The sequence below is a fragment of the Pedobacter sp. KBW01 genome (genome assembly GCF_003852395.1).
GTDB lineage: Bacteria > Bacteroidota > Bacteroidia > Sphingobacteriales > Sphingobacteriaceae > Pedobacter.
Genome location: NZ_QAJQ01000019.1, coordinates 1 through 57671, shown reverse-complemented (window position 1 = coordinate 57671; position 57671 = coordinate 1). Strand labels below are relative to the sequence as shown.

The 57671-nt window shown below is 39.3% G+C and carries 50 protein-coding genes and 1 pseudogene (1 of these 51 running past the window's edge); 31 read left to right on the top strand and 20 right to left on the bottom strand.

The features are described from left to right. A protein-coding gene (locus tag DBR40_RS18205) for a DUF11 domain-containing protein (protein ID WP_158674080.1) crosses the window boundary here: on the bottom strand, nt 1–241 show its beginning. It extends 2591 nt beyond the left edge of the window; 241 of the gene's 2832 nt are visible here — the first part of the coding sequence; the start codon lies at nt 239–241; the stop codon falls past the left edge of the window. 645 nt (nt 242–886) lie between these two features. Then, a complete protein-coding gene (locus tag DBR40_RS18200) occupies nt 887–1771 on the bottom strand; it encodes an AraC family transcriptional regulator (RefSeq protein WP_124561167.1) in 885 nt (294 codons plus the stop codon). A 121-nt stretch (nt 1772–1892) separates the two neighbouring features. Here DBR40_RS18200 and ppsA point away from each other — a divergent pair, with 121 nt between their 5' ends. Next, nucleotides 1893–4346: a phosphoenolpyruvate synthase gene (ppsA, locus tag DBR40_RS18195; RefSeq protein WP_124561166.1), complete on the top strand. Its 2454-nt coding sequence runs from the start codon at nt 1893–1895 to the stop codon at nt 4344–4346. 637 nt (nt 4347–4983) lie between these two features. Here ppsA and DBR40_RS18190 read toward each other — a convergent pair. The 7 genes and pseudogenes from DBR40_RS18190 to DBR40_RS18160 all read right to left on the bottom strand — a co-directional run bounded on the left by DBR40_RS18190 (nt 4984) and on the right by DBR40_RS18160 (nt 12704). After that, nucleotides 4984–5922 carry a WD40 repeat domain-containing protein gene (locus DBR40_RS18190; protein WP_124561165.1) on the bottom strand — a complete coding sequence of 313 codons (939 nt, stop codon included), beginning with the start codon at nt 5920–5922 and terminating at the stop codon, nt 4984–4986. Between the two features lie 1314 nt (nt 5923–7236). After that, the gene (locus DBR40_RS18185; protein ID WP_124561164.1) at nt 7237–9369 is read right to left on the bottom strand and encodes an outer membrane beta-barrel protein; all 2133 of its coding nucleotides are present in this window, start codon (nt 9367–9369) and stop codon (nt 7237–7239) included. 10 nt (nt 9370–9379) lie between these two features. Further along, nucleotides 9380–9832: a hypothetical protein gene (locus tag DBR40_RS18180; protein WP_124561163.1), complete on the bottom strand. Its 453-nt coding sequence runs from the start codon at nt 9830–9832 to the stop codon at nt 9380–9382. Between the two features lie 45 nt (nt 9833–9877). Further along, nucleotides 9878–10153 carry a chitin binding peritrophin-A domain-containing protein gene (locus tag DBR40_RS27290; protein ID WP_370526635.1) on the bottom strand — a complete coding sequence of 92 codons (276 nt, stop codon included), beginning with the start codon at nt 10151–10153 and terminating at the stop codon, nt 9878–9880. Between the two features lie 49 nt (nt 10154–10202). Continuing rightward, entirely contained in the window at nt 10203–11297 is a 1095-nt protein-coding gene (locus DBR40_RS18170; RefSeq protein ID WP_124561161.1) for a DUF1573 domain-containing protein, read from the bottom strand. A gap of 750 nt (nt 11298–12047) precedes the next feature. Beyond that, a pseudogene (locus DBR40_RS27040) lies at nt 12048–12164 on the bottom strand (integrase); the annotation flags it as partial. Between the two features lie 111 nt (nt 12165–12275). After that, nucleotides 12276–12704, bottom strand: a complete 429-nt coding sequence (locus DBR40_RS18160) for a hypothetical protein (RefSeq protein WP_199748382.1) — start codon at nt 12702–12704, stop codon at nt 12276–12278. Between the two features lie 179 nt (nt 12705–12883). Between DBR40_RS18160 and DBR40_RS18155 the strand changes: the two genes are divergently transcribed. Both DBR40_RS18155 and DBR40_RS18150 read left to right on the top strand, forming a co-directional pair. Further along, the gene (locus tag DBR40_RS18155) at nt 12884–13240 is read left to right on the top strand and encodes a hypothetical protein (RefSeq protein ID WP_124561160.1); all 357 of its coding nucleotides are present in this window, start codon (nt 12884–12886) and stop codon (nt 13238–13240) included. Next, nucleotides 13224–13877: a zeta toxin family protein gene (locus tag DBR40_RS18150; RefSeq protein WP_124561159.1), complete on the top strand. Its 654-nt coding sequence runs from the start codon at nt 13224–13226 to the stop codon at nt 13875–13877. Before DBR40_RS18155 ends, DBR40_RS18150 begins: the two co-directional genes overlap by 17 nt. 117 nt (nt 13878–13994) lie before the next feature. On the opposite strand, the gene DBR40_RS18145 is transcribed toward DBR40_RS18150, so the two are convergent. Together DBR40_RS18145 and DBR40_RS18140 are read right to left on the bottom strand one after the other, a co-directional pair. Continuing rightward, nucleotides 13995–14234 (bottom strand): hypothetical protein, encoded by a 240-nt coding sequence (locus tag DBR40_RS18145; protein ID WP_124561158.1) that lies wholly within the window; start codon nt 14232–14234, stop codon nt 13995–13997. A gap of 174 nt (nt 14235–14408) precedes the next feature. Then, nucleotides 14409–15203, bottom strand: coding sequence for a hypothetical protein (locus tag DBR40_RS18140; protein ID WP_124561157.1), 795 nt, complete (start codon nt 15201–15203; stop codon nt 14409–14411). A gap of 504 nt (nt 15204–15707) precedes the next feature. Here DBR40_RS18140 and DBR40_RS18135 point away from each other — a divergent pair. The 4 genes from DBR40_RS18135 to DBR40_RS18120 all read left to right on the top strand — a co-directional run bounded on the left by DBR40_RS18135 (nt 15708) and on the right by DBR40_RS18120 (nt 19273). After that, complete coding sequence (locus DBR40_RS18135) at nt 15708–16184, top strand: DUF4822 domain-containing protein (protein ID WP_124561156.1); 477 nt, start codon at nt 15708–15710, stop codon at nt 16182–16184. 171 nt (nt 16185–16355) lie between these two features. Then, nucleotides 16356–17237: an AraC family transcriptional regulator gene (locus DBR40_RS18130; RefSeq protein WP_199748381.1), complete on the top strand. Its 882-nt coding sequence runs from the start codon at nt 16356–16358 to the stop codon at nt 17235–17237. A 285-nt stretch (nt 17238–17522) separates the two neighbouring features. Beyond that, nucleotides 17523–18395, top strand: coding sequence for a helix-turn-helix domain-containing protein (locus DBR40_RS18125; protein ID WP_124561155.1), 873 nt, complete (start codon nt 17523–17525; stop codon nt 18393–18395). A gap of 86 nt (nt 18396–18481) precedes the next feature. After that, nucleotides 18482–19273, top strand: a complete 792-nt coding sequence (locus tag DBR40_RS18120; protein ID WP_124561154.1) for an alpha/beta fold hydrolase — start codon at nt 18482–18484, stop codon at nt 19271–19273. A gap of 178 nt (nt 19274–19451) precedes the next feature. Here the strand turns inward: DBR40_RS18120 and DBR40_RS18115 are convergent, their stop codons facing one another. Beyond that, the gene (locus tag DBR40_RS18115) at nt 19452–19910 is read right to left on the bottom strand and encodes a GNAT family N-acetyltransferase (protein WP_124561153.1); all 459 of its coding nucleotides are present in this window, start codon (nt 19908–19910) and stop codon (nt 19452–19454) included. A 276-nt stretch (nt 19911–20186) separates the two neighbouring features. Between DBR40_RS18115 and DBR40_RS18110 the strand changes: the two genes are divergently transcribed. From DBR40_RS18110 to DBR40_RS18075, 8 genes are all read left to right on the top strand, one after another. Continuing rightward, nucleotides 20187–20888: an alpha/beta hydrolase gene (locus tag DBR40_RS18110; RefSeq protein ID WP_124561152.1), complete on the top strand. Its 702-nt coding sequence runs from the start codon at nt 20187–20189 to the stop codon at nt 20886–20888. Nucleotides 20889–21398: 510 nt separating this feature from the next. Continuing rightward, complete coding sequence (locus tag DBR40_RS18105) at nt 21399–21974, top strand: RNA polymerase sigma-70 factor (RefSeq protein WP_124561151.1); 576 nt, start codon at nt 21399–21401, stop codon at nt 21972–21974. Between the two features lie 97 nt (nt 21975–22071). Then, the gene (locus DBR40_RS18100; protein ID WP_233603927.1) at nt 22072–23220 is read left to right on the top strand and encodes a FecR family protein; all 1149 of its coding nucleotides are present in this window, start codon (nt 22072–22074) and stop codon (nt 23218–23220) included. 229 nt (nt 23221–23449) lie between these two features. After that, on the top strand, nt 23450–27055 hold the full coding sequence (locus DBR40_RS18095; RefSeq protein WP_233603926.1) for a SusC/RagA family TonB-linked outer membrane protein: 3606 nt from the start codon (nt 23450–23452) through the stop codon (nt 27053–27055). Nucleotides 27056–27066: 11 nt separating this feature from the next. Then, on the top strand, nt 27067–28530 hold the full coding sequence (locus tag DBR40_RS18090) for a RagB/SusD family nutrient uptake outer membrane protein (protein ID WP_124561149.1): 1464 nt from the start codon (nt 27067–27069) through the stop codon (nt 28528–28530). A 29-nt stretch (nt 28531–28559) separates the two neighbouring features. Continuing rightward, the gene (locus DBR40_RS18085; RefSeq protein ID WP_124561148.1) at nt 28560–29720 is read left to right on the top strand and encodes a TlpA disulfide reductase family protein; all 1161 of its coding nucleotides are present in this window, start codon (nt 28560–28562) and stop codon (nt 29718–29720) included. 516 nt (nt 29721–30236) lie between these two features. Then, nucleotides 30237–31769, top strand: coding sequence for a redoxin domain-containing protein (locus tag DBR40_RS18080; protein ID WP_158674078.1), 1533 nt, complete (start codon nt 30237–30239; stop codon nt 31767–31769). A 1323-nt stretch (nt 31770–33092) separates the two neighbouring features. Continuing rightward, nucleotides 33093–35030, top strand: a complete 1938-nt coding sequence (locus DBR40_RS18075) for a hypothetical protein (protein WP_124561146.1) — start codon at nt 33093–33095, stop codon at nt 35028–35030. Between the two features lie 61 nt (nt 35031–35091). Here DBR40_RS18075 and DBR40_RS18070 read toward each other — a convergent pair whose 3' ends face one another. Continuing rightward, the gene (locus tag DBR40_RS18070) at nt 35092–35706 is read right to left on the bottom strand and encodes a response regulator (protein ID WP_124561145.1); all 615 of its coding nucleotides are present in this window, start codon (nt 35704–35706) and stop codon (nt 35092–35094) included. Between the two features lie 6 nt (nt 35707–35712). Next, entirely contained in the window at nt 35713–37656 is a 1944-nt protein-coding gene (locus DBR40_RS18065; RefSeq protein ID WP_124561144.1) for a sensor histidine kinase, read from the bottom strand. 289 nt (nt 37657–37945) lie between these two features. Here DBR40_RS18065 and DBR40_RS18060 point away from each other — a divergent pair, with 289 nt between their 5' ends. The 9 genes from DBR40_RS18060 to DBR40_RS18020 all read left to right on the top strand — a co-directional run bounded on the left by DBR40_RS18060 (nt 37946) and on the right by DBR40_RS18020 (nt 46376). Next, nucleotides 37946–38569: a hypothetical protein gene (locus DBR40_RS18060; protein ID WP_124561143.1), complete on the top strand. Its 624-nt coding sequence runs from the start codon at nt 37946–37948 to the stop codon at nt 38567–38569. Nucleotides 38570–38654: 85 nt separating this feature from the next. Continuing rightward, nucleotides 38655–39272 carry a hypothetical protein gene (locus tag DBR40_RS18055; RefSeq protein WP_124561142.1) on the top strand — a complete coding sequence of 206 codons (618 nt, stop codon included), beginning with the start codon at nt 38655–38657 and terminating at the stop codon, nt 39270–39272. 60 nt (nt 39273–39332) lie between these two features. Next, nucleotides 39333–40442 carry a hypothetical protein gene (locus DBR40_RS18050; RefSeq protein ID WP_124561141.1) on the top strand — a complete coding sequence of 370 codons (1110 nt, stop codon included), beginning with the start codon at nt 39333–39335 and terminating at the stop codon, nt 40440–40442. 53 nt (nt 40443–40495) lie between these two features. Then, nucleotides 40496–41872, top strand: coding sequence for a hypothetical protein (locus tag DBR40_RS18045; protein ID WP_124561140.1), 1377 nt, complete (start codon nt 40496–40498; stop codon nt 41870–41872). A 78-nt stretch (nt 41873–41950) separates the two neighbouring features. Next, on the top strand, nt 41951–44092 hold the full coding sequence (locus tag DBR40_RS18040) for a tetratricopeptide repeat protein (RefSeq protein ID WP_124561139.1): 2142 nt from the start codon (nt 41951–41953) through the stop codon (nt 44090–44092). Between the two features lie 12 nt (nt 44093–44104). After that, nucleotides 44105–45436, top strand: a complete 1332-nt coding sequence (locus tag DBR40_RS18035) for a hypothetical protein (protein WP_124561138.1) — start codon at nt 44105–44107, stop codon at nt 45434–45436. Further along, nucleotides 45411–45638 (top strand): hypothetical protein, encoded by a 228-nt coding sequence (locus tag DBR40_RS18030; protein ID WP_124561137.1) that lies wholly within the window; start codon nt 45411–45413, stop codon nt 45636–45638. Before DBR40_RS18035 ends, DBR40_RS18030 begins: the two co-directional genes overlap by 26 nt. Beyond that, nucleotides 45635–45850 carry a hypothetical protein gene (locus DBR40_RS18025; RefSeq protein WP_124561136.1) on the top strand — a complete coding sequence of 72 codons (216 nt, stop codon included), beginning with the start codon at nt 45635–45637 and terminating at the stop codon, nt 45848–45850. Before DBR40_RS18030 ends, DBR40_RS18025 begins: the two co-directional genes overlap by 4 nt. Nucleotides 45851–46064: 214 nt before the next feature. Beyond that, nucleotides 46065–46376 (top strand): hypothetical protein, encoded by a 312-nt coding sequence (locus DBR40_RS18020; protein WP_124561135.1) that lies wholly within the window; start codon nt 46065–46067, stop codon nt 46374–46376. Between the two features lie 294 nt (nt 46377–46670). On the opposite strand, the gene DBR40_RS18015 is transcribed toward DBR40_RS18020, so the two are convergent. Then, nucleotides 46671–47042 (bottom strand): response regulator, encoded by a 372-nt coding sequence (locus DBR40_RS18015; RefSeq protein ID WP_124561134.1) that lies wholly within the window; start codon nt 47040–47042, stop codon nt 46671–46673. Nucleotides 47043–47594: 552 nt separating this feature from the next. Next, the gene (locus DBR40_RS18010) at nt 47595–47825 is read right to left on the bottom strand and encodes a hypothetical protein (protein WP_124561133.1); all 231 of its coding nucleotides are present in this window, start codon (nt 47823–47825) and stop codon (nt 47595–47597) included. A gap of 197 nt (nt 47826–48022) precedes the next feature. On the opposite strand from DBR40_RS18010, the gene DBR40_RS18005 reads away from it, so the two are divergent. The 5 genes from DBR40_RS18005 (at nt 48023) to DBR40_RS17985 (ending at nt 52518) form a co-directional block, all read left to right on the top strand. Next, on the top strand, nt 48023–48907 hold the full coding sequence (locus DBR40_RS18005; protein WP_124561132.1) for a hypothetical protein: 885 nt from the start codon (nt 48023–48025) through the stop codon (nt 48905–48907). Between the two features lie 56 nt (nt 48908–48963). Beyond that, nucleotides 48964–49482 carry a hypothetical protein gene (locus DBR40_RS18000; RefSeq protein WP_124561131.1) on the top strand — a complete coding sequence of 173 codons (519 nt, stop codon included), beginning with the start codon at nt 48964–48966 and terminating at the stop codon, nt 49480–49482. A 341-nt stretch (nt 49483–49823) separates the two neighbouring features. Continuing rightward, nucleotides 49824–50816 (top strand): SDR family NAD(P)-dependent oxidoreductase, encoded by a 993-nt coding sequence (locus DBR40_RS17995; RefSeq protein WP_124561130.1) that lies wholly within the window; start codon nt 49824–49826, stop codon nt 50814–50816. A gap of 10 nt (nt 50817–50826) precedes the next feature. Next, entirely contained in the window at nt 50827–51555 is a 729-nt protein-coding gene (locus DBR40_RS17990; protein WP_124561129.1) for an SDR family NAD(P)-dependent oxidoreductase, read from the top strand. Nucleotides 51556–51699: 144 nt separating this feature from the next. Beyond that, entirely contained in the window at nt 51700–52518 is an 819-nt protein-coding gene (locus DBR40_RS17985; RefSeq protein ID WP_124561128.1) for a helix-turn-helix domain-containing protein, read from the top strand. 61 nt (nt 52519–52579) lie between these two features. Here DBR40_RS17985 and DBR40_RS17980 read toward each other — a convergent pair whose 3' ends face one another. Further along, nucleotides 52580–53233, bottom strand: coding sequence for a hydrolase (locus tag DBR40_RS17980; protein WP_124561127.1), 654 nt, complete (start codon nt 53231–53233; stop codon nt 52580–52582). 281 nt (nt 53234–53514) lie between these two features. Here DBR40_RS17980 and DBR40_RS17975 point away from each other — a divergent pair, with 281 nt between their 5' ends. Next, nucleotides 53515–54099 (top strand): Crp/Fnr family transcriptional regulator, encoded by a 585-nt coding sequence (locus DBR40_RS17975; RefSeq protein ID WP_124561126.1) that lies wholly within the window; start codon nt 53515–53517, stop codon nt 54097–54099. Between the two features lie 54 nt (nt 54100–54153). Here DBR40_RS17975 and DBR40_RS17970 read toward each other — a convergent pair whose 3' ends face one another. From DBR40_RS17970 to DBR40_RS17960, 3 genes are read right to left on the bottom strand one after another with little or no spacing between them, the layout of a single operon-like run. Continuing rightward, nucleotides 54154–54699, bottom strand: a complete 546-nt coding sequence (locus DBR40_RS17970; RefSeq protein ID WP_124561125.1) for an ester cyclase — start codon at nt 54697–54699, stop codon at nt 54154–54156. 13 nt (nt 54700–54712) lie between these two features. After that, on the bottom strand, nt 54713–55471 hold the full coding sequence (locus DBR40_RS17965) for an SDR family NAD(P)-dependent oxidoreductase (protein WP_124561124.1): 759 nt from the start codon (nt 55469–55471) through the stop codon (nt 54713–54715). Further along, nucleotides 55472–56077, bottom strand: a complete 606-nt coding sequence (locus DBR40_RS17960; protein WP_124561123.1) for an NADPH-dependent F420 reductase — start codon at nt 56075–56077, stop codon at nt 55472–55474. It abuts the gene before it with no gap. Nucleotides 56078–56255: 178 nt separating this feature from the next. Here DBR40_RS17960 and DBR40_RS17955 point away from each other — a divergent pair, with 178 nt between their 5' ends. Then, nucleotides 56256–57125, top strand: coding sequence for a pirin family protein (locus DBR40_RS17955; RefSeq protein WP_124561122.1), 870 nt, complete (start codon nt 56256–56258; stop codon nt 57123–57125). Nucleotides 57126–57671 lie beyond the last annotated feature (546 nt).

Genomic DNA, 57671 nt, shown 5'->3' with positions numbered 1-57671 from the left:
TAAAGGTGGTAATTATGGTGCCATCGCTTTTTTTAATGGTGCCGGTAACCGTTGTGGTATTATCGGTTGTAATTACAATTTCGTTGGCCTTGCTCCAGTATTGCCATGGGGCCGGAGCAATGTAATGCTTGGCATAGCTAATTGCCCGAAAATAGTTGGCTTTAGCTGTTTTTTCTCTCAGGTAATTGGTAAATGGAGCAGCTTTAACAGAAACTGGAATAGCATAGACAAGCGTTCCCACTAAGGTGGATAAAAGGAAGATAATTATAAAAAAAACTAACCTAAGTAGCGCTCTAATCATGGATGGTTTAATCAGTCTCCTAACCAATACCATACACATCAATTTCATCCAAATCAAGCAAAAGCAAGTCGGATAAAGTTGAGACAATAGGTTATTACTGCTTTGTAGAATTAATAATCTATTTAAAAATGTAAAATTTCAGTTTAAGGATTTCTTCAACACTAAAATACCTGAAATATTATTCGCTCAAGTGTGGGCTGTGTTAATTTTACACCAACTTAAATAGCGGTTTTTCAGTCTTTTTTATATAGTTGTAATTAAGTATTATTTAATATACACAATTGTGATGAGTTTTGAATAGTTAAAAGATTGTAGCTGATGAATTTGTTGTAAATAAACTACTCATAAATAAGTAATTAGAGGTACACTAGGTTTGTTGTTTGAGGTTTTGGTTTTTCTAATTTGCGTTTGTTGTATAGCAGGATGTTTTAGTTAGTTTTTTTTGATGAAACCGTACAAACAGAGGATGAATTTGGCATCAATACAGGTGTCAATATTAAGCTTTTGTGAATTTTTGGAGGGTGGTTTTGGCCTGAATAAGTTGCCTGGTCGCTAAAGACCTGATTAAAATAATTGACTTTGTGCTTATTTTCTGAAACTTTGCCGGTATGCCAATGGCGATTTTCCTGTTTTTAGCTTAAAGTACCGGTTAAAATTAGATAGGTTGGTGAAACCCGAATCGTTACAAACAGCCGTTACGCTATCATTTTCCTCTCGTAATAACTTGCAGGCATGTTCTGTTCTTACCTCAATTAAAAAGTCGAAGTAACTTCTTCCGGTTCGCGATTTAAAATAGTGGCAAAATGCATTGGGAACCATATGCACAATATTGGCGATTTCTTTCAGCTTAATTTCTTTGTAAAAATTATCCATAGTATAGAGGTAGACCATGGTTAATCTGGTTTCATCGATCTTTTTAAAAGGCTTTTTCTTTTCCTCGTTCAGCAGGCTCAACGTTTCTTCGCTTTCTCCAATTTTATTAAAAAGTTGCAGTAGTAATGGGAGCTGTTCGTAGCTGTTTGCAGTTTCAATTTTTTTTAAATAATCTACTGTAACTGTTTTTGACTGGTGATTAATGAAAAGCCCTTTTTTTGCCTCTGCCAGCAAGTTCGTTATCATTTTATTTTCAGCAAGATTTAAAAAATCATCACCCAGCTTATTGTGGTCAAAATGTAGCGTGAGCAGCTCTAGCGGAACAGGTGGTTTGCAATACTTCATGGCATAATCATAATATCTGTTCGATTCAAATTTAAACATGTGCGGTACATTACTGCCGATTAAAATCATGGTATCGCTCGAAATTCTTTTAGAAGTATTGCCAATAGAAAAAGTTCCTACTCCTGATTTGATGTAAATCAGTTCGATTTGCTGATGGCTGTGAAAGTTATTGAGGGCATGGTAAGTATTGGCTTCAGCTAGCCTGAAAGTAGAGTTTTCGACCTTTAAAACCTGACAGAAAAAATCTTTCATACTATATGAATATAAAATACAGAAATGTATAATAAAGTTATTAATATAATATTAGTTTTTCTTAATATTTAACAAAAGAAGACTCCATCAAGCCAATACCTTAGTTTAAAATTTAACGGTCATGAAACAAAGCAGATTTACCATGGAACTTATAGAAGCTTCTATAGGTGACATCGATCAGGTTGGAGGAAAAAATGCATCTCTCGGAGAAATGCTACAACAACTTACACCTTTAGGCGTAAAAGTGCCAGATGGGTTCATTGTTACAAGTGCGGCGTACTTTCAATTCATAAAAGATAATCAGCTCGATCAGCAGATCAGAGATATTCTTCAGCAACTGGACATTACAGATCTGCAGACCTTATATTCCTGCGGCGAGCAAATCAGGGGCTTGATCCAAAAAGGCCATTTTTCTAATCTTATGGAAAAAGAAATACTCGATGCTTACCAGAAACTGATTGATGCCACTAATTTCGATAAACTCGGTGTAGCAGTTCGTTCGTCGGCAACTGCCGAAGATCTTCCCGATGCATCTTTTGCCGGTCAGCAAGATACTTACCTTAATATTAGAGGGGCACAAAACCTGTTAATGGCCATTAAAAACTGCTTTGCTTCTTTATTTACCGATAGGGCAATTAGTTATAGGGAATCATTTCAGTTTGGGCATTTTAATATTGGCCTTTCCGTATGTATTCAAAAAATGGTACGGTCTGATATGGGTGTTTCAGGGGTTGCTTTTTCAATCGATACTGAGAGCGGCTTTAAAGATGCGGTCATTATCAATGGTTCATACGGTTTAGGCGAGCTGATAGTACAGGGAGCGATCAATCCTGATGAATTTATCGTTTACAAACCTTTGCTTAAAAAAGGATATCCTGCGCTCATTGAAAAGAAATTAGGTCATAAACAGCAGAAAATGATTTATGGCACCCGCCAGGGAACTGCTGTAGAGGTGATTCAAACGCCAGATAAAGATACCACGAGATTTTGCCTTACCAACAATCAGGTATTGCAATTGAGCAAGTGGGTAATGATTATTGAAGATTATTATACTCGGTTAAAAGGCAAATGGTGCCCTATGGATATAGAATGGGCGGTAGATGGGATTACTGGCGAACTTTTTATTGTGCAGGCAAGACCCGAAACTATCCATTCGCTAAAAGAACTGAACTACATTACCGAATACCGGATTAATGATGCCAGCAGGGCCAGTAGGGTATTGCTACGTGGTATTGCGGTTGGCGATAAAATTGCTTTCGGAAAAGTGCATAACCTGAAGGGGATCGAAAAAAGCAGGATTCACGAAATTAATTTCCTTCCCGGTGATATTATGGTCACCGAAATGACTGATCCGGATTGGGAGCCCATTATGAAAAAAGCTGCTGCAATTATTACCAACAAAGGTGGGCGTACCTGCCATGCAGCAATTGTAGCAAGAGAATTGGGAGTGCCCGCAATAGTTGGTTGCGATAATGCCACTGAAATTTTAATAACCGGCAAAGAAATTACGGTTTCGTGTGCAGAAGGAGAAGCGGGAATTATTTATGATGGAAGGATTTGGTTTACCAAATATGAACACCAGCTCTCAGAATTGCCGGAAGTCAGGACACCGGTTATGATGAATATCGGATCGCCGGATATTGCATTTCAGTATGCCAGTTATCCGGCAAAAGGAGTTGGTTTGGCCCGCGAAGAATTTATCATCAACAACTACATTAAAATTCACCCCATGGCACTCCTTAAGCACCGGAGTTTAAATGATGCCGCGCTCAGCAGCCACGTGCAGGCCGCTATTGCGGGTTACGAGGATGAAGAAAACTACTTTATCGAAAAACTTTCGTTTGGTATCGCAAAAATTGCCGCGGCTTATTATCCAAATCAGGTAATTGTTCGTTTTTCAGATTTTAAAACCAATGAATACTACAACATGCCGGGAGGCAAATACTTTGAGCCTGGAGAAGAAAATCCGATGATTGGCTGGCGGGGTGCTTCGAGGTACTATGCCGACGCCTATAAAGAAGCATTTGGAATGGAATGCAAAGCGATTAAAAAGGTGCGCGAAGTGATGGGATTGGACAATGTAGTGGTGATGATTCCGTTTTGCCGTACTGTAGATGAACTTTTACTGGTTCAGAGTACCATGAGCGAATTTGGCCTTACCCGTGGCGAAAATGGTCTGGAGATTTATTTAATGGCTGAAGTGCCCTCAAACGTTATCCTTGCCGAGCAATTTGCAAAACACATCGATGGCTTTTCTATTGGATCGAATGATTTAACGCAATTGGTATTGGGATTGGACCGCGATTCATCACTTGTGGCTAACCTGTACAATGAACGTAACGATGCCGTAAAAATAATGATTTCGAATTTGATCAAATCGGCTAAAAAGATGCACGTAAAAGTAGGTATTTGCGGACAGGGACCTTCAGATTATCCGGATTTTGCACAATTCTTAGTCGAAAACGGAATTGATTCTATTTCTGTAACGCCTGATTCTTTTATGAAAACCGTAATGGCTGTTAAAGAAATAGAAGATAAGCTAACAACCGTTGTCGCTCCGCGAGGTGTGGCCTGATCTTTTAAAATTTAAAGCCAGCCATATAATTAACCTGTTTTACTGAAAAGAGCTGCAGGTTTTGAATGTGATTACAATAAGCGTATATTCCTCTTGGTCTGTGTTTTTTTCTTCAAAAAGAAGATAAGACTGAAATTTCTTTTCATAAAAGTAATCTTAAAGGTGAAATAAAGTTAAGATTGCAGTCAAAAAAGTCAATTTTTTTGATGTAAACTAGTTGATAGTCATTTTTTTAAGTTCTAAAGAGGTGTATCGGTGTTCCGGAAAATCTGAGACACCTTTTGAGGCACCTCGCATATGTGTTATTTGGTCAAAAAAGCCACTAAATACCAAAAACCAAAGTAACACCCTCTTTTTGCTAAAGTTAAATGAACAAAAATAAATGAGAATGTAAAAGCAGACAAAAGAAATAAAAGTACAGTAAGAGCCGAAATAATAAAGGCCTACATGAAAATAGTTTATTTGCTGCAATCCACTTTCATTGAATAGGTAAAAGAGGGACGTTTAGAGATACTCTGTTATCAAAAAAATCAAAATGCCGTGGTTTGTCATAATTTGTAACCCAAATTATTGCCTTCTTAAAAATGTTTTATTTTGTAGATTTATATTTAATTGGAACAATCATAGCAAATGAAAATCATTTTAGCTCAGGTAATCTATAAAAGTTTATGCTATTATTTTTAGAGGATACTATCGCGAATTTCTGATCCTCTGAAAAAATTGCACTGGTATATTCAACAGTATTGATGTCACCAAAAGTTCTTACAAGCTGTCCATTTGATCGCCACAATTTTGCAATGCCATCTTCACCTCCCGTAAGAATATATTTGCCATTTTTAGAAAATTGAGCTTGATTAATTTCATCGTCATGGGCTTTAAAAGATTTAAGCAACTTACCTTTTATACTCCATAATGCAACTTGTTTATCAAAACTAGCCGTCAATATCTGTTGTCCATCAGGCGAAAAGCTTGCCGAAGTAACACCGCTTGAGTGGTAATTTAAGGTCTTTAATTTTTTTCCTGTTAAATCCCAAATAGAAACGGAATTATCGCAACTGGCAATCACGATTTTTTTGTCATCAGGCGAGAAGCTTGCCTGATATATCGTACAATCATGCCCTTTAAACGTCCTAATAAGTCTCCCGTCCGAAGTCCATAACTTAGCTGTATTATCTCCCCCTCCACTTAATATGTATCTTCCATTATTTGAATAGGTCACAGTTTTTACATAAATCTTGTCGGCTTTTACTACTTTAATTTTCTTACCATTAATATTCCATATGACAAAAGTTTCATCGCTTCCTGCAGTGATAAATCTTTTATTATCTGGTGAAAATGCGACATCATTTACACTTCTTAGATGACCAGTAATTTGTTTAACTATCTCACCATTTTCATTCCACAATATGGCTGTGTCATCAGCACTACCAGAAAGCAACCATTTTCCATTTGATGATTGTGCTGTACCGTATATGGCTTCTTTGTGACCTTTGAAGTTCTTTTCGGGTAAGGCAGTTTGTGAAAATGTAAAAAGACTTAAGAAAACTAATAACGTAAATAAAAGCGATTTTATCATAATAGTAAATTTCAGATTTATGAAGATAAAGAATTTGACTTAGCGAAAATACTATGATATCTTTAGGGGGGCATACTTTTGATTGTAAATAAAAATGTAAACTTTGTAAATAAAAACTTTACATCATGCTTTATTTGGGTATTTCGGCAAAATGGCCGCGCGTTCCACATTTAAACTTATCGTCTGTTTTTTCAACAGTAATTATTTTCTTTACAGCTGCTGATACATTGGTACCATGCCATCTCGACTTCTGAATAGTAATTTGTATTTTTTAATTGAAACAAACGACAAGTAAATCACTCACGGGCATGGATAATGTATTGCAAATACACTCAACGGGTCCTCCACCCATTTAAGGCGGTGGTTAATAATTTCTCATCCAATCTTTTTGTCTGTCGCTTACATGGTTCGAAATGGTCATCAAAACGTTCTGTGAAGATCTCATCTTTACAGAACGTTTTAATATATCGGTATTTTCTAGACTGCAGGTATATATTACATGACTTCCCAAACGTAGGCAGGTCACGGAACTTTCTTAAATAATAGCTATTTAGCTTCTTTGAAGGACTTAGGCCGTTCGGGCAACGGCAGATCTTTTGCCTGCTCTGTACAAAGATATTAACAAAGTTGCCATGGTTATCTACTGAAACTACTTTAAAGGGATTGATTGATGAGAAAATCAGTTTGGTAAGATTCATTATTTCTTAACGAATAACAACCAGACTTATCATGGAAAACCACCAAAATTTGGGAAGAACCACTATTACCGAAATCCCCACAGAGGTTACAGAAAAGAAAAATAGCGCAAAATAAAAAGAAAATTGTTTTGAGAAATAAGGCCACTGGTAAACATCAATGGCTTTTTGCTTTTATAGGTTTTTGAATTTATTTAGTGAAGGGCAACTGCCGGGCTATCCGCTCATACGTCCGATGGCTTTAATCGCCGGTTAGATGTCCAATGCTATCTCTGTTGCGAAGATTAGAACACGCACGCATAAGCTAGGATGATACGTTCGCGGTATTTATAGCCAAATTGGGGCCGCCAATTTTATTACATGGAATTAATTGAATACCAAATAAAATGGTAAGTCTTTCTTTTTTCGTTCTCATCAGTATTCCTTGAGTTAGTGGGTTACAGATGTAGCGATAGGCTTTTAAGAATGACGGGTATGATATACTTATGATTTGGAAGTTTACCCAGGACAAACCCAAGATGGGGAAAATGCTGAAGTAGATATTTTTATCACGGTTGGATAATGCTAGGACTAAATTTAAGGTTGCCTGTGATCTGGATAAAGCGATTTAACCAGGAATTTACATATCATCTTTTTTGATTTCCTTCCCATTGGCGCCCGTTGTTTTAGCTGGCTTACCAAAGCTATAATTGATGCTTAAATTACCCGCTATTCTCCTGCTCCTGCTTTGGCTGGAAGTTTGGTAACCATATCCGTATATCCAGTTATAGTTATTAAAATAAGGTTGGTGAAAGTTATTAATGGATAGGCTGAAATTTAGTTTGCTTTTAATGTAAGTAGCGGATAAACCGGTGTTAATTTGTGCTTTTGTTTTGGATTGAAAACTTGAACCCCCGCTGATACTCGAGTTTGCGCCTAATCTAATATTCGGCACGGGTGTAAAACCCAGAGTGAGCCCATTTGACCAGCGGTAAGCATTTGTTGATTCTTTTTCGCTAACCTTGAATGCTCCAAAAATGTGGTTTGTGAATAACTGAACAGTAAAGCGCGGCAAAAGGTAGAAATTTATAGATAGGTTGCCGTTATAATCGTTTCGGCTGGCTAGATTGCGATAAGTCCGGATACGTACGTTGCTTACATCTGTTGTATCAAAAGTTGAAATCGCATCCGTTGTATGCTTATAATTTCCCGTAAAGACAAGATTGATACTTTTTACATTGGTATTGTATATTCCTGAGAAATATAGCGATTTCGAAGGCTTTAAATAAGGGTTGCCAATGATAACCTGGTTATCAGTATCGTACTGTGCCCCATAGTTTATGATATTGGTCAGGTTGTTTAAATTTGGCCTGGATTGACTGTATTGTGCTTCAAGGCGTATGCTGCCGTTTTTTAAGCTCCGTTGTAATGATAAATAAGGGGAAAAAGTAGAAAATGTAAATTTATCCCTTCCTTTAAGGTTAGAGATGTGATCGCTGCTGTAATCCTGTTTTAGAACAGTTCGCAGGGATAGCCCCTTAAAACTCTTGCTCCAGCTAGCAAGTAGCGCCCCATAGTTATAGGCAATATTGTTATCTTGAAAAAGATTGACAAGGTTACCCGCTAAATCGGTTTGGTAAGTATAATCGTAGCGCTGATAATTTTTGCGGTTGAAATAACGGGCTACAAATTCAAAATCCCCAAGCCCCTCATGGTTAAATTCATAGCCTAGTAAACCGAAAATATTATTCATTTTCGTGGTATTATCGCTGTTGTAGTTACTGTTTGGTAAAAATACGTTTAACAGAGATTGGGTATTTACAGAAGTTTCACTTAAAGTATGGTTATTATCGTATTCCAAGGCGATATCAAATCTTTGGCTTACCGCTTCGCTTTTCTTGATTTTGTATATATAGCTTAGCTTAGCGCCAAGATTTGGGTTTTTACCCATCGGATTGCGCATATCGAGAGCGGTAATACTCTCATTATTTAATGCACCGTTCTGATACTGCTGCATTCGGTTGGCAATACCGTATTTGGTTAGGGAAGAACCGTAGCTTACAGATGCATTTAAAGTGCTTTTGGGATTGATAAAATAACTATTGGCAACGCTAAATTGATAGTTTTGGATATTAATTCCGCTGATTTTTAAATCCCGGTTTTCCTGGGCGAGGGTTTGATCGAAAAAGGTTTTAACATAGTTTTCTGACGATGGGGCATATTGCAAATTACCTGAGGTGCTAAAGTTAAGCAAGTACTTGTTTTTACTCAAGGACATATTGCCCATTGCCATAGACGAATTGCTGCCCGCATTTGCAATCACACTCCCAAAATAACCCTGCTCATACTTAGTGGCTACAAAACTTAGTGTTGGCCCTTCGGTTTTGAGGTCATAAAGGTTCAACTCGATTCTTTTATAACTGTTGCCGGTATTGCTGCTATTTAAGCTATTGGTTATCTGATTGGAAAAACCCGCAACGTTTACACCATCGCGTAATACTGTTAATTCTTTTCCCATGTAGCTGACTTTCCCCTTGTCGTCAACTTCTATACCCGGTATGGTTTTTAAGATTTCGGCAAGGGTGAGTAATTTAGCATCAGCAATTTTACTAATGTCCAAAATTACCCCCTTTGCCGTTTCTCTTAGGGGTTTATTGCTCCCCTTGATAGTTACATCTTTAAGCTCTATAGGCTTTTTTTCCTGGGCATAACTATTCAAATGAATAAATACAATGGAAATAAGAACAAGAACTCCTTTTTGTATGTAATCCAAAGCCTAAAGATTAGTTCATTTTTTTAACATATACTTTTACGGTATCTATCAATTCTTTTTTGGATAGAAAGGAGATATTACCTGCTTCTACCAATTTGTAGCTTTCCGTATTGCGCTTGGTTAAAGCACCTGGATCTTGAGCTGGAGGGTTGAGGTCTAATTCTACTTTGCCATAATAAGTATCGTTTCGCATAATGATCATTCCGTAACCCTTATCATTGGTTTGACTTGGGAAAACAAGTGTGCCACTCTTGTAAACGTTAAAATAGTGGTTTGCAACAGGTGCATTTGTGCTCACATCGAGGAGTTGCACTACTTTTTTATAAATTTTGTTGCTTTTAGCAGACCCGATCCCTCCGGAGCGCATTCGGGCCCTTTCAATATCTCTTGCTACTTCAGATTGTGCTTTAACTCGCACGAAACCTAAAGCTAAAAAAAACGTAATCCAAATTGCTTTTCTCATGTTTTACAAAAATTAAGAGTCTACTTATCTTGTTAATTATCGATACTAGGGTTGTTCATTACATCCACAAGTGTGGGTAATCTTGCTAGGAATATCGCAGGTACTGGTCTCGTCATTAAAATGCAATCCAGGAGGACAACTTCCGATGTACCAGTAATAGGGTGATGAGCTACCGGCACATAGGTAGTATACAGAGCAATCGGTAGTAGATGCAAAATATTTACCAAGCTCGTCATCAGCACATTTCACAGGGGTGACTACCTGACTTTTTGTAATGGTTACGCCTGCTAACAATAGCACGGCCGTCGTAATTGAGAACATTTTTTTCATGATGTTTTATTTAAGTTTTAAGAATAAAGAATTCTGTTTATTAATCGCCCAATACTACACCCTTTATGGTTAACTGTATAGGTGCATTGACTGCGTTTGATCCAATTTCCGCCATATGGCTGAATTCACCAGGCTTGTTTGATGAGAATGTCAAGGTGATATTTCCACTCTTTTTAGGCTCAATACCCTCTTTTGGATAATCGGCTACCGTACAATTACAGTCGCTTAGAATATTATTGAACGTCAGTTTTGCTTTACCCAAATTGGTAACCTTAAAAGTTGCAATCTTTTTTTCTCCAAATTTTACATTTCCGAAGTTCTGCTCAGTCTGCGAAATCCCAACATAAGGCTCTTTAAAAGCGTCAAATTTGCTGTCGATAATCATTTTGAGCTCTGTCCGAAGGCCATTATTAAAGTAAAGTGATGTTCCATCATTTACCGATAATGCCAGTTTTGCAGCTTCATTACTTTGTATACTATCCTTTTTTAAAGCATAATATTTCGCCAGTAAATAATTATTATAAAAAGTTGAATAAGCCTTTATACTCTTTTTTAGGGCAGGCTCCATCAGGTCTATTTTAGCTGGATTTTGTTTAGATTGGTATAAAGTCCAGTAGTATTCTGCGTTATAGCCATTTTCAACATAGGTTAACAATCTATCCGCAGACATGCCTGTCTCATCACCGGGCTGGTAGAAATGATCAACCCATTTTTTACCCTTTAAGACACGAGCGATATAGGTTCCCATTTCTTTTTTATTAATGGCTCCCATTTCAATTCCCGTTAATTGCATTTTATTATTAAAGAATAAAAAAATAGGAAAACTACCTCTGTTTAAAAGCCTCGCGAGCCATTTGTTTCCGACAGCGTTTTCATCTACACGTTGCAGGACAAAATTTTGATAAATACTTTCGGCATAGTCTTTATCTTTCATCAGGTCAACTTCAAATGACTCGCATATGGTACAGCCTGACTTATTTGAAATTAAAATCAAACCTTTTTTTTCTGACACAGCAGTTTGAAAACCTTCAGTGATGGATTGGTTATGGAGAAAAGTTTCTTTTTTAGGTTGCTGCTTGCAGGAAAAAAGAAAAAATACAAGAAATAGAGTAGCTACTGTTGAGAGCTTTTTCATTAAGAAATTAAATTTAGGTGGTTGATATAATTTTTATTATGGACAATTCAATTTAAGGATCAGGCTAATGATCTTAACAATCCCTTAAATATATTTGAGAGATGCCCAAAAGCATCACCTTTTACTTTGTCGTTAAAGCGGATGGAGAGATGAGTTTGATCTCTGTTTGGTTTTGTATTTGTTTTATTGGTTAGGTGCATGTTTAGAACGAAATATATTGTAATACCTCGATTTAAATACATGACGGTTAACTAATATAGTAGGGAGTAGATTTATTTTAAAATAATTTTAAGGGATAATGCTGTTGTAAGAATTGATCAGTTTTCTCGGCCTAAACTATTCCCATGTGGATTTAGTTTTAAACCCGATACCCGGGAGATTGGAATTGCACCAATACAGAACTATAATTAAACGAATCACCGCGATTTAGCTTATGGATTGAACTCCCCACCAAAATTGACGGATTGGAGCTTACCAGAAAGGCCTTAAAAGAGGGGATTGGTATCTTTCCTGGACAGGTATTTTCTACCTTGCATAGCTATGATAATTATATCGGAATAAACTATTGCCTTATTAGCATTATTACCACTAAACAGGGCATTATAATTTTTTTTCACCGTTCATTTCTTAAATTAGGTTAAGAACTGCCGCCGCACAGTTAACTAATTTTGAATGCTAAAATAAAATACATAAAAAATGTTATCAAACACCGACTAGACGTATGGCAGATTGAGCCTTTGTACTGGGACTACTTACGGTTTCGATAGGTACTCCGTTCTGGAGGGTGATTGTGGTAGCAAAGGTATGGCGGGCAATATGGTAGGAAAGAGGTATTTTGATACCGCATATATCTGCGATTTCTTTCAGTGGGCTAGGCCAACAGCGCTTTGCCACCTTGCGGTGGTAAGTCTCTGCTAACCAGCCCCGAACCGTACGTACATGTCTCCATGTATACGGCTCTCCATTGTCAACATAACCTTACTTATCATAGCTTTTGTGGATTAATGCATCGAAATATTGACAGACTGCGAGCGTTTTACGATGGCGTTTGATCATCACTGCATTCCATCTGGTGTCAGCTTTAAGCTGATTGATGTTACGTACGTGATGCATCACGAGGTCTCCCATTACACCGCACAGTTCATACTTTTTCTCTTTTAACCTTTCCACAAGTGCGGGGGCTGGAAGATACATGGTGTTAGGTGTTTTATCGTATTGATTATCCTCGTAAATATCTGTAAAGCGTTTACATTTGAAACCGCCATTATACCACACTCTTTGTTTCCCGTTGCCTTTGTTGTCCCTGTAGGGGATGACCACATCCGTTCCATCTCTATACTTCTCAAGTATTTGTCCGACGGTTCTTTTTTGCTTACGGCCAAGCGTTTTGAGTATGCTATATTTCATGAAGTAATTGAACTTCCATCCCCGATAGCTAATGTAGTCTCGTCCTGCTATAGCTTGTCATTAAAAGCATAAACAAAGCCAATTAATTTAATTGCCTTAAGAAGATAAAAATCATACTGGAAAAATTTATTAAGAAAAAAAACGTTATGTTGTTAATAATAAATCTATAATTTTGTGATATGGCCAAGAAAATTGCGAAAGACAGATTTCAGGTAGAAATGTTTCCGTTCACACATGAGCATTCAAACCAGATTGCTAGGGGGGGAAGCTACTTTCAAAACCTTTATGCTAGTAAAATTAGCGCAATGGAATCAGTCATTCAAAAACTTAGAGAAGAAGATTTGAGTAGGGGTTATTGTTTCATGGTAACTGATCGGGAACTTTTGGAGGATGAGGCTTATTACTTATATCCTGATGGAAGTATTAAAATTGAACAGGTTAACCTAAAAAATATCGAACTACCAAGGGTCGTGTTAAAGGTACTTAATAAGCGCGAAAGCGAGTTGGTTAAGCGAAAACATGCCATCCTTAAATAAACCACAACTATTTATTATCACCGGAAGCAATGGTGCTGGTAAATCAACCTTGAAGCAGGCATTGCTCCCAGTCGAGTTTGATCAATTACAAATATTTGATGGAGACATTTTTTTCGCAAAAAAGCAGACTGAATTCTATCAACAATTTAAAGTCAGTAAGGAAGCCCGAAAATTAGCAAACGAAGCACTAGAAGAGCACTTTTTGGAATTAGTGGACGACCACATTAAAAACCATAAACACTTTGCTTATGAAGGCCATTTTACTGGTCATGGTGCTTGGAAAACTCCCAAACGATTTAAAGAAGCTGGTTTTGAAATAAATCTTGTTTTCTGTGGGCTTGACCATGTCCCATCATCGGTAAAAAGGGTAGATATGCGCGTCAAGAAAAACGGGTTCCATGTTAGCCCATTGGATATCGAAAATAACTTCTATGGGAATATGCAGATGCTTGATGATTATTACCCCATTTTTCATACCATTGAAATTATTGATACAACAGGTAAAATGCTACCGATCTTTAGCATTCACGGTGAAGATTGCTATTCTCCATTAAGCGATTCAGAGTTGCCAGAATGGTTTAAACGGTATTTGCCCAAAATGTACAGCCAATTAATACGATCAAGAAGTATTGACTAAGATATTATGCACTGACAAAAATAGCTGTAGATCCATTTTTTTGTGAAATACCCAGCGTGTTTAATATGTTGCAATAATGAACCGATAAGCATATTAGTAAGGATAAGGCAAGTATGTTTAACTAAAATAACATCTCAATTTAGTTTCAGTCATTTCCACCACTGTTGAATATATTGATCCCAAAAAATTCATCATGTCGGTTGTGATGGCGTTGATCTCTACCCCCGGCTGGGCAATAGCGAACTCAAATTCCGCTTCTTTATATCTAATCGCTTTTTTAATATATTCTGTATCGCGGCTACTGCCGTGAAAATATCTTTTACCCTTTAGTGCACCAGTGCCGTTCCGTCTATCCATATGTTTTAAAAGTTCTTCAGGTTTCCATTTGTAGCGCAAAGAAACGACAGCCTGGCCACATACCTCATAGAGATCATCAAGCCTGGCTCCAGCTTTTGCTTTCGAATATTTGCAATGTATGAGTTCAAATCGGACCACATTATCCTCCTCAAAAATAGCTACAACATCAGCGGATTAACCAGAATTGTCATCGTTAAAAGCGATTACGGCGCCGCGGTCAACCATATTCTTCATGATGTATTCTTGGACTGAATAGGGCCTTGCTATTCCTTTTTTATACATTGATTCCGTTGTAAAAACTACCTCTTCCCATGAAAGCTTTTTGATCCTATCATTTGGTATCTGTATTATAGCACTATCCCCAAGATTAAATCTAGTTTGAATCGATCCTGAGATGGTTGAACCATCCATAATAAATAGCGTAGGTGGATTTTCTTCAAAGAATTTTTTTAGCGGCAAAGGATCGCTTTTTAATCCGACAACGTGTACTTTACTAATATCTAGTCCTTCCACGATATGTCCGTTATCGCCACCTAAGGTAATTGAAAAATCAAATTCTTTTTCCAACACATTTAGCACAAAATTAGCTTTCTTCCCAGCTACAGAAATACTACGAAAGATGCACTCCGATAACATAACACCCGAAATCTGAGGCCCCTCCATTGACAGCTTATGGATTTTGGTATAAAGTTCCTCATTCCAGTCGGTTGCCAGTACAATAATAGATTCTGGAAAAACTTCAAGTTGAACCTTTTCTGCGGAATCTTTCAAAAGCTGATTGGCATCTATTGAATCATCAGTAATCAGACTACCCATCTTCTGGCACCAGCCTTTCCACTGTAAAACATCTCCAATGCGCGCAGGGCTCCATACCTTGCCTTTAATAGAAGCGCCAACACTTTCTGGCATACCATCTCTAAAGCCAATCCCGACAAAGTCCGATTTTTTAATATTTCCACCTTTTTCCATTTGGAAAGTTCGGTAGTTACATCAGGGGGCGAACCTTCTCTGCAATCGCTTGTATATTAGTATTTTGAAATCGTTTTTAAGCTTTGGCAACCAAAAGCTCACCTCTATTTTTTATGCAAATTCTTAATGTTAAAGATAAGTAATTTTTCGTATTTAGGATATCTACGAGTTCGTTTAATTTACTGATTTATTTAAAGGAATGCGAGGTTATTTGACAGGATCGACTGAATAGAGGCAGTTTTCTCCTTTTATTTTAGCGTTAGTCCATCATCCGTTCAAAAACATCATTTATCTGCAGGCTGGTCGACAACCAAAAGGTGGGGAAGAACCACTTTTAGCGAAATCCCCACTAAAGGCAAAACATTTATTTAATATTTGTCATGGATAAACTAATGCATAAAATTATTTAAGGAGTAGATGTGTTATAAATTTTTCAAGTATTAGGATGAATACAGCAAGAGATTTGGGGATAGACGTTTTAATTTTGTTATAAAATTTATAGCAATGAAACATTTTAAAAAATTAAAATTCGCACTTATTCTAGCACTGCTCGCAACAACATTTTTTAGCTGCAGCAAAGATGAAATTGTGGATGAGAAGCCATTGACACCAAGTGAGGTGCTGGCGAGTACAGCATGGGAAACCACAAATGCCAAAAACAATAAAGGAGAAAATGTGGTATTGACAGATGCTAACGTTTCTAATTTCGTTGGCTTCGCGTATTTTAAATCTAACGGTACCTTTACCATGTACAACCTGGATAACTCACCGAAAATGCATGGTGACTGGTCAGTATCTGCTGATGGCAAAACCCGGACTATTGTGGCAAAGAATGATGCCGGCGTCACGCTATTTACAAGAATAGTGGATATCACAGTGTTGACCAAACAGGAATTTACCTACAGAATTTATCCAAACAATAGTGATAAAACCGTTTATTTCGATATTATCCATACCCCAACCACACATAAGGAACCTTAAGTGAAACGTTAGCGCCATCATTTAGCTATGCGCTAAATGTAGCTTTTGAAACGGATCCGGATTAATCAATATTTAGCTGATTGGTCCGGATTTTTTTATAAATTCCACAACCAGTTAAAGCCGATGGATGGAATTTCTTTCGTTTAATGTTTTAACTGTTTATATTGATGGATGAAAACTTCAATTAGAGCCTTAACTGGAATGAAAAAAGCGAATTCTATATCGATGATCAGTATTCAGGGATTTCGGGAAGAGCAGTTGGCAGGCCGGGAGGAGATTTTATTCAATGAACTGCACGGCAAAAGGATCATAGAAAAAGCCCATGCACACGATTTTTTTATCATCAACCTCTTTGATAACGCTAAGGGGGTTCACACAATCGATTCCATCGACCACACAATCAGCAATCACCAAGTGCACGTATTGTTTCCAGGACAAGTACATAAATGGAATATCAGTGAAGGCACTATTGGTTACCAACTCATGGTCGAACGTGCTTTTTTTGAGAAATTTGCCCCATACTTCCGCTTTTCATTTACCAACTATCAGAATCACCCGGTAATACAATTGACAGGCAATGCTTTCAGTCTATTGCTTTATGAATTTGATGCCATCAAAAATGAGTTGGAACGTGAGGATTCCCTGGTGCATTTGATCAGTGCACGTGCTGCGGTCATTGCGGCGATTGTTAGCAGGGAAGCGGAGCTTGCTTTTACTGAGTTTAAGGTCTATCAATCCAATAAACGATTGGCTACCTTCAATATGCTGATAGATGAATATTTTAAAGAAGTGAAACTAACCAGGTTCTATGCTGATAAACTGAATATTTCTGCCAATTACCTGAATATTCTTTGCCAGAAACATTTAAAAATATCCGCAACCCAACTGATACAGCAGCGGGTAGGAACGGAGGCTAAAAGACTCTTGCAAACTACCGGTCTATCTATTAAAGAAATTGCTTTCGAGCTTGGTTTTATAGATCATGCCTATTTCTCCAATTTTTTCAAAAGCCAGACCGGGATCTCACCGACCGAATTCCGGGAAAAAGGATAATTTTTTTAATAACCACCGGAAATCTGCAAGGTTATAGCTATGCCCGTTGTATGATGTTGCAACCACATCGTCAAGAAAATGAGGAGAATTCTATTGAAATGAAATACAAAGCTAAAAGATTAGGTGAATCGAAACGTTACCCTATTCTGGAATGAAAAGCAACACTTAATACATGCGGTTGGACCTTCGAAGAGGATCAGCAAACATATGGGGACACATTACACTTGTTCTTCTTTTGGATTTTGAAAGCCGATTCGATATATTGTACACTTAATATGAGCTATCATGAGGCTTAAACTAAAGGAAGAGAATACGGGCGGTGAATTGCTGCTTTTTAAAGAGGAACCAGGTTTTGACAGGTTACCGTTGACCAGGGATCGCTTTGATAAATATTTTACCATTGCCTGGAACCCTACCCAAAATAGCCAACGAATTACCATTGATGGGGCGGAATTCGACTTTCCAGCCAATTCTTTGGTCACGCTTTTATTTAATCAGTCTTTTGGTTTTGAAAATTCTGCTTGTATTGTTGCCTGGCAGTTTAATCGCGAATTTTATTGTATCATCGATCACGATAACGAAGTAAGTTGTGTAGGATTTTTGTTCAGCAGTACTGATCATTTATTCATTGAATTGGATGTGCTTTCAAGACAAAAGCTGCAATTGCTATTGGACGTTTTTATTCAGGAGTTTGAAACCTCGGATAATATCCAGAATGAAATGCTGCTTGTGTTATTAAAACGTCTGATTATTTATACGACCCGTTTGGCAAAATCGGGATATATTCCTGTCAAAAAACTTCAGGATGAAAGGTTCCATATCATTCGGAAATTCAATCTCCTGGTGGAGGCTAATTTCAAATCGGAGCATTCAGTTAGTTTTTATGCTGATGCACTTTGTAAGTCACCTAAGACCCTATCAAATCTTTTTGCAATTTTCGCACAGAAAACTCCCTCACAAATCATCCAGGAAAGAATTATGGCTGAAGCTAAACGACTTTTGTTTTATACTGACAAATCTGTAAAAAATATAACTTATGATCTGGGGTTTGAGGATGTAGCTTACTTTTCGAATTTCTTTAAAAAAAATGCGGGCCAGTCGCCTTCGGATTTCAGAAATGCACCGATTGGATTAAAGATGGGAAATAATCACAACTAATCGGGAAATCTGCTAATTATCCGGCGTAGCTTTTCAGTGCAACTTTGTAGTGTTGATTCAAACATAAAACATCAACTGCAAAGAAAATGAAAACTCTAAATCTAAAAAACAGAATTAAAAGTGTGGTTTTAGCCACAGCAGTAGTATTGGCTACCATCGCAGGTTCGGTTAATGAAGCAAACGCCCAGGAAGTAAAGAATGTAGTATTGGTACATGGTGCATTTGCAGATGGCTCTGGCTACAAAGGTGTTTATGAAGCCCTTACCAAACGGGGCTATCACGTAACCGTTGTTCAAAACCCATTGACCTCACTTGAAGACGATGTAGCGGCAACAAAACTTGCGCTTGATGCACAGGATGGCTCCGCTATTCTCGCAGGTCACTCATGGGGAGGGGCCGTAATTACACAGGCTGGTAACCACCCTAAAGTTGCAGGACTGGTATACATTGCCGCCTTTCAGCCGGACAATGGCGAATCAGCACTGAAATGGTTCCAGACCGCCCAGCCAGCTGCTGAAAACGGCGTTCTGCCACCTAATGATAAAGGGATTGTCTACTACGACAAAGCAAAGTTCCATGCTGGTTTCTGCGCAGACCTGAGTAAAGAAGAAGCAGCGTTCATGTACGCATCTCAAGGTGCATTTTATGCCAAATGTTTTGTAAACAACATTACAGATGCTGCATGGAGAGTTAAACCAACATTTGGTATTGTAGCTACAGAGGATAAAAGCATCAATCCTGAAATTCAGCGCAATATGTACAAACGTTCCAATACCAAAGTTACCGAGATCAAAGGCAGTCATGCCGTTTATATCTCGCAACCGGAGAAAGTAGCTGCTGTCATTATTCAAGCTGCCAAAGAAGTATCAAAAAAATAATTGCACCTTTTATTACTGACCGTCGATCATCCTTTATCTTTTTAAGATATCAAGGATGATTGACTTTTTTTATTCTGAAAATAAAAACAGGAAAAAAACATCTTCGTAGTCTGCGAAACAGATATTTTATAGTTATTATATTCCTGATTCCTTCCAGTCATTATCTAGTTTTTACAGTTTATAAGTTCAGTACATAATAGAGCACATCTTCGGTAGTGCCGTCAAGCCAGCTGCAGGGTTCCCGATGACTATAGTGAAAACCAAAACGCTGATTGGCGGCTTTGGAAATGAGGTTGCTCTCACGGTGGCTTACACATAAACGTTTTAACTGATGGTCCAATGCCCATGCCATCCTTGTTTTATAAAAAAGTGCAGATAGCCCGTTTCCTCTGTGTTCTTTTTGGATATAGGACTGGCCCATATACCCTTCCTCTTCATTTATTAGCAAAATACTGGTCATGCCTACAAACTCATCATTTGCAAAAAGGCCAAAAACGGCTCTCGGATCTTTTACCCGCTCCAGCCACTGAATATCAGTAAGGTCAGCTTCCGCAGGAGTGGTACACCTGAACATGGCTGGCTCAGTTTGGATTGCCTCCAACCGCATGGATTTATAAAGACTGGCTTCGTTTTCCATAAGTTGACGGATACCGTAACTTTATTTAGAATTTAATTTCCGAACTTTCATATACCATATCAATGTATGGTGTAAAGTTACAAAATGTACAGTTTATACTGAATTATGTAAGCTGTCCGCCATAGAAAAACCAAAATTTCTCTAACTGTATGGGTGATCTTGATCAGAAAGGGAAATAATTACAAATAGACGGGAAATCACTCTAATAAGGTGCCTTGATATTCGACGCATCTTTGTATTGTTCAATTATTTATAAACTTTTAAATCAATAAAACAATGGAAAATCTAAATGTAAAAAATGTGATATTAGTTCATGGCGCATTTGCCGATGGTTCTGGCTTTAAAGCACTTTATAACGAACTGACAAAAAAAGGCTATAATGTTTCGGTAGTACAAAACCCTTTAACTTCATTGGAAGATGATGTTCTGGCAACTCATGTTGCTTTGGAAAGGATTGGTGGCCCTGCAATTCTTGCGGGACACTCCTGGGGAGGGGCAGTAATTACAGAAGCGGGAAACCATCCAAATGTAGCTGCCCTGGTTTATATTGCAGCATTTCAGCCAGACACTGGTGAATCGGCCTTGCAATGGTTACAAACCGTGCCGCCTGCACCTGAGAATGGCGTGCTTCCTCCGGATGAGAAAGGCATTGTATACTACGCCAAAGATAAATATCACGCTGGTTTCTGCGCAGATATTGACGCCGAAGAAGCTGAATTTATGTATGCTTCACAAGGTGCCTTTTATGCCAAAGGATTTGTGAGCCCGATTACCGACGCGGCCTGGAGACATAAACCTGCTTACGGGCTGGTAGCAACTGAGGATAAAAGCATTGATCCGGAAATACAAAGAAACATGTACCGCCGCTCTGATACCAGGGTAACTGAAGTTAAAGGAAGCCATGTCATCTTCATGTCGCAGCCTGAAATAGTTGCAAATGTGATTATTGAAGCCGCTGAAAAAGTATCAGAAGTTTAATTTTCATTGCTTTTATTTGAACCGCATGTCCGTAGGGACATGCGGTTTTTGTGCTGTTATCGTGTCCCATAGATTTGGTATTTAGGCAATGGTGATCTTCATCATACCTGAATAGGATTAAGTCTTCAGGTAGTTTGTAGTTAATGGTATCATTTCATCTGATAAAGATTACCACGTTTTATTGTCTGGCTGATGCTGTCCATAGTTGAATTATTCAATAAATGAGTCTGTTGTACTATGAATTTCAAATAACCCTGATCAAAAAACTCATCGATAATTTTATTTGATAACGTATGGAATTTATATAACTTAGTTATTGAGAGCGTTAATTTAATCGGGCACTGTTTTAGGATAGTGTCCGTTTTTTTTACTATTCTTATTTTGTCATTGAGAACCAAACTAACTATTGAGCGAAATCAAAACTCAATATTGACTATCTTATTGTTGTATTCAGGAAATTAAGTAACATTGCGCTTAAAAAGCCATAAATTATATTTTGGAAAGGATTGTATGTCTGTTAAATCTCTAAAGTCGGAAAGCGAGGAGTACTTGATTCTTCTTGTAAAAGAAGGGGATTATACCGCCTTTGATGAATTATATAACAGGCATTGGAGTGCTTTATATGGCATGGCTTATAATATCCTCAGGGATCATAGCAGTAGTAAGGACATCGTACAGGATATCTTTATCTGGTTTTGGGAACATCGTGATCAATGGAATTTAACTTCTTGTAAAGGGTATCTACTTACGGCGGTAAGGTTCAAAACGGCAAATTATATCCGGGCAAATAAAGCAAGGAATGAATTTTATCTTGGGATTTCCCAGAAAGATAGGGCACCGATTGATGAGAGCATGCTGATGGAAGTCCGCCAGCTTGAATCGCTGATTCATAGAATTACGGAAGAACTGCCTGAACGCTGCCGGGAAGTTTTTTCAATGAGCCGCTTCGAGCAGCTATCCAATAAGGAAATAGCCGAGAAAATGAATATTTCGGAAAAGACTGTGGAAGGTCACATCACAGCGGCACTCAAAAAAATGAAAGAAAAGCTGGGAAAAGGTAATCCTATTTTATTTTTTTTCTTCTGATAGCCAGGTGTTTGTGTGTTTTTTTTAAGAAAATTTCTTTTGCAGGCAAGGGATAACCTACCTGAGGATTGCTTTACACTATATTAACCTTAGCGTAATGCAGAAAAAAGAAATTATAGAGATTGCCGCCAAAGTATCCGAGGGAACTGCAACCACTGAAGAAATGGCGATCTATATCGGTCACATTGATTCGTTTATCAGGGAATACCCTGAATGGGAAAGTTTGAATATTGGAGCAAAGCAGGCTATTCAGGCAGAGCTAAGATCAGATATTTATGCCCAGATCAATAATGGACAATTAAAATTACATTCTTTTAAATTATGGCCCCGTATTGCGATTGCCGCTGCAATTGTGCTAGTGTTTTTTGGTGCCGGACTGTTTTATTTCAATCTGAATAATAAACAAAAGCAGCCTGATCAGCTTGCTTACAAAAATGATATTGCTCCTGGAAAGGTAGGTGCGACTTTGACTTTGGCAAGTGGAGAAAAAATAAAGCTGGCTGATGCTGTTAATGGTGAGATTGCGACCGAAACCGGTATCCGTGTGAGTAAAACAACAGATGGCCAGCTTGTTTACCAGATTGAGGGAAACACAAACGGGGATCACCAGATCAATACCCTTTCCACCGCTAAGGGAGAAACTTATGTGTTAATCTTACCGGATCAATCTAAAGTCTGGTTAAACGCAGCTTCAAGCTTAACGTATTCTGCTAGTCTTAATGAGCGTGGAAAACGCAGGGTAAGACTTGAAGGTGAGGGGTACTTCGAAATCACAAAAGATAAAGCGCATCCCTTTGTAGTAGAGAGTAAAGGCCAGGAAGTTGAAGTATTGGGTACCCATTTCAATGTAAATGCTTATAACGATGGGTCAGCCATTGCGACGACCTTATTGGAAGGTTCGGTCAAAGTGACCTCAAAAACAAATGCCTCCAAAATTATAAAGCCTGGTGAACAGGCCTTAAATAATGGACAGTCTATTGTGGTCGATAAGGTAGATATTGAAAAAATTACGGCCTGGAAGGATGGCGGTTTTGATCTCAGTGGGAAAAATTTGAAAACTGCCATGCAAGAAATTTCCAGATGGTATGACGTAGAAGTCATTTATGACCTATCAGTTCCGGATGAACTGGAGGCAGGGGGATGGATTTTTCGAAACAGTAAGCTTTCAGCTGTATTAAAGCTTATTGAATCAAGCGGACAGGTGCATTTTAAAATTGAAGGTAGAAAAATCTACGTGTCAAAATAACCAGAATCATCTTTTATGAAATATATCTAACTAACCTAATTATTTAACATTCAAAATCAGCAGGATGAGAAAAAGACTACGACAGCAAAGCTAAGGCTAAAAAAACGAACCAGGAATGCTTGTAACACCCCTGGTTGCAGTTTGGAATAATTAATTAATAATCAAATATCACAGCAAGCGCCTCCACCGTGGAAAGTACAGGCAAATGCTTAACCAAACTAAACAACAAATGTATAAAATTAATACCAGGAAACGGGGTACAGCTCTGCTATACCATAAAATATTGCTAATTATGCGATTAACCACCGTAATATTAATAGCATCCCTCATACAGGTCAGTGCAGCTGGATTTGCACAGCGAATCAATATCAATAAACGAAATCTCAAACTGGAGACAGCATTGAATGAAATCCGAAAACAAAGTGGATATAACTTTTACTATGATGGTAAAATTATACCAAAAAATAAGTCGCTGGATATTTCGCTTGATGATGTAAGCATTGATGTTGCCATGCAGACTGTTCTAAAGGACTTTGCATTGAGTTATAAGATTGACGGACAGTCAGTAGTGATTAAAAAGAAAGAAGAGGCATCCTTATTCGATTATATCATTGCCCGATTTCAGCGCATTGATGTCAGTGGACGGGTTTTGGATCAACAGAAAAATCCCCTGGTAGGGGCAACCGTTAAAGTAAAAGGAACCAGCCAATCTGTTGTAACTGATGAAAAGGGCCTGTTCTTTTTAAGTAATGTAAATGAGAACGCCATTCTGGTCATCGCCTATGTGGGCTATGTGACTCAAGAAATAAATGCGGGCAGAAATTTAGGAGACATCGGGATGCAGCTTTCAGACAATAAACTGGAGGAAGTAAATGTAATGGTAAGCACCGGTTACCAGAGCCTTCCAAAAGAACGGGCAACGGGAGCTTTCGGTTCAGTAAGCAGGGCTACGCTAGACCATCGTCCGGTTTCCAATCTTTCCTCTGCGCTTCAGGGAATGGTTGCCGGTATGCAAGCCAGGGAAAAAGAAGATGGAAGTGTAGATTTTCTTATTCGGGGAAACAGTTCATTGTATGCCGAAGCAAGGCCTTTGGTGGTAGTGGATGGTTTTCCGATATCGGGAAGTGATTTTTCTGACATCAATCCGAACGATATAGAGTCCATTACTGTACTGAAGGATGCAGCAGCTGCCTCAATATGGGGCGCCCGCTCAGCAAACGGTGTGATCGTTGTGGTGACAAAGAAATTAAAAGGTGCCAGCAAGCTGAGCGTAGAAGGAAGTGCTTTTTCGAGGATTTCCGGTAAACCAGACCTCAATCAACTGCTCACTACGGCCAATTCGGCCGATCAGGTAGCTTATGAGCGAAAGGCCTTTGAAAACAAATGGGAATTTAACCCACCTACAAACTCGTTTTTTGATATTTTTAGCCCACTTACACTGGCACAGGAGTTGATGTATGGCAATAAATCTGGAAGAATAAGTACCGCGGACATGAATGCAGGCCTTGACCGACTGAGTACAATTGATAACAGCCAGCAGATCAAAGACCTGCTGCTGCAGAAAGCGGTACTGAACCAGTACAATGTCAACATACAAACCGGTACAGAACGTTCTAAAACCTATGCTTCGGTGATGTACGAACAGAATAAGAGCGGCTATATCAAGAGTGGCTATGACCGTTTTAACCTGAACTTTAACAATGATTTCAAAATTACGCGCTACTTAAACTTTAACCTTTCGGCCAACCTGCAATACAAGAAACAGGAAACCAGTGGGGCAACTGTAGCCGAATTGCAGGAATTATCGCCTTATGAAGTGCTGTTGAACGATGATGGCAGCTATGGCGCAAATCTAAAAGGCTACAATAGGTACCAGCTTTCGCAGGTGCCTTTGGATAAATTCAACTATCCCGATGTCTCTTATAACCTTTTGCGCGAAGTAAGGGGCAGAAGCCGTAAGAATGACGTATTGAGTAGCAGGATCCAGGCAGGCTTAAATCTGACTATTCTTAAAGGCCTGACTTTCGACACCAGGTTCCAATACGAGCGCTCCAAAACAAATTACGAAGAGATTTATGATGAAAGTACCTTTTATGTAAGAGACCTGTCCACTATGATGACCGATTACAACTATAATACTAAAGTGGTGGTAAAATCTTATATCCCTAAAGGAGGTATTTTAAAGGGAAAAGCATCTACCAGGTCAAACGGATTGCCTTACGATGTAAGTAACGCAGATCTTGAAAGTTTCCTGGTGCGTAACCAGTTTAACTATGATAAACTGATTGCTAAAAAGCACCAGATCTCCGCAATTGCAGGGATGGAAATTTCAAAATATACCACCTCTTCAAGGGCTAATCCTTATGTGTATGGATACGCTCCGGATAAGCTGCAGGCCACAACACCTCCTTATGGTTATGGCAGTGCTGCTGATCCGATTCTGGATTTCACGGGGGGCGTATTTTATAATGCGATTCCGGGTGGAAATACTGTATTTGACTGGGTAAGGAATAAATATGTTTCCTTTTATGGAAACGCTTCCTATACTTATGACAATAAATACACCCTTAGCGGAAGTGTAAGAAGTGATGCCTCAAACTTCATTACAGATGATCCAAAGTTACGATGGTCGCCATTATGGTCTGTTGGTGCAAAATGGAATGTGATGAATGAGAATTTTATGCCAAGAAATGGCATTTTTAACCGTCTTGAACTTCGTCTGACTTATGGAAAGAATGGAAATGTTGAGGGTTCTACTTCTACAAAAGCATTGCTGAGTGTAGGAACCAGCCCTAGTGCCACTACAGGAACAATTGTAGCCACAGTAGCCGACAATGGCAATCCATCCCTGCGTTGGGAAAAAACAACAAGTACAAACCTGGGGATTGATTTTGCGATGTTCGGTCATAAGCTTTTTGGCTCTATCGACCTGTACAACAAAAAAGGTAAAGACATCACCGGTAATATTGCCCTGGCAGCGGCAACAGGAACTACCTTGCAGAAATTTAACAATGCAGAAATTACCAATCGCGGTATCGAGCTTAGTCTGGGAACAAATTTAACTATCCCAAACACAAAAATTGGATACAGTACCTCGTTTAACTACGCTTACAATTACAATAATGTTGACAATTTATTTAACCCGACTTTCCTGCCTTACCAGCTTTTGGGGAATGTTTTTGTAGAAGGAAGACCAGTGAACCCTGTATATAGCTATACTTATATGGGGATGAAGGACGGGGTACCACAGGCTGCGGGGCCAAACGGCAGCTTGCAAAGTTTTAACGACCTTACATTTTACAACGGTGGCAACGGGTTGCAGTTTTTGAATTACGAAGGTACCGGAACCCCACCGCATACACTGGGATGGACAAACAACATCAGGGTACAAAATTTTAACCTGACGGCCATTTTTATTGGAAAAATGGGTGGTGTTTACCGCAATCCTACCTTTGACTATGCTGCAGGCGTTGTGGGCTCCTTGAAAACACAGGTGAACAGGTTTGTTAGTGATGTACTGGCTGGCGATCCGGACCTGCCTGGTTTTGCCAAACCTAGTGAAGCCCAGTTGTATCGATGGAACCGCTATTCGCCGATATTGAATACCCTAATCGAGAGCTCTTCTTATATTGAATGCAAGGAACTTACGCTGGAATATAACCTGCCAAGAAAACTAGCGGAGCAGATTAAAGTAAACAATGTTAAATTCTTTGCCCAAACGCGCGATGTAGGCCTGGTTTGGCGAGCCAATAGCAAAGGCTATAACCCTGACTGGCTTCCGGGAACCAACAGACCTGCACAAACCTACACTTTTGGTATTAACCTTCAATTTTAAGAATAACGACCATGAAACTATTAAAATATTCAATTATAAGCGTATTTCTTCTTGCAGGTTGCAAAAAGTACCTGTCGGAAGAACCTAAAAAACAAGCCAGTATCCAAACCGTTTCACAACTGGAGGCCTTGGTAGATAATGCTACTGCTTTTTCTTATGAAACGAATTATACGGCGATCAATTCTACTGATGATACAGAAATTAGCAAGCTCTTTTACCAAAATTACAGAACACAGACCGCTGTTACTGTTGACAGGCTTCAATACTATGTATGGGATGTAAACGGACTGGTAAGCCAGGTTTCTGATCTGCTGTGGAACGGAGAATTTAAAAAGATATTTACCGCAAATCTGATACTGGCAAACATTGACCAGGCAACTGGTGATGAGGCCACAAGGCAAAGGGTAAAGGCAGATGCCCATTTCATTAGGGCCTATTCGTATTGGGTACTGGCCAATCATTATTGTGCGCCTTATACGGCTGCCAACCTGAACAGCCTGGGACTGCCCATTAAAAAAACGGTTGAGTATACGGAGTCTTTGAAACGGGCCACTTTAAAAGAAACCTACGATTTTATCTTATCGGATATTGCTGAAGCCCAGAAAGTAGCGGTTGATGATGTGGAATCACTGAAGCCATGGCGTGTGAGTAAAAAAGCCATTGCCGCGTTCATGAGCCGTTTCTACCTGTTTACCGGTGAGCTGGACAATAGCCTTGCCCAGGCCAACAGTGCATTGGGTAGTTTGAATACTAAACTGGTTGATTTTAAGACCTTAAAGGCCGGGAATACTGCAAGCTATACCAATCCTGTTGCGGTACTGACATACGTAGAACTAAATGACTGGGCAGCAGTTAAATTTTTATACTGGCCTGAATCTTATTATACCCGTTACGTTTATACTTCAGCCCAATGGTTTGTTCCATCTGCTGCTTTGGTAGCTCTATACGATACGCAAAATGACTTGAGGTACAAAAGCTTTGTAATCCCGAATGGTGGGAGGAGGTTTTCGGTTGTCACTCCAGCTACAACCAGGTATACCGTATTTAACGACGGCCGTTATATCCCTGCCGGGTTTACCATCGCAGAGGTGCTTCTGAATAAGGCAGAAGTGCTGGCCAGAAAAGGCGATGTTACAGGCGCTATGGATGCGGTAAATATACTGCGTTTAAAAAGGATGAGTACTTATGTAGCGCTTACGGCCGCAAATAAAGACGAGGCTATCAAAAAAGTACTGGAAGAGCGGAGAAGGGAATTGCCATTTGCCATGCGCTGGTATGACATCCGCAGGTTCAGTGTAAATGATTATCCTGCAGATGATGTTACGTTAACGCGCGACTTCTTTGAAGTAAGTGCAACAGGAGTAAATATAAACAGCCCTAAAACTTATACCCTGGATGCCAAACGTTTGCTGGTACCTATCAACAATGTTGAAATGGATGCCAGTCAGGGACAGATTGTTCAAAATCAATATTAAATGAAAGGGAAGTTTAATTTAAGCGAAGTATGAAAAACCTATTGTTATACAGCCTGGCAGCATTTTTAAGCCTGCCAGGTTTTGCACAGGAAGGCACAGCTCCGAATTTCAGGATTAAAGGAAAGATTTCCGGAAAAAAGACGGGTTATGTATATCTTTCCTATCCCGAAGGTGAGGGCCAGAAAACAGACAGTGCAGTGATTCGGGATGGGGCCTTTGTGTTTAAGGGTAAACTTGCCGAACCGGTCATGGCCAATATTGCCGCATTTAAAGGGCTAAGGAATATGGATGATCCCAATGTGGCCGCAATTTTTATAGAACCCGGTGTAATGGATATGTCTATGAATGAAGGGGCGTTCAAAAAATTGGTTTTAAAAGGTTCACACAGTAATGATGAACTGGAAGATTTAAATAGCAGGAAAGCACCGATACGCAAAGAAATGGAGCCACTAGAGGCGGCTTACAGGAATGAAAAGGACTACGAAAAAGCACCCATTGCCTATCAAAAGTTAGAACCCTTTAAAGCCAGAATGAATAAAATTGACCTGGCATTTATCAGCGCACATCCTGACTCTTATGTTTCAGCCTATCTGATGCGTTCGAAAATGAGTTTATTGAAGCTGGAAGAAGCGACGACAATTTACAATTCCTGGACTGAAAGGATCAGGACCAGTGCATCGGGTAAGTATGTGAATAAAGAAATCGTTGAACTGAAAAGCGGATCGCCCGGAAGCACTGCCAAAGTATTTTCTTCTACAGACATCAATGGTGAGCAATTTAATTTATCCGATTTCAGGGGAAAGAAATATGTTTTGGTAGATTTTTGGGCAAGTTGGTGCTTACCTTGCAGGAAAGGAAATCCGTACCTATTATCGTTGTATAATAAGTACAAGGATAAGGGACTGGAGATTGTCGGGGTAGCTTTTGATGACGGAAATTCTGCAGGCTGGAAGAAGGCTGTTGAAAAAGATCAGATCGGGGTATGGAAGCATGTTCTAAGTGGGCTGAGCGTTTCGGAGGGAAGCTCTAATAACTCCAATGCTGTCAGCAAAGGCTATGGTATTCACTCATTGCCTACCAAAGTTCTGATAGATAAGGAAGGTGTTATTATAGGACGTTATGGTCTTGGCGGTGAAAATGACGAGGCAATGGATAAGAAATTGGCAGAAATTTTTGTAAATACCCTGTAACCCTTTTTAACTAAAACTAAAAATACACTCCATTGGGCAGAAGTACGGTTGGCTAAAGCAATAGTGCATGGTAGGAAAGGGTGATGTCACAGGAGTCATGAATGCGGTAATTATACTTGTTCAAAAAGGAGAGAATCTATATAGAACCATCGGCAACAAATAAAGATAATGCTATCAAAAAAGTACTGGAATAGTGGAGAATGAAATTGTCTTTTACCACGTGCTGGTGCGACATTCGCAGGTTTAGTGTAAATGATTGTCCTGTTGATGACATTACGATGACGTATGATTTTTTTGATGTGGGGGCAACAGGGGTAAATATAAAAGTACAAAAAACTATACTTTGGATGTAAAACGTTTGTTGGTACCGATCAACGGCGTTGAAATAGATGCCATCCGGGGTCAAATCATTCAAAATTCTTATTAAAAACAATTGGATAGCACCATCATGATCTTTTAATCAATTAGAATAATAGGGACATGATAGCTCTATCATTAAACCAAAATTATAGACAGATGAAAAAAACAATAGTAATGTACGGTCTTTTATTGAGCAGTTTTGCGCTTCCTGTTGTTGTTTTTGCCCAACATGGCAAAACAGAGGTAGCTTCAAACCAAGCACAGCTCGCTAAATTAAAAGCAGCGGTAGAAGCAAATCCAGGTAGTTTAAGTGTTCACGAGGCTTATACGAAGGCAGTAGGTATTGAGGACCCTAAGCTGGAGGCTCAGTATGACTTATGGATGAATAAATTTCCAAAATCAGCAATGGTTCCTTATGGAATTGCGAAGGCGTACTTGAACCAGGAAAGTCCTAAGGCTAAGCCTTACCTGTTAAAGGCGGTGGCGATTGACCCTAAATTCACTGATGCATGGGGAGGATTGTGGATAGATGGAGAACGTTGGGGCGATTTTAATGCATCACGCGGTTATCTGGCCAAAGCAACTGAGTCAGACCCTTCAAATCCGAATTATGCTTTTTACTATGCGTCCTCATTTCAGAATATTGATGAAGCGAAATGGAAACAAATGAGCCTCGATGTAGCTAAAAAATTTCCTAATGATGAACGTGGGGCACAGGCACTGTACTGGCTGGGTGTACGATCCAAAAAACTGGCTGACAAACTGGAAATTTTTGAGTTGCTACGCAATAGTTTTGCGCCGAGTAAATTTGGCTGGTCCTCAGGTGGCATGTCATCTTATTATACTGTGCTTCTTTCCGAAAAACCCGAAAAGGCGGTGATTTTGGCGCAGGAAATGGCCAAAACCGAAAAAGAGGAGAAAAAACAATGGCCTGACATGGTATTACAGGCACAAATAGTTGCGAAAGCAAAAGCCCTCTTGGATCAGAAAAAAGGTGCTGAAGCTATGGATGTACTAAAGCAGTTAAAACTATCGAGATATTCTGATTTTAAAACAGATCTCGCTTTATTAAAAGCAAAGGCTGATGATATAGCAGGCAATACCATTGGAGCTTACGACAGTTTGATTGTGGCTTTCGCTAAAACTCCTTCCACCTCCCTAAGAACAGCAATAGCTGGCTTTGCTGAAAAGTTGGGTAAAAAACCAGATCAGGCTGATGCTGATATATGGACACGACTGAACGCAGGTGCACAAATTGCGACGCCATTTAATGGCTTAAAGCGTTATTTGACCACCGGCGAGGCTTCTCTTGCCGATTATAAGGGTAAAGTAGTGCTGTTGACGTATTGGTTTCCGGGTTGTGGCCCATGCCGTGGTGAGTTTCCACATTTTGAAAATGTGGTTAGAAAATTCAAAGGTCAGAACCTGGAATATCTGGGGATTAATATTGTATCCAAACAAAATGACTACGTGGTGCCATTTATGAAAGGCAGCGGTTATAGTTTTACACCTTTGGAGGATCAAAAGGATAGGTTGAAGGGAAATCTGGATAATCGAGGTGCCGCGCCTGTGAATTTCCTGATAGATAAGGAAGGCCGTTTGATCTTCTCCAACTTTAGGACAGACGGAGATAGCGAGGATGACCTGGAGCTAATGATCAAAATACTGATGAATAGTAAAAAGGATTAAAATATGCTTTATCTGAAATTGCCAAAGGAGAAAGAACCTAAATTGATTGTCTATGCTAAGGGAAATGAAAACCGAAAGATCTACAGGAAGGTAAAAAGGGGGGAAGGTTCTAAACGAAATTCCTTAAGATAATTGAAATCGTGAATAAGTAGGGAGCACAGGCGTTGGAATGCGACTGTGCTCATTTTTGCTAAAATATGCAGGATATTTTAGTCCGTAGTGTCATAAGTGTGATGAAACAAATATGGGCTTTTGAATATACGTTCAATTTAATGTCGAGAATAATGGCACAAAAATATTGATTACATAGATTCCGGCGGTATTTCGCGATGAAACGTTTTTCATGATTTGATTCGCTTATGCTATTGTTTATCTTTTTAAAAGATACTTGTGGGGTCCGGACAGTGCCAATTCACCATGCTGATTACGGGTTGTCGCTGCCGTTTCAACTATTCCCGTCTCACCCTGCGGAGTTAGTGAAATGATCTCCAGTGCAGGATATAGCGTATCACCTGCATTGACTTCCTTCAGGAATTTGCAAGAAAGCTCGGTAAAGGCGATAAATATCTCCCTGATCACGTGTGGGAACAAAGTGGCCCCAGGTGCGGTAAAGGCAAGTAGCTGAAGCCCGTGGACAACTGGGGCTTTATGCACGTGTTTTTTTTCCAGGTCTGGCTACTTTACCTTGAGCATGGTAAAAGGACTGGCCATTGAAAATAATCAGTTTATTAAGATCTTTAAGGTCAGAATATCCGGATTTAGATTCTGAAGAGCCGTTTTTTTCTTGGATGTAAAATCCAGCAGGACCAAATAGGGGAATGTATCGATCTATTCAGATGATTCAGAGATCGTGCTCTGGTCAAATTCTGTAAATGTTTCTGTGTTGCTTGTGGATTGTTCAACTAATACTGGTGCGAAGTTGTAACTGAGTCTGCGGTAGTTCCGTTTTTTTTATCAGAAGAGCTACAGCCAGATATATAGCTGCAATAAATGACAATGCAAAAAATTAATGGTGCAAAATTTGTATTTATTTTCATACTGATATTGATTTGGGTAGAAAAAAAGTATATCAGTACTTTACAAAAAAACGCCCGTAAAATGTCCCGAATTTCTACAAATCTCTTTTGCATAGGGCAGAATAATAGATAAAAGGTATACCCCCGATAAAGCAAGTTTTTCTTTAAATATCAATTCTGTTTGCCAGTGCTTTTATTGCAAATATCTAGCTGAGCTTAATTAAGTGGTATTGCAAAAAAAAATAAAAATATCTGGGTAACATTTTTTTATTAAATTGATATACCATTAAACCAAACGAAATTTAATATGAAAAAACGCTTCACACTTTTCTTTTCGACTATTTGTTTTTGTGCAATGGCGCAAACCCCTGGCTCACCGATTGGCGGCATGGTTGTAAAGGGTGGTAAAAATCCAGGAGGGAATTTGTTGTTGTTTGTGGCTGGTGGAATAAATACACCTGGCAGTTCAGTCAAAACAAAAACAAACCTTGTTAATGGATACGCTGTAGGCGGAAACATATATGTACCCTTGTTTGGAAATGGGGGGGCGGCAGGCAACACATCGCATTTCTTTACCATTGGCCTTAATGCCGGGGGCGAATATTTTGCTGGAAATGGAGATTATGATCTTGCTGATTTACAGGTCTATAATATTACCGGACAGTCAGCTTTACCCAGTATAATGGTAAATAGTGAAGGGAATAAACAAAATGGTTTTAAGGGAGAAGTTGGCGCGCAGGCTAATTTTTCGTTTGGTCAGTTTACTTTGTCACCCGTTTTGAATGCCGCTTATTTTCATTTAAAGCAAAATGCCTTCAGTGTAACACAAAGCAATGCGGTGAACGGCACAAACTATAATAAAGAGATATACAGTCAGGGGGCAGGTAAAACTACGGGTTTTGCCCTTATCCCTAAACTGCGCGTTGCTTTTTTCCCTGGAAAGCTGGGTTTCTATCTGGAAGGCAATTATACAGTTGGCCCGGATGTTAAAAACGATGGCATGTTATTTAAGCCTCAGGGTAAAGCCAACGATATGGGATTTTACAGCCAGGATCAGATGGCGGCGGGGACCAGTAAGTCCGTTGGTCAAAGCGCCGCATATAATAGTTTTGGTGTGAATTTTGGGGTTAGTGTCCCACTGGGGAACAGCACCGGCAAAAGGCGTTTAAGAGGGAAAGTGATAAAAACAGGTGATAATGGTGTCAATCTGGTAAACCCACTATTTGAACATGGTGGTAATTCTGCTGAAAATCCCATGAATAATTCGTTTGCTTTGGTAAAACCTGGTAACCCGATCGGTGGTATCATTGTTAAAGGCGGCAAAAATCCTGGTCCACGAGATATGATCGCGGTTTCAAATGAAAATGGGGAAGTCACATTTCCGGTGGCTGAAGCTGGTGAATACATATTCCAAATACTTGAACCTGGTTCTCAGGGAAAAAGCATTAGCTCAAAAGGTGTAACCTCTACTAAGAATAAAAGAAAAGGAAGAACATATACAGCTGGACGTAAAAATGAGACCCCAAATCAGGACATACAAGCTTCTCCTGGTAACCCGATTGGCGGTATAATTGTGAAAGGAGGGAAAAATCCCGGTCCACGAGATATGATCGCGGTTTCAAATGAAAATGGGGAAGTCACATTTCCGGTGGCTGAAGCTGGTGAATACATATTCCAAATAATTGAACCTGGTTCTCAGGGAAAAAGCATTAGCTCAAAAGGTGTAACCTCTACTAAGAATAAAAGAAAAGGAAGAACATATACAGCTGGGAGTAAAAATGAGGTTTCGGATCAGAACATACAATCTGCCCCGGGAAATCCAATTGGTGGGATTATTGTGAAAGGTGGTAAAAATCCCGGGGGGAGTCTGGTGATCACGACCAGTAATGATAAAGGCGAGTTTGAATTAAAGGGACTGGAAGCCGGGAGTTACCAGTTCACGCTTACTGGAGCTGATGGATCAGAAGGAAAAAGCATAAATGAGAAGGGGGTAACGCAAAATGATACTTCCCAGACTGCAAGGCCTGGCTCACCGATTGGTGGTATTGTTGTAAAGGGTGGTAAAAATCCGGGAGGGAATATGATCAATCTTAAGGTTGACCAAAAGAATACGATACAGTTTGAAGTACTGAAAGCAGGGGACTATAAGTTTATCATTCAAACACCTGGTAAGACCAATGGAAATAAAAAGGTAAAAGAGAAAGCATCGAGTGGTTTAAAGGATACGTTAAAAACCAATGTTTAAACCCTATGTTGTTAATACGTATAGGTATTAAATCACAAGAGATGGGTAGCAAGTGGCATAATTAGATGAGCTGGAGTTTTGTAGCTTTGCTAATGAGCATTGCTGTATTTTTTACTTCGAATTTTTCCAGGAGGCTTTTGCGATGGGTATTTACGGTTGGGATGCTGATGAAAAGTTTTTCTGCAATTGCTGCATTGGTCAATCCTTCTGCGATTAACAATAAAACTTCTTTTTCCCTTCGGGTAATCAGGAGCTGATTGGGCTCAGGTTTTCTTAGTGAACTGAAAGCTTCCTGGCTATAATACACTTTGCCTTTTAACACGGTGTTTATGGCTTCCAGGAGTTCTTCTTTGGTCGCGTTTTTTAACACATAGCCTGATGCACCGTTATCCATCATATTGCGGATAATGGCCTGCTGGTTAAATGTGCTCAGGCCAAGCACTGCTATTGTCGGATACAGCTGTTTAACTTCTTTACATAACTCTATCCCGCTTTTATCGGGCAGGTTTACATCCATGAGTATCACCTCTGGCTGGTGCAATTTTAGAAAACTATGGCAGGACTCGGCATTGGTGGCATGACCCATCCAGTCCAGTGTTTTTTCATGCTGTAATAGGGAATGGATGCCCTCTATGACCATGTAATGGTCGTCTACTACAAAAATACCTGCTTTCATTATTTATCAAATATTAATTTCGATCATTACTGAGGTTCCCTTGCCAGGTGCGGACTGCAGATCAATTTTTCCTTTTAAAAACTCAACACGGTTTTGGATATTCAGCCAGCCCATTCCATTAGCTTGTTTCAGCTGATCAGTGTTGAAACCTTTTCCATCGTCTTCTACTGTTATGGCCAATAACTTTTCCTGATGGGACTGATGCAATTGTACCAGTACATTTTTGGCCTGGGCATGTTTGATGCTATTGTTGACCAGTTCCTGTATGATGCGGTAAATGGTAACTGAGGTTGTTTGTGCGATCTCAGTGTTTTGCATTCCCACAGACTGATAGCTGATATGGATCATGCCACTTCGGTCCATTTCGGTACAAAATTCTTTCAGCGCAGTATCGAGCCCGTATTTTACGAGCATTTCTGGCATCATGTTATGTGCCACCCGGCGCATTTCCTGAATTGAGCTGTCCAGCATATCAATACTTCGTTCAAAGGCATGGGCATTGTCTGGGGTCATGATTAAATTTTCTTTTATGTTGCCCAATGAGAATTTTATACCGCTTAACATGCCTCCTAATCCATCGTGCAGGTCTTTAGCTAAACGTGTACGCTCCTGTTCTTCACCTTTTAGTACCGCTTCTGTAGCGGTGAGCTGTTTTTCGGTTTCCAGTTCGTCAATTTTTGCCTGCTGCAATTTCCGACGGTGGCTGTAATTGCGGTAACTTAATATAGAAATGGCAAAAAAAGCAATGGTCCCGGCTATTAACAAGTAATTAAGGATATTTTTTTGCCGTATTTCTGCTGCCTGTAACTTTATTTGGCTTTCTTTTTTTTCTGTTTCAAATTTTACTTCTTCGTTGGCATGTTTTTGAGCCATCGATTCTGTAAAAATATCTTCCCTGATTTTTGTAGCTTCTCTTTGATGTTGAGAAGCTAGAGTATAATTATGCTCTGCGTAGAGCACATTAGAGAGACTTTGTAATATTGTTCCCCCTGCTTCCTTATAGTCATTGGCCTTGCTGATATCAAGGGCCTTAAAAAGTAGTTCTTTGGCTTTAGTGTGTTGATTTGTTTTTAGGTAATAAACCGACAAATTTTGATAACAGGACATAATATTGAAGTTGTCTGCTATTTTAATGGCTGTTGCCAGTCCTTTTTCTGCATAATATTTCACTTGGTCTAATTTGTTTTGCCTATCCATAATTTCTACCATCCCTTCACAATTCATGGCAACAAAACTTGGAAAGTTGTATTTGTCACATAGCGATAGACTTTCTTTATACGCCTCAATTGCTTTGATGTCCTGTCCCAGTGCATCGTAGGCATTACCTTGATTTAGTAATGTAGAAGTCAGCTCTTTGTAATTCTTGTTTTTTCTATTGAGGATTTCTGCTTTTTTGCCAAATTCAATGGATTTTTTATAGTCTTTTATCATCAGATAGTTTGCAGCCATACTGGCATTTAAAGTGCCCCTGGTTTTGGATGAAGTGTCCAGTCTTTCTATAATACGTACCCCCTTCAAACTATAGGCTATCCCTGTTTCATAATCCGATTTGAAATTATAGCGTTCACCCAAAGTAAAGTAAGCAATACCCATGGTTAAGGAATCCTTAGTTTCGGTAGCAATTTTGAGAATCTGTTTGCCATACCATATAGCCGAATCGTGCTGTGTAAGGGTTGCAAATAAGTACATCATCCTTTTATTGTACTTCAGTTTGCCTGCAGTATAGTTTAGCCTATTGCTAAGGCGACCACCTTCTTTGGTATAGCTCATCGCCTTTTTCATGTCGTGGTCTTCATATTCCAAAGTAAGGGCAAAGAGTAGTTTTACCTTACTGGTATCTTCTTCCGATCTATTCAATAACCTTTTAAGGCTATCAATTTTTTGTAGGTCCTGGCCATGGCTATTAAGAAAACACAATAGTATAAACAAGCTTGTCAGTAGTTTTTTCATTGAGTGCAAATTAGGTATAGCAGTTTTTGTTTTTTATCGTCTTTTTTAATGATTTTTTTAGCGTTACTTAACTAAAAACCATCTTTTAGCGTAGTATGCCTGATTGATTTAGGTTTGCTATTTCTCTGTTTCAACTAAAGTTAGTTAAAATATTAACTAAGCAATAGAATCGGTTCCGCTTTGTTGATTGAAATTTTATCTCATCTTCCAATAGATGAAAAATCATCTTTTTTAATGATTGTCCGCTCTTGTTGCTCAATCTAATTTTACATTAATAAATCTTACAAAAATGAAAAAGCTATCTATTACCATCATTTGTATTTGTTTTTTAACTGTGTTGCATGCACAAATTTTAAAACCTGTTAAAGGCAGTGGGAATATCCAACAAGCTTCCTCAACGCTTGTTGCCATTAATGATGCCGATTATTTCTTGGCCGTTGCAAAAGTTACGGTTAAAACCGGGAAGGATAATAAGGAACTTAACTCCAAATTAATTGTAAGAGTTTATCCAACATCAGGTACGGATAATTATCAAAAAGGATACATGATGGAGAATTACATGCCGGAGCTAAAGGTATGGAGTACAAAAGAATTTACCTTGCCCCAGGCACTAGGTTTCGATCAGGCTTTTAACAGCCTTGCCCATTACAGGCAAACCGGTGTTATGGTAGATATACTCTACAATACACAAGGTAATGGGCCTTTTTTTGGATTGGATGCCTGGAAAATTGATGAAGTAAGCGCTACCCTGGAGTTTAAAGATAAAAACGGAAACCCGCACCCAACTATGCCTTCAAAAACAATTTATTTTACCGGTTCTGACATGTACCTCGATTTTATGAAATGGCATTTATTCTGTAAAACCGATGCCTATTTTAATACGCTTCCAACTTTTATTACCAAGAGGGAATAATCCAGCATAGGCTTTTAATGCTAGAATCCACTGATCTGTCCAGGTACTGTTACAATATGAAATTTTGAATTTAAAATATAATAAAATGAAAACAACCTTTCTGCTCTTAGCTGTCCTTTTTACCACAAGTTTGTTTGCACAAACCACAACGATTTACGGGAAAGTTACCAAAAGCGATGGAATCCGTGTAAAGGGAACATCTACCTACCGTGGATATGAAGATCAACTCATCATTACAAATTTAGCAGGTGGGGTAGACCATACTGCTTTGATAGAGCTCGAGGTACCAACAAGCGGTTATGTAGGTACGTTTAGGAACATGATGAATACAGCACCAACGCAAATTGTGGCTGTAAAAGCTGCTACCACAATAAATCTGAAATCTGCAGCCACAGCATTAGCAGCCATACCTGCAAAAACGATAACCACACCGCTATCAGCCGTTTTTCCCATATCAAGGATAGATATTTCGATAACGAGTAGAACCAATAATCAGATGCCGATTTTGACCCGGCAAATCATATTGGAAGATGTAAATGTGGAGAGCTGTACCGATGATATTGCCAGTGGTACCAGCAAAATAAAATTTAAAGCCAACCGCATCGGCTGGATATATAATAACTGGGGTGTAGATGGAAAGTTAAGATCAACCGACAAGTCGGGTTGGGATGTAGTTAAAGGAACAGCCTGGACTAATTTTTAATATAATCTTCAATAATAAAACCTAACCAATGAACAAGGTATCTCATAAAATCTAAAATCCATGAAAAAAATACTTACCTTATTCTTATTCATCGCAGCTGCAATCGGCAGCAATGCACAAGTAAAAAAAATTGATTCAAGTGGGTTGGTTAAACCGGTTATTAACGCTAAGGTTAAAGGACAAATCATTACGTCGACACCGCAACAGACGAATACTACACCAACTACAAATGTATCAATAGTTCCGCCGAAGCAAACGGCAAAAGGTATGTTATACACGCCTCCATCAGGCACAACGCAAACGCCAAATCAGCCCACCACTACAACGAATCCAACGACTACACCAGCGGCCCTTCCTGACATAGTGATTACCAATATTAGCTTTTCTCCCAATACAGGTAATACCTACGCCGTAAATTATACCTTAAAAAATGTGGGCACTGCTGCTGTAAAAAAAGGTCTGTTATCAGTTCAAGGCTACATAAATGGTGGCGCCATGGGAGGTGGCAATTCTACCAGCCTGACAAGCGAAATAAATCAATTGCTAAATCCCGGAGAATCTATGAGTAGCAGAAATACATTTGGCACTAATGGTATTATAGTGGGCAATGCATACTCATTTGAACTCTGTGTAAATGGAATGAGATCAAATGTTGGCACCGCTTCCCAAACATGGGTTGGGCAGCAATTTTCTGAATTGAATTTTACAAATAATGCGATTCAATCTTCGTTTACCATTCCACCGCCGCCACCAGCCCCGGCAGATATAGAAGTTATCATTACCAAAATAGAAAAGAGCCCATTGGATACAGCATCATTCGTCAGGATTTATTATACCTTAAAAAATATTGGTGAAACAGCCATTCCATCAACTGCCTCGTTAAGCCTACAAAGCAGAGTTGAAGATACAGATAATGATCCAAGTACTTTTCTGGAAACTGCCTGTTGCGGGCAGGCTACCGGGGGAAATACTTTGGACGCAGGTGAAATTCCCTTTACCCCGGGAAACGTAAAAGAACTTTTCTATGATGCGAGAGTAGCTGGAGGTGCTAATTTCTCCACTTTGCCCAAAAATGTACTTTACAAGTTCAACATTCAAATAACCGGATCTGGTTTTACCGATGGCAACAATACAAATAATAAAAGCGGGTATAACTATTTACTTCACTAATGTATAACTGCCGGCATTTTGAAATGATTTTGAGAAATGAAAACCTTAAAAAGATGAAACCCATAAAAAATATGCTCCTGTTTAACCTGCTATTGATGGTAAGTTATACTTGTTTTGCCCAAAAGCAAACTTTTGATGCAGTAAACTATACCATACCCAGTGGTTGGGATAAAACAGAAATGGCAAATGGCATTCAACTGTCCACCAAAAATGATGGTAAAGGAAACTATGCAACTGCTGTTATTCTACGTTCGGCAGCAAGCACAGCCCCGGCAAGCGAAAACTTTACTACCAGCTGGGAAAAACTGGTAAAAGGTACCGTGTCTGTTTCCGGGGAACCAATCATGCAGGCGCCTGCTACTGAAAAAGGATGGAGCGTTATTTCGGGACAAGCCAATTATACCGATGGTATTGGTAAAGGATGGGTAACGCTGATAACCGCTACAGGAAATGGCAAAATGGCCAATGTGGTCATCATGACCAATACCGATAAATATAAAAATCAACTATTGGATTTTATAAAAAACCTCAACCTAAACGAAACGGCAACTGAAAAACCTGTTAATGAAAATCCGGCTTCGCCCACAAGCTATACAAATGGTTCAGGTAGCAAAAATATTTATTCAATTACTGTTCCGCCCACCTGGAGTTTAAATGCGGGGCAAAATAGTTTAACCTTAGAAAAAACGACGAATACCGGAAAAAGAATTATTGAGTTCATGAGCATGGTAAAATCATCTGGCAGTTTAGAAAAAGATATGGAACATATTTTCTTTGACGTTTTTGATGGTTGGAGTCTGTATAACGGTTCTAACAACCAGTTATTCGAAAAAGGTGATCATGAAAAAGGAGTTACCAGCCAGGGGCTACCTTATTATATGTTAAGCAATAGCATCACTAAACCTGGGGGTGAGGTTATAAAAGGTACCGTGCTGGTTATACAGGTAGGCGCAAACCTAGCCATTATTAATTCAGCTGATAACATACTGGGCAGCGAGATGGAGATGGCCTTGAATTTTCTTTTATTCACTTTAAAAATAAATGGGATTGCTGAAAAAAATGTGGATTATAAAAAACAGCTGACAGGTACGTGGGTTTCAGGCAGTGGGTTGTATGGTAATAGTTTAAATACGGCTACCAGTTACAATGCAGATGGAAAATATTATGTGTTAATACAATCTTCTTACACAGTAGGTTATGACTATTACAATGACCTAATTAAAAGCAAACAATTTAAGGGTGAGGGGGTGTTTGCTTTTAAAGGAAATGTACTGGAAAGAAAAACGAGTTCAGGTGCAGGAAGTAAATACTTCATTAGATTTTATTCCAAGAAATATGGTAATAATGAATGGAGAAATTTAATGAGTTTGTATAAGGGCGATTATGATCAAAACAAAATAGAAACAGTACTCTCTTTTCAAAAGATTTAATTCCTATGCCAATTTAAAGCAGGAAAGCAGCAATAAAAAATTAATTCTTCCTTAACCGGATAAAAACAAAACCAAGGTATGAAATATTTAATCGCAGTTATGCTGATGCTCATTAGCAGCATTTCTTTTGCCCAAAGGCCTTCTAAAGAGCAAATGGAGGCAGATAAGAAGCGATTGGTTGAGGCCATGCAAAAACTAAATGAAAAGACCTCCAATATGGATCCCAGGGCGAAAAAGGGCTACGACAGTTTGCTCAATAAATATGGTATAGGGCAAAAGATGGACAATGCCATAAAACAGGTAAACAGCAGTCAAACAACAACAAGCGCTAGTGCTTCCAATCGGATTGTTCCTGTGAAAGATGCAAAAGCAATAGCGGCTATTGCAGTTACGCCTTCATCAGCTGGTATGGGTGCCTTCGTTGGCAATATAAGTGGCCGTACTTTTTCGGCAGTATTACCTGCTGCAAAAAATAAAGCCAACGAAATTTATAAAGCATTAAAAGAAAAGGGAACTAATACAGATGAAATGGGCAAAGCCGCAACAGTGTTGTGGATGCAGGGGCGCATACAAATTGCACTTAGCCTGATGGCGCAGGTATGTAAAGATGATGCTGCTAATACCGATAACCTGAATAACTATGCATCTATGCTCACTATGATGGGGGCACCCGAAATGGCTATCCCTATTTTAAATCAGCTCAAAGCAAAATTTAAAAAGAACAGCACCATCCTCAACAACCTCGGCCAGGCATGGTTTGCTTTGGGCGATATGGACAGATCGAAAAAATATTTAGACAGTACATTGCTCATTGCTGCTGCACATACGCAAGCACACGAAACCCTCTGCCTTATTGCCGAAAACAAAGGCGATAAAACTGCAGCCGTTGCCCATGCCAAAGCTGCATTTAAACAGGGAAATACAGCTGCACGAAAAGATAAATTAAATCAATTCGGCTATGCACCGGGCGCAGGCGATTACAATAATTTTCCACCGGCTAATAAAAGTGATGACTTGCTGAACCTTGGTAACTTTTTTCCGATGGAATTTCCCAAATCGTATGCAGCAATGAAAATTTATGAGCAGCAACGGAAACAATTTTTGGCTGAAATTGATAAAACAATGAAACCATTGCAAAAAATCACCGAAGAATCAAACAAACAAACAGTAAAGCAATTAGAAGAGCAGCAAAAACAATTTATGAATGCCCAGAGCAAGGTGATTGCCAATCCAGGCTCTATTAGTCAAAGCAGCGCTATGCAGATCGTGGCAGTTCCTATGTTTGCAGAAAAAATGAATGCCAAAGAAAAAATGGTATTGGAAAATCTCCAAAATAAAAAAAATGCGGTGTTGCAAAAAATAGCGGCCTTCGTAAAAGGAGATGGCGCCATATACAAAAAAGAATATGAGGCAACAATGAAAAAAATTAATGAAAGATGGAAAAACGTTGGGCAAGGTGGAACAGAAAATAATGATGCGCTCTGTAACGAATCTGTAAAAGCTGTAGATACTTACCTTGCTGCATTCAATACAAAGTACGAGGAACTGTACCTGGAATATCTAACCACGCAAAAGCAATACCTGAATGAATTTTCTTATTTATCGCTTTATACTACCTATCCTACGTTGCTTCCGGGCATCAATGCAGGCTTGAAAAAACAATGGCTGAAGGATCTTTCCTTACAAGCAGAAGTGCTTGGGGTAAGTTATGGCTGTGCAGACCCCGGTGAAATTAAGGGCGGCAAACTTACAACATTTAAAGATCCCAACTGTAATATCAATAGCGAGTTTAGTCAGACTTTGGGACTAGCAAACCTGGGCTTTAAAATGAAATTAGATTGTAGCGGGCTTACTACAGAATTTAATGCACTTATAATTGGCGTAAAACTGAATCAGGATTTAGATCATGCAGGTTTTGGTGATTCGTTTAAAAGTTGTACGGTAAGTATCGGGCCAAAAACGGGCGTTGATGTTCGTATGGGCCCTGTAGAAGCCAGTGCGAAAGTGGGGGGTGGCGTTGATGTAGAAATAGACAGAACGGGTGTTAAAGATGTAGTTATAAAGGGTAGTGTTGAAGCTGAAGCAAGTCTGCCTACTCCCGGTATGCCAGAACCGGGGCAAATTGGCAATCCTGTAACAGCATCAGCAGGCATGGAAGGAAGAATAAGCCTGAATACAGGAGCCGGCTCGGTACAGGGAACAGGTGTTTTTGGAAAATAAAACAGACATAACATGAAAAAAATATTTTTTATCAGCTTGTTATTTTGTGGGTTTGTTGCTCAGTCACAAACCAGTTTTAAAGCATGGGAGGCGCAAATCAATAAAGATAATTGTACCGCAGAAAGTGTATTAAAAGAACCCGGAAGGTTTTGGGATGCTCATATTGGCGGCGTAACTGGTGGGGGCAAAGAAGGTATTTCTTCAACGGAGATAGCCAATGCAAAAAAAATGATGGAGGCATTTGAAAACATAACCAAACCAAAGCTACAGTTTACAGGTGGGCTGGCCAAAGCCAGCTTTGGGCTAAATTCTAAAATATATTATAATCAGTTTTCTGCCTGTAGCTATACCTACAACCTGGGCTTTCATGCATTTGTATGTAATGTGCAAACACATAAGCTGGCCATTGTAGATGAATACCAGGGAGTGCTTAGGGTAAATGGAAATCCATCGTTTCAAAAAGCGTTTAATTCTTTCCAGGGAAATGCCGATGCCTATAAAATTCCGGCAAATTCACCGCAGGTAAATGCTCCTTTTATTGCCATACTTAATTACTATGGTTTTGCAAACAGCAGGGTTGTAAATGCCATCAACAAGGGAGATGGTTTTATTGATCTGAATAGTGAACAAGCAGGCAATCTCAGTCCTTATCCGGTAATTGAGAATAAACCAGGCAAAGGGTATGGCATTAACTTTCCTAATTCTGGTTTCGTTACTGTAAATAACGATTTTGTATATCGCCATGCATTTATTACGCACAGCGATATTCCTTTTTTTATTCCCATTACAAGGAAGAAATTTTTACAAGATATGCTGGAATATTATGACAGGGAAAAGCCTGAGCTGGTAGCAAATATGCAGGACAGAATAAAGAACCTGGCAAAAACAATCATAGAATCCGAGAAAGTGCAAAGCCGTTATTTACAGGATCAAAAAAACAAACAGGTATTGCAGGAGCAAAGTGCCCGGGATATACTTGCTGTAAATGAGCAGAAAAAACAAGCTGTTACCAGATTGCTGCAATCCAAGGATGAAAAATGGCTGAACCAACAGGCAGTTGTCCAACCTGATAATAAATCTTTTACTATCCCTTATAACCGCAACATCGATTCAAAAGAAATATATGGAAATTTTTATTTCACCGAATTTTATACCGGCAGCGAAGGTTTCAATCTGTACCAGATCAACCCGGAATACCTGAAAAAATATCCGCCCAATGGCACCAAACCAGCATTGATCGATGTAATGTATCGTTTCAAGCCAAATTATATTTTTTTAATGGGCGTAAAAGAATCTTTTATTGATCAACTTAACCTGGATGAGTTTAGGAAGCTGTTACAATAATTCGTTAGGTAATGAAACATATAAAAATATTTTTGCTATTCAATATGATAGTAGCGATGAGCTGTACAAGCCTCGCTCAAAAACAAACTTTCGACGTGGTTTCATTTCCGTACTCAAGGGCTGGCAAGAATTGAAAAATGAGGTCGGTATTCAATTATCCATTACAGATAAAAAAAACGGTGCCTATGCAAAGCAGTTATGAGCAAAGCAACTGCATCTACTCATGAAGATTTTGCTGCCTGCTGGAACAAATTGTTAAAAAGCACTGTGCAGGTAAATACTGAACTCTCCATGGGTATGCCCACAAAAGAAAATGGATGGGACGTAATTTCCGGTGGTGCGAACTATACTGATGGAGCAAATACAGGCATGGCAACATTATACTCGCCGCAACAAGTAACGGACAAACAGTAAGTGTGGTATTGATGACCAATCCAAAACAATATCAAAGCAATTTGCTGACCTTTTTAAATATTATTCAGGAACAGATAGCTATGGTGATTATGGGGTTGATTACGGTAAATGGTTTACAGATAGGAATATAATTGCCATTTAATAAAAAAAATCATCTTTTTTAATGATTGACCTGCACCGCTAGCCGCGCTATTTTTATTAGAAAATCAAGATCATGAAAAAAGTAATTTTTATTGTTTTCCTTGCCCTTGGGGCAGGAGGGATGGCGCAAGCTCAGTTTTTGAGTAAACTCAAAGAAAAAGCAAAAGCAGCAGTAGGCAGTTCAGTTGACCGCTCTACTGATAAGGTAGTGGATAAAGCTGTAAACAAAACCGTCGACAATGCTACGGACAAGGCAATAAACAAAGCAGGGGAAAAATTGAACAACTTGTTTAAAAAGAAAAACAAGAAACTTGCAGATACCATACCATCTGTAGTTCCTGATTCAAATAAAACGGCTATCAAGCCCGAAAATAAAAACCAATAAGTTTACCAAAGGGTAAACTCTGGATGGTTAAACTAATTATCGGCTGCATCGGCTAATAATTAGTTTAGCGCTCAAAGACTATCTGATAATTTTAAAAAATAAACCGATCAAAAGATATTCACCCTAATCAGTGCCCTGTTAATTGTAACCGGGCTTTAGGTGTGTTTGACAGTTTGAAATATTAGCGGCAGGCGATTATAAATTGAATGTAAAAGAGCCACAATTGTGGCTCTTGGGTATAAATGGAGTTTTAGTAGTTATATTTATTTAAAGATAGAGGTTCAACCCTTAATTTTAACTCAACACTTTTTTTAATTTAACGTATTGATTTAATATTCCGTACAATAAATCCAGATCAAAGGGTTTGCGGATGTAAGCGTCGAAGCCGTTTACTCCGTACAAACGGTCAATATTGTAGTTACAGCTTGTAGCAATCACAGGCAGATGAGGATATTTCTGTTTGATCTGGAAGCAGATTTCCTTGCAGGTATCGCCTTTCAGACGGTAGTCTAAAATCACTACATGTGGTCTTCTCTCATTTATTAATGAAAGAAAATCAATTTCATAGCCTTGGATAGGATATACCTCAAATCCCTCAGCCTGCAAAGCTAATGTCATTACGTCCAAAACTGCAGCATCGGTATCTTGTACGATTATGGTTTTCATTGGGAGTAGTTATTAAATATCTAAATAGATAATAATAGACACACGTCACTTTTACATGACCTGCTACGCCAATGAAAGCCAAATAACTTATATCTAAACAATTCGCGCAAAAAATGAACCAAGTCCAGGGTTTCATAAATTAGTCAATATTTGTCTGACCAAAGTTTTTTGTGTAATTAAAGTTATGTTTTTTATCAATAATATCGTGGTTGAATTTGTCACAGTTTATCGCTGAAGGGTTTACCATAAAAATCAATTTAAGCCTTGATATCTTTCTGCGATCATTGTACCGTTTCGCATTAACCAAGCAACTTCGGTAGTAACCGCCAGGATAGCAATTTTGTGGTGATGAAAGGGGGATTCATTAAATGGTGATTCAGGAGGATAAGTTTAAAGTCGAGAAAATATTACCGATATTTATGATTTAGAAAGAAAATCTGTTATTGGGAATTGAGTAGCTTAGCGCAAGTTTATAGAGGTACTTCCATTTGTATCAGTATACAAAACAAACAGGGAATTCCATCTGGCATTATTGGGCATCCCAACTGGATCCTACAACCGGTACCTAAGCTTAATATTTCTTCCTATTGCCTTAAGCAAACCAGGTATATCGTTAACCGTTGCATCAGCAGCATCCCAATCGCCTTTCAAATTGCGGGCAAGTTCATATTGCTTATCGTTCAGGTTAATCTGAATTGAGCTGGTTTCTTTAGTAATTCCTTTCGTTACAACGGTGTAGGTGTAATCATTTTCCTCAAAGGTGATGCGCATGGGTAAACTCATATTGCAAACATAGCGTTAAACTTGTGTTTTTATTGTGTCACAGATAGTCAAAAGACATTATTTATTGTAGAAAGGTTTTACACATATTCGGCATTAAGGAAGATTAAGGGGGGCATTGGTTTTTCTGGATTTTAATACGCTTTTATACCTTGCTTAAATTGCTAACTTTAATGCATCTACATTACTGAAAAATACAAATGAAAAACATTGTTGTTATCATTGTTCTAGTATTCATGTTTGGATTGGCTAAGGCGCAATCTAACCGGGAGGATATAGAAATCCAGTGGCCGAAGGCTGAAGGCTGGAAACTTGATGAAAAATTATCTGTCCAAACGGATTTTTCGCGTCGTCATCATAAGTGGGATGTTAAAGATGATAAGCAGAAGGGCTGGCAAAAAGTGGTGATGATATTAAATGATGATATCACAAAAAGTACTAAGCCCCTGGATAGCATTGATGTATCCCATGATTTATTAAAAGACAAAGGCATTCGTTTTGCGCTCCTGGCGGAAAATAAAAACGGGCCTCATCCCTTTAGATTAATCAGCCTGGAAAACAGGACGCTTAAATCCGAGCAAACACCTGTTTCTACCCTTATTTACATTATAGATGGCAAGACCTGCAGGCATACTGTGCTTGTTTCAATGAAAACAACAAAATTTCCGGTTGATTTTTTAAAACAATGGTCTAAAATTTTGCTAAGCAGTCGTATAACTTCATCAAAAGATGGGAATTTTGAACTTACGGATGATGCTTTTCTTGATGTTAAAGAGGTAAACGGAGCCAGTGAATTTTATATTGTGGCTAATTTTAAATCAAATCAGGTGGAACATCTGCTTAAGGGGCAATCCGCTAGAATTGTAATAGATGATTTTCCTGAAATGAACCTTTCTGGTGCAGTTTCAGAGATTGGCAAATTAAAAAATGAATCTCCTTTAAGTTCTCCGAATAACCAAAGCGGAAATTATGTGAAAATGGTTGAAAGATTTCCTGTAACGATTAAAGTTGAAGTACCGGCAGTGGATAAGGATAAGTTTAGAAGTCACATGAGTTGTATGGTCAGGGTGGCTACAGCTCCATAAAACGGATATGGAAAGTCCAGCACAATTGTTTAATGTTTTAATGATTCAAGGGATAAATGGAAAATCATCAAATTGATAGTTCGCAAATATACTTGCAGGAAAATATTCCCTTATCAGAGGAGGAGATCAAGGAAATGGAACAGGGGCATCAGGTGATAATAAGGGTTGTTGCGATTACCATAGTTGTTAGTATGGCCATTATGGGGTTAATTGGTGCTTTTGCTGTAAAAAGGGAGACTTTGCAGGAGCTGGGTTATGAGGATTATTTTGCTTTTTTGTGTATTGGAGTCTTATTTTTCGGTTTTTGCTATTTCTTTGCCTGGCTTTGCGCTCAGTATTTCAGGTATAACTGGAAGAAGGATAAATTAAACGGAAAAAACAAATTAACGAGTATAGTGATTCACCGGGACAAAACAGAGCATGCACAATACCTTACTTTTTCCGGGCCATTAAAAAATGAAAAAATAAGAATTGAAGTTAAGCCAGGGGATTATTACCGTTACAAAATTGGATCGAAAGTTATTGTTACTTATTTGAAATTTACTAAAAAAGCCCTCGAAATCACTGATTTTTAAGCTAAGGTACCCCATTGTTAATTTCATGCTTGTGTAAATCCAGTCCCCAATACATCAAGCCAAAATACAAGATGAGAAAGGCAAAAGTAATTAGGTGCAATCTCTACAATCCAGATTGTTTGAAGGCTTTAATGGTAAAACTACTCATAAAATCTAATCCAAATGCAATTAGGAATGCAAATCGAAAGCTGTAGGATTAAAATCAGGTGTTTTTGCTTTAAAGATCTATCATATTATAAAAAAAAACATGCTGACCTTTTAAACAAAGTAAAATAGGACTTTTAAACAAAGTCAGTGATTTTAAGGCACCCTAAATTTGTTTCAACAAAAACGAGATAAAAATGAAACAAAACAATTATCAGGGAGCCTTGCAACAAGCAATCAGTTCGGGCTTTAATGCAAAATCGACAACAAAAGATGTAATCAAAGGCATTGACCTTACAGGTAAGATTGCTATTGTAACCGGCGGGAATACTGGCATAGGATTGGAAACCACCCAGGTTCTTGCAGCAGCAGGGGCAACAGTTATTGTACCCGCTCGGGATATTGAAAAAGCAAAGAAAAACCTTCAGGGAATTGCTAATGTGGAGATCGCGGAAATGGACTTAATGTCTCCTGTATCCATTGACGCATTTGCAGAAAGTTTTCTTGCATCAGAAAGACCACTACACTTGCTAATCAACAATGCAGGCATTATGTGGGTGCCGTTGCGGAGGGATAACCGTGGCATAGAATCACAATTGGCAACCAACTATTTAGCACAGTTCCAGCTTACGGCGAAATTGTGGCCTGCTCTTAAAAAGGCAAACGGCGCAAGGGTAGTCAACGTTTCTTCACATGGACATCAATTCGCTCCTTTCAATTTTGATGATCCTAATTTTCTGAACAGGGATTACGAAACTTTACAGGGGTACGGACAATCCAAAACGGCTGTCAACCTCTTTTCGATGGAGCTGGATAATCGGGGGCAATCATCCGGAGTCAGCGTTTATTCGGTACATCCCGGTTCTATCGGTGGTACTGAACTGGGAAGGGAGGCACCATTGGAATTGTTTCAGCAAATGGGCTTTGTAGATGCAGCAGGAAAGATGCTGCCTGAAGTCGCAGCATCTTTAAAGACAATTCCGCAAGGTGCTGCTACAACAGTTTGGTGCGCAACCAGTCCATTACTAAATCATATCGGTGGGGTATATTGTGAAGACGTGGACATTGCGGTGCTATGTTCAGATAGCGCTTCTCCCAAAGGTGTAAACCCTTATTCATTCGATGAAACCAGCGCTAAAAAATTATGGGTACTGACCGAAGAAATGACTGGCCTTAAATTTAATCCATAACCATACTGCTATGAAAAATTTAATAGATAAAGTTGCCGTAATTACTGGTGGTAACAGCGGTATTGGGTATGCAGCCGCAAAAAAACTTAAGGAAAAGGGAGCGAATGTCATTATCACGGGAAGAAGAAAAGAAGCAGTAGAAAAAGCAGCAAGGGAACTGAAGGTAACGGGCTTAATCGCCGATCAATCCAGGTTGACAGACATTGAAAACTTTGCCGCACAGGTCAAAGCGCAATTTGGTAAAGTTGATATCCTGCTGGTCAATGCGGGGATTACCAAGTTCTCCACGATTGAACTGATAGCAGAAAGTCAGTTTGATGAAATGATGGATGTAAATTTCAAAGGGGCTTATTTTACCTTGAGCCGATTTATTCCTTTGCTCAATGATGGTGCATCGGTAATTATGCTTTCTTCGACATCTGCTACAATATCCCCGCCAAGCGCCTCAGTATATGCGGCAAGTAAAGCGGCTTTAAATGCGGTTGTGAAAATTGCAGCCCTTGAACTGGCCTCCCGGAAAATCCGTGTCAATGCGGTAAGTCCCGGACCGATAGCCACCGAGATTATGAATAAAATCGGGCTGAATGAAACTTTGGAAAATCAATTGGTACAAAGTGTTCCTGTCGGAAGAATGGGGACGGCGGATGAGGTAGCGAACATGATCCATTATTTGGCCAGCAAAGATGCTTCTTTTTTAACCGGCGCTAATTTTTTGGTCGATGGTGGGCAGTCTATTTAGTTCCTGTGATAACCATAAACAGGAAAGGAAGGTGAATGGTAGCTATTTTAGCTTCCTTTCTTGTAATAATGGTCTTTAAAACAAAGTAAAATATCAACTATTTTCTATTTTTATATTATTGCATTCTTTCTTAAAAATAAATGTATGGAATACAAAGCCAGATATATTACCCAGGACATTAAACTCTCGAGTTATGAGGACAAGTTTTTCAAATCTGATATTATGTTTGACCAACATATGCTGGTATGGTTCCTTTCAGGCGAAACCAAGATTGTGCAGGCCGATGCGACCTATTTTTTCGGGAAAGGGGATATTTTCCTGATCCCAAGGAACCAGTTGGCTACGATTATCAACTACCCTAAAGATGGTCAGCCACATCAAACAGTTGTGATGCATTTATCACCTGATCGGCTCAGGGATTTTTATGCAGGTAAAAACGTGAGTTCCAAGCCTCCTACAACACAGAAAATCTACAGTTTTAACAATCATCCCTTGCTGGAAAGTTGCCTGGCATCACTCATCCCATATTTTGAGATGAAGGATATACCGGAAGATATTGCTTCCATTAAGATATCTGAGGCAATCAGTATCCTCAGGACGGTGGACAAAGAAATTGATCATGTATTAGCGAATTTCGAAGAACCAGGTAAGATCAACCTGACCGATTATATGGAAAAGAATTTTATGTTCAATCTGCCGATAGAAAAGTTCGGCTATCTTACGGGCAGAAGTCTGACTACTTTTAAACGGGATTTTAAGAAGGCTTTTAGCACGACCCCACAACGCTGGTTGACACAAAAGCGGCTAGAACTGGCCCATTATCAGCTTAGAGAAAAAAAGAAAAGACCTTTGGATGTCTGCTACGAGGTAGGTTTTGAAAATCTATCTCATTTTTCCTTTGCCTTTAAAAAACAGTTTGGGTTTGCACCTAGCTATTTGATCAACCAAGCTGCAAGCCATTGATGGCTTGCAGCTTTACAATTTATAGAATGATTGACTTATTGGATGCCTGGATAACTGTTTGTTAAGGTTGGACAGGAGTGGCCAGTAACTGCAGTTCCCAGGTAAGACTTGTTCCAACATTTCCGGAGTGGTCAAACAAGATTTCCGCTAGTGCAGGCACACTTTCTGTACGGGCCCAGTCCCTTTGAAGTTCTGCTGAAAAAACGCCCCAGGTTATTGGTACTGCGCCTGCCTGTATCATTCTCAGAACAGCCATTTCGTGTGCTTCAAGGCTTACGCCTCCTGATGCGTCTGTAACGATGTAAACTTCATATCCTTCACCTAAGGCCTGGATCACTGGCATGGCAAGACAGATTTCAGTCCACAGGGCTGCCATAACGATTTTCTTTTTGCCGGTTGCCTTTACCCAATCCATAACCCGCTGGTCTTCCCAGGTATTGATGAAAGTTCTGTTGATCGGTTTTTGCTCTGGAAATACATCTTGCAGTTGTTTTAACAACAGGCCACCGCGTTCTTCCAGAACTGTGGAGAGGAGCGTGGGTACATTAAAGGCCTTTGCTGCCTTTGCGAGCCCCACTACATTGTTGATAATCGTCTGGCTGTCGTGGCTTCGCAGTCCGGCAAACTGGAATGGTTGGTGGTCAATTAAAAGCATTGCGCAATTGTCAGGTGTCAATAAAGCATTAAGACCTGTTTTGTTGTTTTCTGTAGTCATTTTATTTGTTTTTAAGTTATGATTTGATGGTGATTTTATTTACATAAAGTTGCCTACTTGCTCCGGGGATACAAATGAGGCAGGTCATGAAATCGGATTGACCTATGTCAATCCAAGCCGTGATCTTTTGCTGCCCGTTTTGCAAGGAAAATCATTTAACTATAGGCATTTAGTTTTACTACGATCATTTGAAATTTCTAAGTACCTTTAATCATCAGGCAGGATGGTTGGTTTGGCAGGTGTTGGCCGCCCTTATTCACTAATTTTATCAATCAGATGATATGTACCAGGCATTAAGAACTTTTATAGATGGCAAAACAGGACTGAAGATCCCTGATGAGGAATTCAAAATCGTGGAGGCGGCATTTACACCCAGGATGATCAAAAAGAAGCAGTTCCTTTCACATGAGGGGAGTGTCTGCCAGCACATGGTATTTATTGTAAAAGGGGCTATGCGCCAGTATACAATCGATGACCGCGGTGTAGAACATATTGTGCGGTTCGCAATTGAGAACTGGTGGATGAGTGACCGGGAGAGTTTTAGTATGCTCACTCCCTCGATATATAACATCGATGCCCTGGAAGATTGTGAGATTTTAGCTACCACTAAGGAAAAGATCACTAATCTGAAGGATCAGTCGTTACATTTCTTAAAGATGGCGCACGTACTTGATGAAAACCATTATATCGCTAACCAAAACCGGATACAGGCAAATATCAGTTTTACGGCAGAGGAAAAGTTTCAGCAGCTCATGAAAACCTATCCTGAGTTTATCAGGCGGTTTCCGCAGAACATGCTGGCTTCTTATTTAGGACTTAGCCCGGAGACCTTGAGCAGGGTCAGAAAACAAATGCTATTAAAATAATATGCTGTCCGAAGTAAGCTTAAAAGGTTTCCTTTATTTGAATTTATTAGGGCTTTAATCTGGTATATGGCCCAATTGGCCCAATCCGCTAAGCCAGTCTTCGGTGTGCCAGGTGCGTATTATTTTTCCGTTCTGGAATTCGTGAATGTCAACAGCCTGAATGCTCATCGTTTGGCCTTTTGATGCAAAGCCCCTAAAATTAGCTTGTTGTTTTCCGCTGAGCACCGAGCGTACGATTACTTTATTCCCATCTTGAAGGATATCTTTAATCTCACACTTAAAATCAGTGAATACCGTAGTCAGGTGATTAAGCAGGCCGCCAACTTCTTTTTTTCCAACCGGATGGTTTGGATCAGCTGGAAAGTCCTGCCACTGCTCATCAAGCAGGCTTTGCAGTAATGTTGAATCCTTGGTATTGAATGCCTTGTACCATTTTTTAGCTTGTTGCTTGTTCTGGGCTTGCTCAGTTCCATCAGAACGCTTTTTTTCCTGTGAACAGGAAGCCACCAGGAGACCTGTGATGGCTAGTGCTGCAATGGTGACTTTTTTCCATGTTTTTCCTTTGGTTGGTTTTAGATGACTGTTTTCTAAAGTTTTCATGATTTTCTTGTTTTTAAAGTGCCGTGGCACCGCCGTCAATAATTAATTCTGAACCTGTGGTGAAGGTTGATTCATCCGAAGCTAAGTACAGCACCCCGTAGGCTACTTCATTTGGATTGGCTTCCCTGTTTAATGGTGTTGCTCCGACGGCCATTTGCTCAAAATCAGACGCCCCATTCATCTCTTTGGTCATCGGTGTAGCCACATAACCTGGATGAACGGAATTTACCCTGATGTTATCTTTGGCAAATTCTGTTGCAGCTCCTTTGGTAAAGCTTCTCGATCCGCCTTTAGATGCGGTATAAGCTGTTGCATTGGCTGAGCCTATAATGCCACCGATTGAGGAGATATTGATGATGGATCCTGATTGGTGCTTTCTCATATAGGGTACCACAGTCTTTACCCCAAGAAACTGGCTCAACAGGTTCACACCAATTACCTTGTTGAATTCCTCAACGCTGCGGTCTTCGATTGGACCAAGGAGGTTTCCGGTGATGCCTGCGTTATTTACCAGAATATCAATTCTGCCATAGAGCAGTTCTGTTTTTTCGGCCATATCAATCCAGCTCTGCTCTGAACTGACATCCTGAACTGCATATTCGGCAATGCCTCCCTGGCGTTTTATCTCCTCTGCCACAGCCTTCAGTTTTGCTTCCTGGACATCGGTAATGAATACCTTTGCACCCTCGGCGGCAAACAATATCGCTTCTGCCGCTCCCATACCACCGGCAGCACCGGTGATGATGGCTACCTTATTTTCTAACCGTTTCATTTAGCTGATCTTTACTAAGTTTAAAGTTGCCAGCGCCCCTTTGGCCTGCTGAAATTTGCTGCCTACTGCTAATGAGCCCAGATCAATAGGAGCAAAGCCAATTTCTGAAATGGCCTGTGAAACAATCTCTTTGGCTTGCTGGTCATCGCCTGATACAAACAAAACCCTGTTGCCATTTTCGACGTGGGGATCCTGTTCCAGGATTTTAAAGAAGATGGTATTGAAAGCCTTTACGATACGGGCACCAGACAAATGCTGTTGAACAACTTCGCTGGAAGCAAGGCCATCGAGATAGGCTACCTGGAAGTCAGGAGCATAAGTAATGAAGTGATTGGTTGCGTCAACTACGATACGTCCATCCCAGTCGGTCAGCCCGGAAAGTCCAAGTACTTCTGACCAGGGAAGTGCCAGTATAACAATATCCGCCTTTGCGGCTTCTGCAGGTGTTACGGCTTTTACACCCTGTCCTAAAAAGGCTGTGGTGGCTGCTAGCGATTCTGGAGCCTGACTATTGCTGATCAATACAGGGAAACCTGCTTTTGTAAAATGTCCGGCAACAGCTTTTCCTATGTTTCCAGCTCCGATTATTCCAATTGACTTTTTCATAATGATATGGTTTTAAATGTTTTGATAAACCAAAATTAGATAGAAACAGACGCATCGGCCATTGACGCAGGTCACTAAAGTCGATTGACCTATATCAAGTGGTTTTGATAATATAGGTTATTCTGATCGTAGCAATATTGAGGGAGATTTGTGCTATAATCATTTACGTAATTTCACAATGGAAAGCAATAAAGCCTTATTCTACAGGGGTATCAATTCGAAGACTGGTAAATTCCTGGTCAATTGTCTGCTACCTTCCAGACGACTTCAATCCGTGGGCAGCATCGTTTTTTTAGAGCATCTTTATCCCATAGATCTCCGGTATGATCATTCACCGCTTCCCTCTGGGGACTTTGCCCACCCGCACCGTGGTATTGCTACTTTAAATTATGTACTAAGCGGTAGTCTTTCGCATTATGATAGCAGGGGGTATCATGATATTGTAAATGCTGGTGGGCTGCAATGGATGAAGTCAGGAAATGGGATTATGCATGATGAGAAGCCTTTCACCAGGGAAAAAGATAGGCCTATCTTCCATTCACTTCAGTTCTGGGTTAACCTGCCTGGTATCCATAAAAAAGAAGACCCTGAATATGCTGCTATACAGTCGGAGGATGTTCCTGAAGTTCAGTTGCCGGATCATGGTGGAATCATCAGGATCTTGTTGGGTGAATTCGGGGTATGGAAATCATCTTTGCCGACCTTTAATTCTGAATTTATTTATCACATCCGTTTGAATCCTAATTCCAGGTTTTCATTTTTGCCACGCCAGGGTGATGAAGTGGCTGCATTTGTCCCGTCTTCAGAGGTAGTTATAAATGACATTGTGCTAGGAAACAGTAAAATGCTGGTGCTGGAGGAAAATGTCAGAGAGATTGTTTTTCAAAACGATAAGATCAGCGTAGCGGATATTTTTGTTTTTGGGGGTAAACCCTATAAGGAGCCTATTGTGGTTGAAGGACCATTTGTTATGAATAGTGATGCCGGCATTGCCGATGCATATAAGGACTTTTTTACTGGTGCTTATGGATGTATTGATTATCTCTAGACAAATTCAAATATTTCAACATTTGATACAAATATATCGGCTTGTGTAAAGCATTTTCTCGAAATAAAGGTGTTGGTGGAGATTTCGGAAGGAGTGACAATATCATTTCGGAAAGTAGAGTCAGTTGGTTTCGTTAAAAAATGACCGATTCAAATTATTGATTATAAATATGTTTCAAATGTGCAGTTTTTTGTTGGTAGTCAATCTGTAACAGAATGACTTGGTCAAGGCGTCCGAAATCTCCATTATAAACCAAATATGTAAGAATTTTGAAGTTGAATTACTGAAAAAGGCTCTAGATATTTTTATCTGGAGCAGCGACTGGTTTTTGAGTAGTGAATTTTTTGTCAAACGTTTGTGCAGATTAACTGTTGTGCGGTTTGATTTTTATTTATAACATTGTGTGATCCTTGTTACTACGGAAGAGAAAACCAATCAGATGTTTATCTGAATGATCCTATGGCCATATTCTACCCACTGGCTGGTTATTGGTATTCTCTTAAGCGGTTTCCCTCTGAACCAAATAATGTCTTGTCCTGAAATAGC

Bases quoted from the DNA above. Each gene is read 5' to 3' on its own strand.
- DBR40_RS18200 (WP_124561167.1), bottom strand. From the start codon at position 1,771: ATGAAAGATTTTTTCTGTCAGGTTTTAAAGGTCGAAAACTCTACTTTC.
- ppsA (WP_124561166.1), top strand. From the start codon at position 1,893: ATGAAACAAAGCAGATTTACCATGGAACTTATAGAAGCTTCTATAGGT.
- DBR40_RS18190 (WP_124561165.1), bottom strand. From the start codon at position 5,922: ATGATAAAATCGCTTTTATTTACGTTATTAGTTTTCTTAAGTCTTTTT.
- DBR40_RS18180 (WP_124561163.1), bottom strand. From the start codon at position 9,832: ATGAGAAAAGCAATTTGGATTACGTTTTTTTTAGCTTTAGGTTTCGTG.
- DBR40_RS27290 (WP_370526635.1), bottom strand. From the start codon at position 10,153: ATGTTCTCAATTACGACGGCCGTGCTATTGTTAGCAGGCGTAACCATT.
- DBR40_RS18170 (WP_124561161.1), bottom strand. From the start codon at position 11,297: ATGAAAAAGCTCTCAACAGTAGCTACTCTATTTCTTGTATTTTTTCTT.
- DBR40_RS18160 (WP_199748382.1), bottom strand. From the start codon at position 12,704: ATGAAATATAGCATACTCAAAACGCTTGGCCGTAAGCAAAAAAGAACC.
- DBR40_RS18155 (WP_124561160.1), top strand. From the start codon at position 12,884: ATGGCCAAGAAAATTGCGAAAGACAGATTTCAGGTAGAAATGTTTCCG.
- DBR40_RS18150 (WP_124561159.1), top strand. From the start codon at position 13,224: ATGCCATCCTTAAATAAACCACAACTATTTATTATCACCGGAAGCAAT.
- DBR40_RS18145 (WP_124561158.1), bottom strand. From the start codon at position 14,234: ATGGATAGACGGAACGGCACTGGTGCACTAAAGGGTAAAAGATATTTT.
- DBR40_RS18140 (WP_124561157.1), bottom strand. From the start codon at position 15,203: ATGGAAAAAGGTGGAAATATTAAAAAATCGGACTTTGTCGGGATTGGC.
- DBR40_RS18135 (WP_124561156.1), top strand. From the start codon at position 15,708: ATGAAACATTTTAAAAAATTAAAATTCGCACTTATTCTAGCACTGCTC.
- DBR40_RS18130 (WP_199748381.1), top strand. From the start codon at position 16,356: ATGAAAACTTCAATTAGAGCCTTAACTGGAATGAAAAAAGCGAATTCT.
- DBR40_RS18125 (WP_124561155.1), top strand. From the start codon at position 17,523: ATGAGGCTTAAACTAAAGGAAGAGAATACGGGCGGTGAATTGCTGCTT.
- DBR40_RS18120 (WP_124561154.1), top strand. From the start codon at position 18,482: ATGAAAACTCTAAATCTAAAAAACAGAATTAAAAGTGTGGTTTTAGCC.
- DBR40_RS18115 (WP_124561153.1), bottom strand. From the start codon at position 19,910: ATGGAAAACGAAGCCAGTCTTTATAAATCCATGCGGTTGGAGGCAATC.
- DBR40_RS18110 (WP_124561152.1), top strand. From the start codon at position 20,187: ATGGAAAATCTAAATGTAAAAAATGTGATATTAGTTCATGGCGCATTT.
- DBR40_RS18105 (WP_124561151.1), top strand. From the start codon at position 21,399: ATGTCTGTTAAATCTCTAAAGTCGGAAAGCGAGGAGTACTTGATTCTT.
- DBR40_RS18100 (WP_233603927.1), top strand. From the start codon at position 22,072: ATGCAGAAAAAAGAAATTATAGAGATTGCCGCCAAAGTATCCGAGGGA.
- DBR40_RS18095 (WP_233603926.1), top strand. From the start codon at position 23,450: ATGTATAAAATTAATACCAGGAAACGGGGTACAGCTCTGCTATACCAT.
- DBR40_RS18090 (WP_124561149.1), top strand. From the start codon at position 27,067: ATGAAACTATTAAAATATTCAATTATAAGCGTATTTCTTCTTGCAGGT.
- DBR40_RS18085 (WP_124561148.1), top strand. From the start codon at position 28,560: ATGAAAAACCTATTGTTATACAGCCTGGCAGCATTTTTAAGCCTGCCA.
- DBR40_RS18080 (WP_158674078.1), top strand. From the start codon at position 30,237: ATGAAAAAAACAATAGTAATGTACGGTCTTTTATTGAGCAGTTTTGCG.
- DBR40_RS18075 (WP_124561146.1), top strand. From the start codon at position 33,093: ATGAAAAAACGCTTCACACTTTTCTTTTCGACTATTTGTTTTTGTGCA.
- DBR40_RS18070 (WP_124561145.1), bottom strand. From the start codon at position 35,706: ATGAAAGCAGGTATTTTTGTAGTAGACGACCATTACATGGTCATAGAG.
- DBR40_RS18065 (WP_124561144.1), bottom strand. From the start codon at position 37,656: ATGAAAAAACTACTGACAAGCTTGTTTATACTATTGTGTTTTCTTAAT.
- DBR40_RS18060 (WP_124561143.1), top strand. From the start codon at position 37,946: ATGAAAAAGCTATCTATTACCATCATTTGTATTTGTTTTTTAACTGTG.
- DBR40_RS18055 (WP_124561142.1), top strand. From the start codon at position 38,655: ATGAAAACAACCTTTCTGCTCTTAGCTGTCCTTTTTACCACAAGTTTG.
- DBR40_RS18050 (WP_124561141.1), top strand. From the start codon at position 39,333: ATGAAAAAAATACTTACCTTATTCTTATTCATCGCAGCTGCAATCGGC.
- DBR40_RS18045 (WP_124561140.1), top strand. From the start codon at position 40,496: ATGAAACCCATAAAAAATATGCTCCTGTTTAACCTGCTATTGATGGTA.
- DBR40_RS18040 (WP_124561139.1), top strand. From the start codon at position 41,951: ATGAAATATTTAATCGCAGTTATGCTGATGCTCATTAGCAGCATTTCT.
- DBR40_RS18035 (WP_124561138.1), top strand. From the start codon at position 44,105: ATGAAAAAAATATTTTTTATCAGCTTGTTATTTTGTGGGTTTGTTGCT.
- DBR40_RS18030 (WP_124561137.1), top strand. From the start codon at position 45,411: ATGAGTTTAGGAAGCTGTTACAATAATTCGTTAGGTAATGAAACATAT.
- DBR40_RS18025 (WP_124561136.1), top strand. From the start codon at position 45,635: ATGAGCAAAGCAACTGCATCTACTCATGAAGATTTTGCTGCCTGCTGG.
- DBR40_RS18020 (WP_124561135.1), top strand. From the start codon at position 46,065: ATGAAAAAAGTAATTTTTATTGTTTTCCTTGCCCTTGGGGCAGGAGGG.
- DBR40_RS18015 (WP_124561134.1), bottom strand. From the start codon at position 47,042: ATGAAAACCATAATCGTACAAGATACCGATGCTGCAGTTTTGGACGTA.
- DBR40_RS18010 (WP_124561133.1), bottom strand. From the start codon at position 47,825: ATGAGTTTACCCATGCGCATCACCTTTGAGGAAAATGATTACACCTAC.
- DBR40_RS18005 (WP_124561132.1), top strand. From the start codon at position 48,023: ATGAAAAACATTGTTGTTATCATTGTTCTAGTATTCATGTTTGGATTG.
- DBR40_RS18000 (WP_124561131.1), top strand. From the start codon at position 48,964: ATGGAAAATCATCAAATTGATAGTTCGCAAATATACTTGCAGGAAAAT.
- DBR40_RS17995 (WP_124561130.1), top strand. From the start codon at position 49,824: ATGAAACAAAACAATTATCAGGGAGCCTTGCAACAAGCAATCAGTTCG.
- DBR40_RS17990 (WP_124561129.1), top strand. From the start codon at position 50,827: ATGAAAAATTTAATAGATAAAGTTGCCGTAATTACTGGTGGTAACAGC.
- DBR40_RS17985 (WP_124561128.1), top strand. From the start codon at position 51,700: ATGGAATACAAAGCCAGATATATTACCCAGGACATTAAACTCTCGAGT.
- DBR40_RS17980 (WP_124561127.1), bottom strand. From the start codon at position 53,233: ATGACTACAGAAAACAACAAAACAGGTCTTAATGCTTTATTGACACCT.
- DBR40_RS17975 (WP_124561126.1), top strand. From the start codon at position 53,515: ATGTACCAGGCATTAAGAACTTTTATAGATGGCAAAACAGGACTGAAG.
- DBR40_RS17970 (WP_124561125.1), bottom strand. From the start codon at position 54,699: ATGAAAACTTTAGAAAACAGTCATCTAAAACCAACCAAAGGAAAAACA.
- DBR40_RS17965 (WP_124561124.1), bottom strand. From the start codon at position 55,471: ATGAAACGGTTAGAAAATAAGGTAGCCATCATCACCGGTGCTGCCGGT.
- DBR40_RS17960 (WP_124561123.1), bottom strand. From the start codon at position 56,077: ATGAAAAAGTCAATTGGAATAATCGGAGCTGGAAACATAGGAAAAGCT.
- DBR40_RS17955 (WP_124561122.1), top strand. From the start codon at position 56,256: ATGGAAAGCAATAAAGCCTTATTCTACAGGGGTATCAATTCGAAGACT.